The sequence below is a fragment of the Lentibacillus juripiscarius genome (assembly GCF_042685205.1).
GTDB lineage: Bacteria > Bacillota > Bacilli > Bacillales > Amphibacillaceae > Lentibacillus > Lentibacillus juripiscarius.
The window spans coordinates 19,325-76,995 of the sequence record NZ_JBHUNA010000009.1 but is presented as its reverse complement, the minus strand read 5'-3'; the positions used below and the strand labels follow the sequence as shown (position 1 = coordinate 76,995).

Genomic DNA, 57,671 nt, shown 5'->3' with positions numbered 1-57,671 from the left:
CGTTCAATTTATTATCGGATGGCAATTTTATGTTGGTGCCTATAAGAACCTTCGCAATGGCGGAGCGAACATGGATGTGCTTGTTGCATTAGGAACGAGTGCAGCTTATTTCTATAGTTTGTCTGAAGCAATCAGGACTATCGGCAATCCGGCGTATGAACCGCATTTGTATTTTGAAGCAAGTGCTGTCATCATTACGTTGATTTTATTTGGTAAATATTTGGAAGCAAGAGCAAAAACCCAGACAACGAATGCCCTATCCTCTTTGCTGAATTTACAGGCAAAAGAAGCTCGCGTTATAAGAGATGGCGAGGAAGTTATGACGCCAGTTGAGGAAGTTGTCGTTGGTGATCGATTAGTTGTAAAACCAGGTGAGAAAATACCTGTAGATGGTATGATTGTAAAGGGCAGAACCTCTGTCGATGAATCAATGATTACGGGGGAATCCATTCCAATTGAAAAGGACGTAGACGCAACGGTCATCGGCTCGACGATGAACAAAAATGGCTCGATTGAAATGGATGCAACGAAGGTTGGTAAAGATACTGCACTTGCATCGATTGTGAAAGTGGTCGAGGATGCACAAGGGTCGAAAGCACCAATCCAACGATTAGCCGATGTCATTTCTGGCTATTTCGTACCGATTGTTGCAGGTATTGCCATTCTAACATTTGTCGTATGGATTTCATTTGTCCAGCCTGGTCAAATTGAACCTGCTTTGGTCGCATCGATTGCTGTTCTTGTTATTGCATGTCCCTGTGCTTTAGGACTTGCAACACCAACATCCATTATGGTTGGCACAGGGAAGGGTGCAGAGAACGGAATTCTTTTTAAAGGTGGAGAACATCTCGAGCGTACCCATGAATTAAATGCAATCGTGTTAGATAAAACAGGAACAATCACTAAAGGAAAACCTGAAGTAACAAACTTTACAGGTGATGAGGAAACATTACAATTACTTGCGAGTGCGGAAAAAGGTTCAGAGCATCCACTTGCAGAAGCCATTGTTGCCTATGCAACAGAAAGAGATATTGATTTAGGTGAAGTAGATGATTTTAATGCTATACCTGGACACGGTATTAAAGCTACGATTTCCAACAATCAAATTCTTGTAGGAAATCGGAAACTAATGCAAGATCACCAAGTCGATGTTGGTGGTGCAGAACAAGAATTAATCGATTACGAAGTTGATGGAAAAACAGCGATGTTAATTGCTATTAATGGAAAATATCGCGGAATTGTTGCGGTTGCAGATACGATTAAAGAAACAGCACCACAAGCAATAAGAGAGCTACAAAAAGAAGGCTTAGGAGTTATCATGTTAACAGGGGATAACGAGCGAACTGCACAAGCAATTGCAAAACAAGTTGGCATCGACCAAGTAATAGCCCAAGTGTTACCGGAAGAAAAAGCGGATAAAGTAAAAGACATCCAATTACAAGATAAGAAAGTTGCAATGGTTGGGGATGGTGTCAATGATGCTCCTGCATTAGCAATCGCCGATATTGGAATTGCCATTGGAACTGGTACAGAAGTGGCCATTGAAGCTGCTGACATTACGATTCTTGGCGGTGAGCTATTGCTCATACCGAAAGCAATTAAAATCAGCCATGCGACGATTAGAAATATCCGTCAAAACCTCTTTTGGGCTTTCGGCTACAATACAGCAGGAATCCCGGTTGCAGCAGTCGGATTACTTGCACCATGGGTTGCTGGTGCAGCAATGGCATTAAGTTCGGTAAGTGTTGTTTCGAACTCACTTCGCTTAAAACGCGTGAAAATATAAAAAGATCAATTGAAAGGGGGTGAAAAGTTCATGGAGAAAACGTTAAATGTGCAAGGTATGTCATGTGGTCATTGCAAAATGTCAGTTGAAGGTGCATTGAATAAACTAGATGGCGTATCAGTAGCTGAAGTTAATTTAGAAGCGGGTAAAGTAGATGTTACTTTTGATGAATCAAAAGTAAATATTGATGCCATGAAAGAAGCCATTGAAGAACAAGGCTATGATGTTAGTGCCTAACTATAAACATGAAAAAGCTGGTTTTCTGTTTGGAAATCAGCTTTTTCATGTAAAGAATTAAAGCAAGGTTGGAAAAAGACAGCCATTGATAGGTGATGGCATTAATGATGCCTCAGCATTAGTCGGAGCCGGTATTGGCATTGCGATAAATGCTGGTACCGACGCGTTACCATTGAAATAATTGATGTCGTCTTAGTGAACAGTAATCCCAAAGTTAATATTTTGATTTATCCAAAGCTACGCTGATTGCGGTTTTACTAATTGATTATGGCCAAGGAATTGTACCAACGTTGACATACTTTTTACCACTGAATGACAAAAAGTGTACCAGTAAATGACAGGTTATTACCACCTCACATCCTTTGGGTGATTTAAGTTAAAAAGCAATACGTATTTTGAATTATAAGTGTTATACTTGTTGTACTTATTTGATAGATTGTTCAACAGGAACTGAATTCCACAATCGGGACATATTGTTGAAGATCAAATAGCTTCAAGACTCCTGCAATGTCTAAAACCATCATCCTTATAGACAGACCAGTCTCTTTAAATAGGGAATAGGAACAATTTCAGGTGGTTATATAATGGGGTTGAAAAGGGGATAAATAAATGATCACTGAAGAGCTAAAGGATATAAACTTGTTAAAGAAAAAGGTTTATTGTAGTAAATGTAATCGAAACACTAATCATGGGATTATATATAAACACAAAGAAGAGGATTATATAACAGAAGGCAATTTTTACATTCTTGAGGAATACTACATAATAAAATGTATGGGATGATGACCATGCGGGAATGAATCATGCAATTGAATTATATAAGGAAGGAAATATGACAGTGAGTACTATTTGTGAAATTACAAATGTGTCAAAGACTTCGTTATATCGACAACTGAAATTATCTTAATAAAAGTTTGTAGTCAAGCTTTAAAGGTTTGGCTATAAACCTTTTCCTAATAAGAAAATATAATCTATGAAAGGTTTATTCTGAAGAGGTAAATAAATCACAAGTTTTGTTCACAAGATTAAAAATAGTTCCTTTAAAGACATTTTATGCTCCTTAAAGGAACTATTAAAAAATATATTTGACGCCTCTTACCTATTAGTGAGAATGTGGGTAAATGCTATGGCCAATTAATGGGGAGCAATTCCTCTCATAAAGTTGGCAATATCTATCGTTCCCAAACATACCACTAGTTACGTCAGCTGTGCATAATAAGTATACATACCAGGCTTGGTGACAGTCACTATTGAAGAAATTTTTATACAAAATCCCATTATCATCATTACACTTATAATCAAAACCAACAACAGGTCCACCGGTACCAGGATCTGCACCGAAGACGGTTACCTCATCGTTATCATTATTGGTTGATGATGATTCAACAGCTTTTTGTAATGAATTAATTGAAAATAATCTTTTCAACTCATGTTTAGTACGTTTCTTAACGAGTTTCTTATACTCTTTAAATTTTTGTTTATTAGAGAACATGTCCTTCATTTCATTAGTCTCCGCATTTTTAAGCGATTCTACGTAACTTCTAAGCTTATCATGTTCATTCTCACTAATTCCTAACTTTGAAGTTGGAAACTTCACAATTGCTCTTAAAGTGTAAAGTTTTTCTCCGTTTTCTTTTGCTTCTTCCAAATCTTTTTTGTACATCTGCTGAACATTCTCATATTTTTCCTTCATCATATTATTCATAGATATATGCTGAAGAGAGTCGTGTTCACTTTCATCATAAGAATTAGCTAGAGCATTTAGTCCTGGTGCAAAAGTTAGTGTGATAATAGATAAGATTAATAAAAAAAAGATTTTTCTTTTTATTAGAAACCTCATATAAACCCACCTTTCCCATTTATTAATCAGTTACGTACCGATGATTATAGTATCAAAATAAATGTAAAAAGTCAAAACATTAAGTCATTTGACTTGTGGCAAATTCAACAAATAAAGTATATAAACCAATAATAATGATTAAAGAACTAGTTCCAATGATTATCCATTTTAGAGTTTTATGTTTTTTTTCTGTAATGCTAAAGAAAAGTATAAAACCCAAAGTTCCAAATATTATCCATGTTATTATTCCAAATGATGAATATAGTGGCCCCCAATCTATAACCCACAAGTAAACTATTAAAATGTGAAGGATTGATGTTAATATAATTAATAATTTCTTCATTTATTCGCTCTCATCCTTTCTATCTATGTTTTAAAAAATTCTAACAAAGTAAATCACTAATTACAAGGCATTCTATGCCCAAGCCCCCCTTTTATCTAATACTCTGTAATGATGTCGTATATAGTGTTGTTAACACAGAAATACCTTATGAAATATTTAGATAAATATTCAAGGTTCATTCTTGATCTGATCTGATACTATATGTATATAGGTAGGAAAATATGTATATAATCTTTCCCTACAGGACATAAGCTCCCCAACTAAAATTATTAAAAATGGAAAAAAACATCACTTCCCCATGAAAAAAGAAAAAGGTAATAGCTTAACCTTCCGAACTAATTCTTAAGAGGATTACCACATGGAGACCATTAATTCCTGCGTGTGTTTCATTTGACGCTTACGCTAAAAGGGAAACAAAAAGTTTGGGTCCTGATGGCAAAAATAACTTTAGAAGCCAAATCAAACATGCATTTTTCAACCATGATTTAGCTTTTCCTGGTTATAAAGTTACTTGTGGAAGTGTATAGATATCAAAGAATATTCTGAGCAGGATCGATGGAATGGATACCATTCTGAACTAAAGGAGATACAGCAGGCAGAATGAAACGAAGAGTGAAATTATTCTAACATGGTCTAGAAAGTCAACGAAAATGGATTAAATCCGTTCCATTATTTCAGCTAGCTTTTTGAGCAACTTCCCAATATGGCTACACGGCAAAGGAGAAAATTGCTCAATACCTGCCATGGTCAGCAACACTCCCTCAGGAATGCCACGTTCCAAATAAATCTAAATAAAGATACAAGGAATCCCCATCTTTTTATAGGTGGGGATTATTTTACGCTTACCCATAAAAAAGAGACCGGTTGAGGTGTTCTCCGCTGAAAAGAAACATCTTAAGCCGATCACTAAGAAAATAGCTTTTCTGATTATCAACTTAAGTAAATTAAGAATTGCAGAAAGGACAATACAGTGTTATGAATGACAAACTGTTCCAGCGTATTGTTAGAACGTTTATATGGTGCCAATGTTTGTTGTTGAAACTCTCCATTTCGTCTCTAGGGATACGAAGATGAAGTTCCCCGTATTCCGTTTTGAACGTGCGATCGTAAAAGCCATTACGGGAATTGCCGGAATAAACACCTTCTTGATCAATATGGCTCATAGTCTAAAAAGACGGTCAGTTCATGTTTAAAAAGCTGTTAATCGCAGTTTCCAGATGGAGACGAAAAACTTTTTTCAATATCTTGTTTTTGGGCTAGAGCTTCGATTAGTCTGTAGTAAGATGATTCATAGGGAAGACTTCTTTTCTGTAAATGTAGTCCGCTAACCTTTATTCTACAGGAAAGGGCTTCCTTTTTCTATGAACATCGTTTGGTTATATCTACTTACACAGAATATTGTACACTCTCTTAGACAAAGATTGGCACAATAAAATATTCAATAATACCAGCTAATAGTTGTCAACATTTAGGTCTAAAAAGTTCAAAAGAACATGTTATACTAAAATTGGACATGCCAAGTAACCTTACCATTGAATCGATAAGTTAGCAGTTACAGGTGATACATTGAAAGTTTTCGTTACACAACATAATGTCATTTATGTTGTGTTTTTCTCGTCATCTGATAGAATTGTAAGTGTAGAATCCAACATAATTTAGAAGGATAAGCGAATTGAAGAATCCAACATAATTTAAGGAGGGGGTCATTCATGATAGAATCCTTTTATATTTATTTACAAAATAAAGATTTAAAGGAAAATTCCATAAGAGGATACCTTCAGTCAGTCAAAGGTTATTTGAAATGGTTTGATGAATCAAAGGATGTTCCATTTCAAAAACTTCACCGAGAAAATGTACTTGAGTATATTTCCTTCTTGAAGACCGTTAAAAAATTAAATCCGAAAACAATCAACACAAAGTTGAGCGGCTTAATAAAATTCAATCAATTTCTGATGGAAGAGTACCGTGTGCAACCTAATGTAGTCATTGGAAAGAAGGATTTCGAAAGAGTTCAACAACAATATGCATCTTTATCAACATTAGAATATAAAGATGTGGAGAAGTTTCGTCAGGTTACATTGGATAACGATCATATGCGTTATTATGCTTTAGCTACGATATTTGCCTATGCTGGTTTAAGACTATCAGAAGCACTGGATTTGCATCTTCATGATGTTCATCTAGTGACGAGAGAAATTACGGTGAGAAATGGAAAAGGGGATAAAACGAGAATTGTATACATGAGTGAGAAGGTTCATGTAGCGTTACAATCCTGGTTGAAGGAAAGGAAGGAAAAAGAAATAGATAGTGATTATCTGTTTCCGAGTAATCGGAACCGGCGTCTTGATCGTACTGTTGTCAATACAGCATTTCAAAGATACGCTAAAGAAGTTGGTAAAAAAATCACCCCTCACGTGTTGAGGCACTTCTTTTGTTCCAATGCAATTGCCAAAGGCTTAAGTATTCATGAAGTGGCAAATCAGGCTGGTCATTCGAATATTCATACGACTCTGTTGTATACGAATCCAACTAAGACTGAAATGTTGGATAAAATGGATCAACTGTAACTCAAATTTGGCAATTGTTGGTGGGTAAATTTTTTAAACAAGTCCGTAAAAAGTAAGCATAAAATAAATGTTCTTTGGCCCGAAGACTTAAAGGGAACTTTGGGCGTTAATCATTATTGCTTAGTTTGTTATTTATAAATGCAGTCATATGCTTGTTTATTGGTTGAAGAGGTTGGTATGATTTTGTGATTTGGTGGACTATTAAAGGCTGAAATTCGAATTCCCATGGAAAATGACTCTTTAATTCTGGTAATACGTAGCTTATGTAGTCATCGAGAAGTTTGCATTTGTTGTTTTCCTGCATATTCATGATAAATTTAATATGTAGTTTGTGCCTCACTTTATAGATGTCGTGAGAAATGATGTCAAATTTCTCAAATGCATCATTTAATCTTGATTGAACTAGGTTCATGGAAAATTTATCCGTTTTAAAATAGACGGTTGTTTCACCAATTACTTGCATCATATTTATCACCCGATTAAATAATAGCATATTTAGTAGATATTGGTGTGTATTTTTTGAATAGTTTAGGTTTTTTGAAGGAAGAAGATATTTATCACGAAAAATATCGGGGATACGTCAGGATAATCGGCCACAATTACATTACAACAATTGCTGCAGGACCTGAAAGATGGTGACGTTATTTACGTTACCGACTTAGCACGTATAACCAGAAGTACACAAGATCTATTCGAATTAATTGATATGATTCGTAACAAAGGGGCCAATCTCAAATCATTAAAAGATACATGGCTGGATTTGTCCGAAGATAATCCTTATAGTCAATTTTTAATAACGGTTATGGCTGGAGTCAATCAGCTGGAACGTGATTTACTTCTTATGCGGCAAAGGGAGAGGATGGTAGAGCTTGCTAAAGAGCAGGGCAAATATAAGGGTAGAACAAAGAAATATCATAATAACCATGCGAGAATGGAGCATGCTATTGAATTATATAAGGCAGGAAACATGTCGGTTAGCACTATTTGTGAAATTACAAATGTGTCAAAAACTTCATTGTATCGCCAACTTAATGTGAAATGAAGAGTATCTTAACATGAAATTTGATTTTTTATTTTGACAAGCTCTAAGCTTCCTTATACAAGCTAGACTAATACTTAATCAGTGCTTTAACGGAGATTTATCTAAAAAAGTAGATAGAAGGTGCCGTCTCCAATTAAGAAAAGACGCTGGAGCGATAGGCATGCCTCCTGAAATATTGAACCGCAGAATATGTTAAAACGATATTAATCTCGTGAGTATATAAGAACAGATTGGATATTGGTGACGGTGGATATGCTCATCTTTATCATCATATTCGAATAAAGGGCGAGATCACACCAGAGCAACAAAAAGTTTAAGATGATACTTACTAAAATTATTATCCCGCAGTATAAGTACGAAGTGAATTGAGACATAAGTACCAAAGAAAATCGAATAATAAATAAAGAAATAGGTAGCTAGCGGGTCCTAGCATATATATGGATTTGTTTATATATTTATTAACTCGTTGTTTTTGGGTAGAATAAAATGATAGTAATATCAACGAAGAGGTGATAAAAATGAATAAAGAAAATAAGTTTTTTAATGCGTTAGAAGATATTTTTATTGGGGTTAAAGTAGAGGGTGTGGGAGGATATGTCAATTTACTTAATATTAAATCGCAATATTTCTCTAATATAAAACAAACTCTTAAAAATGATATAGAAAACACGTTAGCACCTATGCCTAGTTTTAGAGATGAGTTCTTTGATAAATTGTACACTTTTTTCAATAGATATTTTAGTGATTCAGGTGCAATATATTTCAATTATTCTCCTTTACATCAAAACATCTATGAAAGAGTATATACAAATAATAAAGACGTTGTTCTATTTTGGAAAACGAAAATGCTATATTACGTAAAATCAGAGATATTATTCCAGGATTTAAGTATTGATGTAGAAGGTAAGAAGTTTTTTATTGACACTTCTGAGTTAGAACATAAAAAGAATGATGAAAAGAAGGAATTAGTGTTTGACTTTGTAGGCGCTAAGGAAACCGGCAAGGAAACAATAATTACTTTAAGAGTTACATACTCACAAAATGGTAGGAAAACTAAAGAGGATGAATTATTAAAAGCGATTAATAAGCACGTTCAAAGTGATGTTCATAAACATGAACTATTTAAAGCAATACGTACTTTCAAGAGTCAGACTGAGTTTGACTACTTTATTAATAAAGACGCAAAAGGCTTTTTAGAAGAACAATTTGAAAATTGGTTATATCACTATATGTTTAAAGAAACGCGTAATAACTTTAATGAAGCTAGACTGAACCAAATAAGAGCACTTAAAGATATCGCATATAAGATTATTCATTTTATTTCTCAATTTGAAGATGAGCTAATGAAAATATGGAACAAACCCAAATTCGTTTTGGATAGTAACTATGTAATTTCACTATCAGAAATGGATGAGTCCTTGATTGATAAAATTAAAGAACACGATAACATTGATCAACAATATGATGAGTGGCTAAATAATCATTATATTAAAGATATCGAATTAGATAATATAGACCCGGAGAATTATCCATTCCTTCCTATTGATACAAAGTATTTCGATTCATTGAGGGAAGAAATTATTGATAGTATTACTAATTTAGATAGAAGTATGGACGGTTTACTTATTAAAAGCGATAATTACCAAGCACTCAACACGCTGAAAGACAAATACGATGACATTAAGTTAATTTATATAGACCCTCCTTATAATACTGAAGACGATGAGTTTATTTATAAGGATAAAATGAAGCATAGTAGTTGGTTAACCATGATGGAAAACAGGTTGGAAATAGCTAAAAATATGCTATCCGAAGATGGAGCATTAATTTGCCAAATTGATTATAAAGAAATACACAATCTAAAGCATTTACTTGCAGATATATTTGGCGAAGAAAATATTGTCCAGTTAATTTCAGTAAAGACATCTTCTCCTGCAGGGTTTAAAACTGTAAACCCTGGGCCCATAGACGTTACTGAATATTTGTTATTTGTGACCAAAGATAAGTCCAAATTTCCATTTAAAAAGATGTACACAAAAGTTGACTACGACAGCAATTATAACCTTTATATTGAAAATATTGATGACTCTCCAGAGCATTGGGAATTAACACCTATTATCGATAAATTTTACGAGGTTAACGAGATTGATGATAATAAAGAAGCCAAAGAGAAATGGGGCGATAAATGGAAAACTATCAGGGACATATTCATTGGTGATTTTGCGTTAGAAAATGCGGAAAGGATCGTAAGTAAACGAGATCCTCACAAACCAACTGATACGGTGAAGGAACTATTAAAAGATTCTAAGAACACTGAACAGGTAATAAGTGTGGAACGAGAAGATAATACCAATTTATATATTTATAAAGGTGGATCATTATCCTTCTATGCCAATAAACTTAAAGAGATTGATAAAGAACTAGTACCTACTGAATTATTGACAGATAATTGGACTGATATATCGTGGGCAGGTATTGCTAACGAAGGGAACATAGAATTAAAAAATGGCAAAAAGCCAGAACGTCTTTTACAACGAATTATCGAAATGACAACTGATTCTTCAGATGATATTGTAATGGATTTTTTTGTGGGAAGTGGAACAACAACCGCTGCAGCACATAAGCTAGGAAGAAAATGGATTGGTGTTGAGTTTGGTGAGCATTTTGAAGAAAAGACACTAACTAGAATGAAGAATGTACTAAACGGAGATAATACAGGCATTACTAAAAACCTAGATTTTCAAGGTGGAGGATTTTTCAAGTACTATACTCTAGAACAATATGAAGACACATTAAAGAATGCCATATATAAAGACGAAAATTTCACAATGTATAATGCAAACAAATCTCCATATGAGCAGTATATTTTTTTCCGAGATGAAAAATTGTCATTTGCAGTAGAAGGAGACGAAACTAATAATACCTATTCCTTCAATCCTGATAGAATTTATCCGAACATTGATTTACCAGAATCGCTTTCTAATTTAATTGGTGAAAGAATAATATCTAAAAATGATAACAATCTTATTTTAGAAAATAATCCACCAATCAATTTAAATGATTTAGACCTTCAATATATCAAACCGTTAATTAGGTGGTGAAATACTTTATGAATTTGACACTAAGTCAAGTAATTGATGATATTAATTATTATGACTTACCTGAAACATGGTATATCAATAACCTTCATCAATACTCAATGGAAAAAAACCTATATAACTATCAGGTCAATGCTCTTCAAAATGTTATTAAATCATTATATTTATATTATGAAAAATCTTTAGATTACTCACTAGATGAAGATTATAAAGACGTATCGAAAAGAAAAGGCAACTTAGGGTATATATATCAAAATAATAATGCCCCAGTTGATAAATTACATCTAAAGCGTCTAAAAAAGAACCAACATTTAATTGATATTTATGAGGATTTCTTCTCTTTCGAAAATGATAAAATAAACTTTGATAGGTTTAATAATCGTTTATCATTATGGATGGCAACTGGAAGTGGAAAGACCTTAATAATAGTAAAACTTTTTGAGTTAATACACCAATTAATACAAAATAATGAAATCCCATCAAAAGATGTATTATTTCTTGCCCCTAGTGAGAAGATTATCGAACAGACTAAGGCTCTAGTAAAAGAATTTAATTCAAATATTAGGAACAACGTCTATATCAATTTCATTAACCTTAAGGAGTATGAGAAAAATAAATTACAAAAGGCTCTAAAGTTTGAGGACCAGATTGATATTTACTATTACCGTTCCGATTTAATAAGTGATACTCAAGGCGATGCAAAGCTTAATTACTTACATTATGAAAATAACGGTAATTGGTATATAGTTTTAGACGAAGCACACAAAGGTAATAAAGAAAGTTCTAAACAACAAGCTTACTTTAATGTTATCTCAAGAAATGGCTTCTTGTTTAATCTATCAGCAACTTTTAGCGATTTATTAGATTATACAACTACAGCTTATAACTTTAACTTAGAGAAATTCATTAGCAACGGTTATGGAAAAAATATCTATGTTAGTGATTCGACATTTGACTTCAGTAAACGGGACGATGATACAAGTAATTACAAGAAAGAATTAATAGTAACAAAGTCTCTTATTACCTTAACTGCTTCTAAACTAGCATATGAAGTGAATGGGGACAATTATTATCATTCACCTTTAATGGTTACTCTTACTCAAACGGTTACTCAATCTGACTCAGATCTCCACTTGTTTTTTAAAGAGTTAAAGAATTTTGCTGGAGATAATTACTCATTAGAGATCTTCAAAAGAGCTAGACAGGAGTTAATAGACGAAATCACTAATAAAGAAACGTATATCTTCGAAAAAGAAAAAATAGATATGGATGTAAGCTTTATAGAAAATATTACTCCTAAAGTTGTATTATCGAAGGTTTTTAATGCAGAAACTCCTAGTGCTATCGAGTATGTATATGTTGATAATAAAAAAGAAATTGGGTTAAGGTTAAAGTCGTCCGAGAAATCTACTCCATTTGCTCTAATAAGAATAGGAGAGATATCTAATTGGAGAAACGAAATTCTCAGCGGTTACGAACATACTGGAAGCTATGATGACAAAAGGTACTTTGAACATTTAAACTCTACCCCTGATATAAATATCCTTATGGGATCGAGGTCTTTCTATGAAGGATGGGACTCAACTAGACCTAATGTTCTTAACTTTATTAACATCGGGAAAACTGATGCAAAAAAGTTCATCCTACAATCAATAGGACGCGGAATAAGAGTAGAGCCAGTAAAAAATCAACGTAAAAGACTAAAAGGCCTATATAATAATGGAGAAATTGACCAAGAAATTTTTGACCATTTGAAGGATAGTTCTCCTTTACTGGAAACATTATTTATCTTTGCTACAGAAAAAGATACTATAGAGAATGTTTTAAAAACAGTAGATGATCAAAAATCAGAAGGTACCCAAAAGAGAATTGAAATATCTAAGAATTCTCATGTATATGAGTTGCTTATACCTAAGTATGAAAATACTCCAAAAGATAACTCAAAACTTAAGAAAATAAAAATTCATAGTAATGATTTGAATCGTTTTATCAAAGATATTCAATCAACCCCTTCGAGCGTGTTAGCTCTAGAGTATGGCCTTAGCTATAACGAAGTAAAATACTTCAACCACCTAAGTCAAAAACCTAAAGATCTTTTCGTTGAAGATGAAAAATATACTTATAAAAACTTAGGTTTGATATATCGCAAAATTAAACAATACCTAAGGTCGCAAGACCAAAAACTTAGTAATTTTAAGCAGCTTGATGATGAGAATGATTTAGTACACTTTAAGCATATTAAAGTAAATGAAGAAGATTATAGGGAGATACAACATAGAGTTGATTCAGTTAGAAGCTACGTTGATAAAGAAAGGTACTCAACGGAGCAATATATTGAATTGTTAGAAGAAGGCTTAATTAAGAAAAAAGCAGAATATAGAGACTTAACAATAAAATACATTAACTCGCACTTCTACTATCCGCTTATATATAGTAACAAGGAAAACGTAGAATATATTAAGCATATTATTAATATCCCAAGTGAAGTTAATTTTATAAAAAACCTTGAAACCTATATTAAAAATAACTCTGATAAAATTAATCAAAAATATGAATGGTGGATGTTTAGTAAGCTAGATGAATCACTAGATGATGTATATATACCTTACTTCGACAATGGCGAACCTAAGAAATTTAAACCCGATTTTATATTCTGGCTTCGTGAAAAAGGTAGTGATGGTTACAGAATAATCTTTGTTGACCCTAAGGGAACAACACACGCAAGTACTATTAATAAGGTCGGTGGATTTAATAACATTTTTAAGAATAAAACTTTTAAAAAGGAGAGATATAATGTCATTGTAGATCTTGTTTTATATAACGAGGATAACCCATTTAATGATGGGTACTATGAACACTTCTGGTCTAATAATATAGAGGACATATTTAAGTGTGAAGAGTAGAAAAACTATCTTTACGATCGCAACATATGCGGCCGTTTTTTTGGTGTGCCCCACAGTTGCACAGTCTAGGTGGTTTAAATCCACACGATAACTTTTCCCTTTTAAGTGTCGTAGCCAAAGCAAGGTCCCCGCCCTGAGGGGGCAGAATTGACAGGGTGTCCTCTGCAAAGGGGCATCTGAAAGGTCTGCAGGCAAAGTCCAGCCCGGAACAACATGTGAACCAGAGGTGGCGGCGATGTTGGGTGATCCGCCCGAAAAACGGGGAAACCTATGCGAAAGGCATACTCTGTGGGAAAATTGGAAAAGGGAAACGACCCATAGGGCACATCGACGTGATTAGGGTCTGGATGGATGGAATAGAATGTGTAATTACTGGGGGGAGAACTGTAGGTCCTATTGGTAAACTTCAATAGGTAGGGGAGGTATAACCCTAAAGGGGAAAGCCAAACCAATGGAACTGACGAAGTGAAAGCCGGATGCGGAAAAGCTGCACGACCGGTTTGATGAGAGGGCGGAGGGTGAAAGCCCTCCTCCTACTCTACTCTATATATTTTCTACATACTTAAGGTTTGAGGGAATAGGGGATAGGATGGTTGTCCTGGAACAGCCAATGGCCATATCATAAAAGATAACTGCTGATCTTCACCATTCGCTGAGCGGGGTTATATGTAATTTAGCATATTCTTTTATTACGTCAAACGGTACGGACCCAAGTTCAAACCCTTTACCTTTGAGTCCTTTTTTAGTTTCATCCCAAATATTATTATCCTTAATGGAATCCGAAAATTCATGCCCATCCTATGTCAATGAAGCCATAACATATCCAGCTTGATCTAAGATTTTTAGATGATATGAAACAAATTTCACGGTCTGAATTATCTTGAATTTTAAGTTCTTTTCGATCGTCGTTATTTTCAACTAATAATAACAATCGCCTAACTAATTCCATATCTCGTTTCGCGATAAACTTCTTAGAAATTCATTCGGGAGGTTGAGCGATGACCCTGAAAGACAAAAGAATAGAGTGGAAAGCGCGATATGACACTTGGAAAGAAAGCGGGCAAACGATTGCGGAATGGTGCCGTAACCAAAAAATCAAAGTCCACCAAATGTATTATTGGGTGCAGCGATTTGAAAACGATAGGATTCCTGCCGAACCGGAACCAACACAATGGCTTACCGTCCAGGTGGACGATGAATCCATATCCTCTGAAGGACAGGGTCCTATCTTTATTCATTTTGACGCCATTTCGAAGTGCGGTGTTTATGGCAGAATAAAACTACATAACTCGGCAGTGTAAAAATACACAACTGCCATTATAAAAAAAGAGCCTTGCCAGTCATCCCAAAATCTATTAACCTCCTGCATGTAAAGTCCAATAAACATGGGGAGGAATGAAAGGATGCTAGCAATGACTTAAGTTGACAGTATCCTTTTGAATTTTCGGTGCCTGTTTCCTACTATGTAAAGTTTTATTACAGTGAGAAGCAGGCATCATTAAATAAAAAGGCTTCTCTAGTATTATTCTCTTTTAGCTCTTTTAATTCCTTAATAACACCTCTATTCGTTTTTCTTTTTTGTTAATTTCCCTTGTAATCTTACAATAAGGAGTGAAGGGTACTTTTTATGGAAAATTCGTTTGTATGCAGGAATTCGGCATTCCATGTCGAACTTTATTCCTAAAGATAGTAAAGACAGTTACTATGGCACAAGGAGAACAATCATATGCAAACTGAATACTTGAAAGAAGCTTATGGGCTATTGTTTGAAATTGAAACTAGGGTGAGACAGTACATTGAAAGAACCATGCAGGACACTTATGGTGTAGGATGGTAAATTGCAGCACCAGCCTTCAAGAAATATAAAATCTCCACTAAGCGTTTTGATTCTTTCCATTACCACGAACTTATGTCCATGTTAGGAGCATATTGTCACTAATGAAGAAAAAATGATATTGCAGGGTGCACATAGGTTAGTTATGGAATGAATATGTCCGTTCATCACAGGTGTCCTAAAGCCATCCGAGATAAAGAGCAGCACACATACCGTTTCCTTCCAGGTTTGTCAGCATTTCTTCCTGGACGTAAGTTGGTTCTTTTGGTACAAGTTTACTCAAAAATTGCTTTAGTAATATTGGGATTCTTCTTGTTCAGCAATACGATCGGGTCATTTTCTGGATAAATGATTCAAACAATTATTTCAAAAGCATTTGTGAAGTGAAATTCTTGTTGATAATTACAGGTTGAATATTAGGAGGTATGACTATATGATTAGAAAATTAATCTCTATAAAAGGTGTAGGAAAGTATGAACATTTTAACGCCAGTGATATGAAAACAGGGTCGCTATTTGACCGTTTAAATGTTATTTATGCTAATAATGGTAGTGGAAAAACTACCTTATCAGCTATCTTCAAATCCTTAGAGGATGGAAATCCGAATATCATAAATGATAGAAAAACTATCGGTTTTGAAAAAGACCAAGAAGTATCAATACTTGGTGAAGATGTACGGTATGATTTTAAAGGAAATAAGTGGCGTAATACCTTAGATAACCTAGAGGTTTTTGATACCTTCTTTATTAATAATAATATATTTTCTGGGTTTGAGGTTTCTCCGGACCACAAAAAAAAACTACACCAATTTGTCATTGGAGAAAAGGGAGTTAAACTATCAGAAAATATTAAGCAAAATAAGGAGACAATAGCTGAAGATAAAAAGAAACAAAAAGAAATTGAACTTGAAATAACCAAAGTTATTAAAGAATTTAAGGTTAAGGACTATATTAAGGTGGGTTCGGAAGAAAATATTGACCAGAAAATAAACTCTAAAAGTAAGGAAATAGAACTGGCACAACAACAAGAGCACATAAAAAATACAGAAAAGCCAAAGTTGGTTCCTAAAATAAAGTTGCCAATAGACATACAGCAATGTGAATCAATTATTGGTACTAGCGTAGAAGATATCGATAATGAGTACATACACAACGTCCAAGATCATATACATAGTTTAAAGTTAAATAACATGGAAAACCCCGAAGGTTGGATAAGAAAAGGTTATCTTTCAATTGATCATGAAGAAGAAAAATGTCCATTTTGTAGCCAAGAATTAACTAAAGTTCAACACTTAATCACTTCTTATAGACAATTCTTCAGCGAGAAATATAACAAAATTAAAAATAAGTGTGAATTAATTCTTGAAGATGCGGAAAATTATAATTTACAGTTTGAATTAGAGAAAAGCTTATCCGAACTTACTAAAAATAAAAGCCTTTTAGATTTTTGGACACCATTAATTCAAAACGAAGCTGCTGCCACTGTATCCCTGGAGAAAAATAATACTGATTTAAATGAATTATATAATCGAGCTAAACAAGATTTATATAAAAAGTTAGAGACCCCCCATATTTGCATGTCAACTGAGAGTTTTGATTTGCTTGATCATGAAATAAAGGCCTTCAACAGCTATATTGAAGAGTTTAACAAATTGTTAGGGACAATCAACCCTGAAGTTGATGACCTAAAAAACTCAGAAAGGGACTTAGAGGGATTAGAAAAGGAGTTAAGAAAGCTAAAAGAAATTAAAGAACGGTTTAAAGACCCTATTCTAACCTATTGTAATGAATACATCGATTTAGAGGAAAAAATAAAAATCTTAAATGAGAAAAATAAGGAGATGAAAAAAGACCTGGATGATTACTCTGTAGAGATCTTTGAAAAATATGGTGAAAAAATAAATGACTACTTAAAGCAATTCTCCACGGGATACAAAATAAAAAATATAAAAAGTACGATTGTTGGTCGAAGCACAGAGCCTTCTGTTAGTTATGTTTTAACCTTAAATGATGAGGAAATCTCTTTTGAGAATTTAAATGGAAAAATTCAGGCCTCAAAGGCATTAAGTGAGGGAGATAGGAGTACCTTGGCTCTGGCATTCTTCCTTGCAAAATTAGATATAGAAGAAAACATAGAAAATAAGGTTGTTGTATTTGATGATCCTTTATCAAGTTTTGATAGTAACAGAAGGAATAAGACCGTAAATCTTTTGATCGACAAGAGCCGAAAACTAAAACAGACTTTTATATTGAGTCATAATGATTCATTAGTGTTTAATATCTATGAAAAGGCTTCCCCGAGTATGTTTACTATATTTAATGGGAAATTAGAAGACTTAGACCAAGATGACATGGAAGATCATATGGAACATCGATATTTTACTCAATTAAAGAAAATTGAATCGTTTTGTGAAAACCCAAAATTACATGAGAGTATAAATGAATTTCGAGGGTCAGTTAGAATAGTTCTTGAAGACAGTATTAAATTTAGATATAGGAAATATCTAAAAAAACAATATACTGACAGTGCTGGTCAACTAATCGGCCCTCTAAATAATAAAGATGGCTTGGGAAAGATGATCAATCTTTTGGAGGTTTCAATTTGCAAATTTAAGGAACCAAAAGAGGAAGTAATATCCGAACTCAGGGAATTAAATGAATTTTCAAATCCATCCCATCACGGAAGCATTGAATCAGCACACAGAGATGAACCACTAACCATTGATGAGCTAATAACATTTTTAAAGCAAACCTTAGACGTTGTTTATGAAAAATTATAATTCTTAAAAGTTAATTTTGGCTGATGAATAAATAGTCCATAAAAGTCAACTTTAATTCATTATAGTTGCTCAAATTTGGTCACTGGAAATTTATAAACACATACATTTGTGTAGCATTTAAGTTTTTCATGAATGCTCAAAACGTTGATTTAAAGGGATTTATCATTTTTAAGCAAAATTGATATCATCAGATATGAAAGGGGCGGCATGATGTAAGTAATCGCTCAGACCCATTGATATGAAAGTCTTTTGTGACCACAACATAGTGTTGTGGTCACATTTTGTGTACCAGGCATGTGCACATTTTATAGGGTCAAGTGCCACCCGAAGGCAGTAGTAGTGGTTAAGCAAGTCCTTCCAAACCACCCATTTGAATTTTCTATTTATTGTACTTTATATAAGCTATTCACAGAATTTGACTGTCTGTCTTGAATAAAGACATAAAATAGTACAACTTGCCATGTTGTTGAGCCAACTATGACACCATTTTGAGCCACCTGTGACACACGGACAGAGCCATATCTATAAATCCTAAAGTAGTAGTTACTGCCGAGCCATAAGGTTTGCCAAGCCCACCACCCTTGAACTTGTTTGTATCCATGGTAATTCTCTTGTGGCGGATGGTAAAAAACAACCTATAAGGGCTCCATCCATCCGTATCGCCAGCTTACCATGGACAAGCACTTCTAAGTTCCGCTGGAAGGGGCACGGTGGTCAAGGGCAAGCAGCTCCGCAGTGGTTAAGCACATTATCTTAGAAAACAGTAGATCACCCTTTATCATAATTGGCTCAATTTCACGTCATCGATTGAAGTTAGTATAAATAGTTGATACACCAATTGAGCCATGTTTGAACCAAACACAAAGGTGGAAAGGGCAGCGTTCACTTTCGCTGAAGCATATAAGGTTAGGAATCTTTTAAGCGTAAGAAAAATGTTTATACTTTCTTTAGTCTTAATGTTGGGTTGGGTAGGTTTTTCTTCGGGAACTCTCCCTAAAAAGCTTGATCCTATTGCTCCTGATAGCGTTTACTATAATGGAAAAATTATCACAATGGATTCAGATTCGTCTATAGCTGAAGCTGTGGCTGTCAAGGATGGTAAAATTATTTCAGTTGGGACAAATAAAGAAATTAGCAAGTTGAAAGGACGTCAGACTGAAACCATTAATTTAAATAATAAAGTCATGTTACAGGGTTTTATTGATGCTCACAGTCACTTACCTTCTTCAGGATCTGCTAAGCTGTTTCAGGCCGACCTACAAGGACCGCCAGTTGGCCCTGTTGAAAATATAGATGACCTCATCGCAGCGTTAAAGGAGGAGGGGGGAAATACTTAATCAACCGTCTTTCGTAGGTTTTCTAAACAAAATAATATTGAATATTTTCCCCTGAAACTTAAAAACAATTATGCGCTATTTAACGACCTTAAGATAATTGATCAAACCAGCTGTACCAGAAAGCGATTTCAGCGGTAACGTTGCATCTTCTTATAGAATGTTAACATGTCTAGGACCCAACCCCCCCCTTTTCGATACGCCGAACATTTACGTGCTAACATAACATTTATTATACAGTAATCCATAAATTAGCATTTTTAAGAATCGTTGTTTAAACCCTAGAAATTTTGAGATAAAACGAAATAAACTCTATACAGTGAAAATTTTATAGGTTGTTTCAATTGTTTGTTTGGATAAGGTAAGCAAAATTGACCACGGAAATGACTGAAATTTAGTATGAGCTAGTTTAAAGGTATGCATATCAATCAGTCGGCTAATATAGGGGGGGCGGCTCCGGAAGAACTGATTTGCAAAAACAGAATAGATGGGAGGTTTTGTGGTATGAATAAATTCCTCGAATGGCTTATCGCCTCCATTTTATTTGCATTTATTGGTTTAGTAGTTGTACTTAATGTTGAAAGTTGGGCGAGGCTGTCTGGAGAGTTAAATAGAAACATAATATTAACTGGAACTGCATCAACATTTGCTCTGGTTATAATTTCCTTTTTATGCTTGTTCGAGGCAAATAGTGAGCGTAAAAAATCAATAAGGGCTGCACCTCAATTGGGCCTGATTGCGTAAGAAAGGCTATGTCAAATTTTGTTAAAGAAAAATAGTTAAGAAACAGCGAGGGATGAGAAAATGATTAGGGTTGATGTGGCATATGGACTTATTTGTGAGCAGAATAAAGTCCTGATGGTGAATAATCAGGGGGATGGCTGGCCCTTAAGGGGTTCAGCTTACCGGAGACATGATAATAAAAGTCAATCGTTTCCGTGCGATATGTGAGCTTGAAACGATTTGAAAATCTTAAGATGAAGTGACGAGGAACTTATACTTAGTATATTTTGTTAGATGGAACGCGGAGTGCGGGGAAACCTGTATGAGCCGTGTGGAGCAGAGGAAAAGCTGGAAATAACGTCAAAAGCTTACCTATTGTAAACGACTGTCGAACAAAATAAGAAATGGAGTGCATATACAAAGTGAAAACGGGGATTCCTAAAGTACCATAAATTAGTTACTGGAGGGAACCCAAATGGAGCATGAAAAGAATGTTAAATTAACATCAGCAGAGATCACACAGCTTTGGACAGCATACATGAATGACTCAGCATTAATATGTCAATTAAACCAATTTCTAAGTAAAGTAAAAGATGAGGAAATTAGACCACTTATCCAACAGGCTGTTGATATAACTCAAGGGAATTTAAAAACATTAACTGAGATTTTTAATAAAGAAAATTATCCTATCCCATATGGATTTAAAATGGATGAGGATGTAGATGTAAATGCTCCCAGATTATTTACTGATACATATGTTTTGAATTACCTTCACGAAGGGGCACAAGTTGCCTTGCAAGGCTACAGTATCAGTTTGTCTTCATCTGTGAGGGCAGATGTTTATAGTTACTTTAATGAATGTATTTCACAGTTAACTAAACATCTTAGAGAAGTAAAGGAACTCTTATTAGCCAAAGGACTCTATATCAGGTCACCAAACCTCCCAACACCTGAGAATTATGATTTTGTAAAAAGTCAGAGTTTCCTTACAGGTTATTTCGGTGAAAGAAGGCCTTTAGTTGGGACAGAAATTGCGAATCTCTATAATAACTTTCAAAGGAATGCTCTAGGTATAGCCACTATGATTGGGTTTAGTCAGGTTGCAAAATCAAAAGAGGTAAGAAAGTTTCTTGTAAAGGGCAAAGAAATTTCCCAAAAGCATTGTGAGATATTTGGCTCAATTATGAGAGAGGATGATATTCCTGTTCCTATGACATTCGATACAGAGGTGACAGACTCAATTACTTACACATTCTCTGATAAGCTCATGACTTTTTACTGCACAGCTTTAATTGACTTAAGTGTTGGTTATTACGGTTCAAGTATGGCAATGAGTCCGAGGAGAGATTTGGCTGTACAGTATAGCAGGCTAGTAGCTGAAATACTTAAGTATGCTGATGAGGGGGCTAAACTTATGATTAAAAATGGATGGATGGAGGAACCACCAAGAGCATTGGATAGGGATGAGTTAGCCAAGAAGCAGTAACTGTAATTAGGATTAAAATCTTTATGGAAACAACAGCATGTTAGTCATCCATTATCGGGTGTGCATTAATCTAATAACTTTGCGCGTGAATCGGTTTCGCTTGTCCAGTGAGATTTTGACCAATAATCGTAATGCCAGATTATAATCGTAACGAGAAGAAGGGAAGCCGCATGGGATTTTTGTTATTGCTTGTGTAAATAAATAAGCTTATTCATTGGATTCTGGCGATATTAACATATTAAGAAGCCTTCGCGGTACAATAACAACAATGAAATAAGAGAAATACCTACATAAAAATGGGGGTATTTCTCTTATTTTCTTTTTATAGTAACACGTTCTTTAGACGTTTTACACTTGAGGATTGACTTTATATTTTGCCGGTATTTGTTGCGCAAAATATCGAAGACTGTCTATTTATATACAATTTCCAAAAATTGCTTAATAAAGCATTAGTATGTGTTAAAATGTGTTTAACAATAGACTAGCCTTGTATGAGGGGTGTCCCTTCCAAGAAGGGAGGTGACGCCAGTGGACATAGCAAACGTGTTGACGCTGATGATTTCTTTCGGTATGTTGATAGCGTTTATCATGTCCGACAATATCAAATAACCCCTCATATGCTTGGCGGGCGAAAGGGGGCTATTTACCCTCATGCGCCACCCCTTGTTGGGGTCTGGTCTATTGTACCGTAGGCATACAATGCCTACGGTTTTCATTATATGACCATCCTCTAGGATTATACCCTACTTTTTTTAAAAAGAAAAGAAATATGGATAATTAGTTGACTGAATTTTTATTTATTTTTAGTTCAAGGTTTGTGGTAGGCTGGGCTTTGAGCAACACGTTGCAGATTGATTTTATTATTTGGACTGTTGCAGAGGGTGGTTTTATTTTAAAATGACTTTTATGTCTTGACAAGGGAATACATAACATTTTGATCAACTTTTTAAAATGTTCTTCTTATCCCCTTATGTACAAATACCTTATGAACAGTCTTCTATTACCGGATCTTACCCTGAATAAGGCTTGCCGCCCAACTTGTGTTTTTGATTAGTTCAGAAATATACCTTGAATAACTATGATTAATTATGTGTTGAAAAAACCCGATAAATATATAACCCAATGGGAGATTGGCTCCAATGAAGAAAAAGTGACAGATAGCATTCATAAGAAACTGGTAAAATGAAAGTGATCGAATCGATTCGCGGTGCCTTGTTAATAAAAATAAGCTGTAACGCAATGGCACGACCTTTAGTTTGAATATTATATCTATTTAAAATAATTTGTGTTACTATATAAATAAATGCTGAATGAGCTGAGTACACTAATACTCTACTAAAAAGGGTGAAATTAAATTGGAAGGTGATATAAAGCATAATAAAACTTATTTGTAGAAGTTGTTGGTTTAATCGACGGTATGTTTTGTTTTAAACAAAATTTAGTATGCTTTTGTGCTTGTTTGATTAAAGGTTGGTTAGGAAAATATACAATGGTGGAAAAAGAGGAGGGAACCGTAATGCGTAACCGAAATAGAGTGTGGTTTGAGGAATGTGGCAAAAAACTCGACCCGGCATTAGTGGAAAAGCTACAGGAGGAACGAAAAAAAACCCTTCATACTACAAGCGATACAAGTATTCCTGTAATTGTCTATTTTTCTAATGATGTGGAAAAAGATCAGAAAGATGACGTCATCCATGCTTGCCAAATGGACAATAATAGTATTGACAGCGACCTCGGTTTTGATGAAAATGCCGTTTGCGGCCATCTAACGTCAGATATGATCCGAAAGATCAAAGATTATAAGGCGGTCAACCGTATATTTTATGATCGCGAGATTAATGCCTTTCTTGATATTGCCACAAAAGAAATTGGCGCACGTGCTATCCAAGAGCAGCTTGGACTTACTGGAAAAGGTATTCACATAGCTGTTGTTGATACAGGAATTTATCCACACCAAGACCTCACAAAAGATACAAATAGGATTGTCGCTTTTAAAGATTTCGTTAATGACAAAAATGAACCATATGATGATAATGGACATGGAACACATTGTGCAGGAGATGCCGCAGGGAATGGCTTAATGTCCGATGGAAAATATACTGGTCCTGCGTCCGGGGCTTCGTTAATTGGGGTGAAGGTTCTGGATAAGAATGGAGGCGGCAGATTGTCAGCAATGCTGAAGGGCATCGCATGGTGTATTAAACATAAGGAAGAATATAACATCCGTATTATATCTCTTTCCTTAGGGGCTAAGGCCTATGATTCATATCGTGATGATCCGCTTTCCCAAGCAGTCCAGAGCGCCTGGCACCAGGGAATCATTGTGTGCGCAGCAGCAGGAAATGACGGACCAAAGCCAAAAACAATCAATACCCCCGCTGTTAATCCGTTCATTATTACTGTAGGAGCAGCTTCCGATCAAAATACAGAAACACGTGCAGATGATGTAATAGCTGATTATTCCAGCAGGGGCCCGACCATCGATTCCTTAATCAAACCGGATTTATATGCACCGGGAACGGATATTATTTCGCTTCTTGCACCGGGTTCAACTATCGAGAAACAAAGACCTGAGCAAATTGTTGATGAAAATTATTTGCAGTTATCAGGTACATCGATGGCAACTCCCATTTGCGCAGGGGTGATTGCATTGATGCTTGAAGCAAATCCGGCACTTAGCCCAAATGACGTTAAAAGTATCCTAAATGCAACAGCATATCCGCTGTTAAATGACTATTGGGGCTTTATTGTTGCATCCGATGCAGTTAAGATGGCAAAGGAATATTCCCGTAATAAAGTGGCAGTAAAGTGATGATTCTTTTAGCATTCGCCATTAAAGATGCTACACACTCTCATCTTACGGGCGGTATGATGTAAAGTTAGCTAGTTTTGGTAGTATAACAGTTAGGGGCTCAGAAGAGCTCGACAAAGTATCCGAAAATTAAAGATGAACCCCGTATCGATTTACTGGTACGGGGTTATTTGTTTAATATAACTGTACTATCGGAATTGCTAATTATCATTTTAAAGGTGAGTCTGTCAGTCTTGTTAATTTGCGGGTGTGGAATTCTAGTTTCATATTCGGTTGTCATATATAAATTGTTGCAACCCTCCGAAACTTAACAGGGAATGACATTTTTTTTGACCATGTTTTTGACCTTCAAATATTTATAAACCAGTACAGACTCACGTATCTAAAGTTTATATATATCGTCAAAATGCCTTTAAATCAATGTTGATTACAAGAAGATACAAATTCAGATGTGCTAGATAATTATCTTTATGATAAAATAAATGCGTTAAAATGCCAAATAGGTTTTCGTACATATTTTGTATCGAAAATAGGAGAATAGTTATGTATTTGAAACGATTGGAAAGTGTCGGGTTCAAGTCATTTGCGGAACGGATCGGTGTGGATTTTGTTCCGGGTGTAACCGCAGTGGTTGGCCCGAATGGAAGCGGAAAAAGTAATATTACCGATGCAATCAGATGGGTGCTTGGAGAACAGTCGGCCCGGTCATTGCGCGGTTCGAAAATGGAAGATGTCATTTTCCAGGGCAGTGACACCAGACGAGCACTGAATGTTGCAGAGGTTACGCTGGTACTGGACAACAGTGACAAGACACTTCCGCTTGACTATGAGGAAGTCAGTGTCACCAGACGTGTCTATCGTTCCGGTGAGAGCGAGTTTTATATTAATAAACAGTCCTGCCGCCTGAAGGATATCGTTGATTTATTTATGGATTCAGGACTTGGACGTGAAGCATTCTCGATTATCAGTCAGGGAAAAGTCGAGGAAATTTTAAGTTCCAAAGCAGACGAACGGCGGACCATTTTTGAAGAGGCTGCCGGTGTTTTGAAATACAAGCAGCGGAAGAAGAAGGCTGAGTATAAATTAGAGGAAACACAAGAAAACTTGAATCGTGTGGAAGATATCATTTATGAAATCGAACAGCAGATTGAACCGCTTGAGGAACAGGCGAAAACCGCACGAGCCTACCTGGATAAAAAGGAACAGCTGAAACAACATGAAATTTCACTGCTCATTACAGAAATTGAGCAGCTTCATGAACAGTGGCAGGGACTGCTGGATGAATTGGACAAAGAAAAGAACGATGAACTGAACCAGAAAACGGCCATTCAGAAAAAAGAAGCCGAGCTTGAGGATGAGCGCCAGAAACTTCAGAAGCTTGATGAAGAAATTGAACAGCTGCAGGCAAAGCTGCTGTCGACAACGCAGCAGCTGGAGCAATATGAAGGAAAAAAACAGCTGTTTAACGAACGGACGAAGCATTTTGCCGAAAACAAGGATAAGCTTGAGGCACAAAAGAAAGAAACGGCCGAGCGCATGGAAATGCTTGAACATGAGCTTAGTGAAGAGAATCAAAAACTGAAATCCTTGCGGGTAAACCGTAACGAAACAAAAGCAAAAGTAGAAGACCTGGAAGCAAAACTGACGACAGACCGGCAAAACATTGCAGAACGCATCGAGGAATTGAAGTCGGACTACATTGAGTACTTGAATGATCAGGCGGCCAAACGCAATGAAAAGCAATCCATTCAGCAGCAGCTTGGTCAGCTCTCCGGCAAAAAAGAAAAACAGAAAGTGAAATTCCAGGATTTGCTGGAGGAACGGAAAGAACTCACCGCGAAAACGGAAAAGCTGAAGGCAGACTATACGGAACAGGAAGAGACATACCAGACAAAATCCCGGGCCGTCCAACAGATAAAGGAAGATTTGAGTCAAAAACGCAATACCTTTCAGGAGGCGCAGACAAAGCTGCATCAAGGCTATCAATATATTGAAAAATTGAAGTCAAAAAAAGAAATGCTCGAAGATATGAAAGAGGATTTTCAAGGATTTTTCCACGGAGTAAAAGCGGTCCTGAAAGCACGTGAGGAAAATAAACTGGACGGCATTCACGGGGCTGTTATCGAACTTATCGACGTACCGAAGCAATACATTACGGCAATTGAAACGGTACTGGGCGGTCAGGCACAACACGTTGTGGTAAGCGACGATCAGGCAGCGCGCAGTGCCATCAGCTGGCTGAAAAAGACGAACAGCGGCCGTGCTACCTTTTTGCCGCTTAGTTCGATTCAAGCACGATTTATTCCGAAAGATATGCTGGCAAAAGCAGCAGAACATCCTGGTTTTGTCGGGGTTGCTGGTGAGTTAGTGTCAGCATCCCCGAACTTTCAGAAAGCAGTTACTCATTTAATGGGCCATGTCCTTGTGGCGAAAACACTGAAAGATGCAAATGACATTGCCGGGCTCGTTAAACGTAAACACCGGGTTGTCACACTGGAAGGGGATGTCGTCAATCCGGGCGGATCCATGTCGGGCGGTGCCCAGAAAAAATCGAAGCAATCACTCTTCACGAGGGAAAAAGATCTGCAGGAAGTAACCGAAAAACTGGAGCAATTCCAGCAGAAAGCAAATGCGTTTGAAGAGCAGGTGGACAAGCAAAAGCGGGAGATCACCCAGCTGGAACAATTGCTCGCCACGGAAGAGGAACAAATAGCTGGCGAACAGGAAAAACTCCAGGAAATCCGTGCATCCTATAAAGAGGCGGAGATGAAATTAGCATCGTTGCATGATAATCTTCAGCTTTATGATCAGGATAAGCAGCAATTTGATCAGGACACGCGGGATTTGGAAACCCGTGAAGCCCAACTGTCAAAAGAGCTGGAAACAATTTCGGAGCAGCTGACTGCCACACAAAAGGAAATCGATCAGCTATCTGAACAGGAAACAGCATTCCAGGAAAACCAGGAGCAGCTGAAAGAAGACTGTCAGAAAGCACGGGTGGAACTGGCAGAACAGGAAGAACGCCTGAAAAACCAGCAGGAGAAAACGACCAGCTTACAGACACAGCTCGATGATTATCGCGAACAATATGAGATTCATGCGAATGACCTGAACGAATTATTGGACGTGCAAAATACAGACGAAACCGAAGAAGAAATAGATGCCAGTATTTCTGCGGCGAAAACAGATAAAGAAAACATCACAGCGGAAATCCAGAAGATGCGAGGCAATCGTTCCGAGCGGACCCAGCTTTTGCAGGACCAGGAGCGTGAACTGAAAGAAGAAAATCGGAGCCATCAGGCTAGGAAAGAAGCCATTCAGGAAAAAGAAGTGAAGGCGAACCGGCTTGATGTCGAACTGGAGAACCGCCTGAACAAGCTGCAGACCGAATACACAATGACATTTGAAAAGGCGACACAAGACTATGAAAAAACAGACGATATTCAAGAAACCCAATCAGTGGTGGAGCAGATTAAGCAAGCCATCGATCAGCTTGGAACCGTGAACCTTGGCGCAATTGATGAGTATGACCGTATTTCTGAACGGTATGACTTTTTATCCAAACAGCAGAACGACCTCGTCGAAGCGAAGCAGACATTGCATTCGGTTATCGCTGAAATGGATGAGGAAATGGAGAAACGCTTTGGTGACACATTCGGGCAAATTAAAGAAGAGTTTGCTGTTGTTTTCAAACAATTATTTGGTGGTGGCAAAGCAGAGCTGAAACTGACCGATCCGAATAATTTGCTTGATACTGGTGTGGACATTATCGCCCAGCCACCTGGCAAGAAGCTCCAGCACCTTGGACTGCTTTCCGGTGGTGAACGGGCCTTGACAGCGATTGCGTTACTGTTTGCCATACTGCGTGTCCGTCCGGTGCCGTTTTGTGTACTGGACGAGGTGGAAGCAGCCCTTGATGAAGCAAATGTTGTTCGGTTTGCCAAGTATTTGAAAGCATACAGCGACCACACACAATTTATCGTCATCACGCACCGTAAAGGGACAATGGAAGAATCAGACGTCCTGTATGGAGTTACAATGCAGGAGTCCGGTGTCTCCCGTCTCGTATCGGTCCGGCTGGAAGAAACAGAAGAACTTATCAATGCATAGGAGGGATTCGTTTCATGGGATTCATGGATAAATTGAAAAATAAATTCAAGCAGAATGAAGAAGAAACAGAAGACGTCTCGAAAAAATATAAAAAAGGTATGGAAAAAACGCGCAATTCCTTTTCGGGGAAAATTAATGACCTGATTGCCCGCTACCGCAAAGTGGACGAGGACTTTTTTGAAGAACTGGAAGAAGTGCTCATTGCGGCGGATGTCGGGGTTAATACAGTGATGGATCTGATTGATGAGCTGAAAATGGAAGTGAAGCGGCAAAACATCAAAGATTCATCAGAAATCAAAGATGTCATATCGGAAAAGCTAGTAGACATTTATTATGGTGATGATGACGAAGAAGTGGAGAAACTGAATCTGCAAGAAGGAGAATTGTCGGTCATTCTCGTTGTTGGGGTGAATGGCGTCGGGAAAACGACCTCGATCGGCAAGCTTGCGCATCAATTAAAACTGGAAGGAAAAAACGTGATGCTGGTAGCAGGCGACACATTCCGCGCTGGTGCTATTGAACAGCTTGATGTCTGGGGCGAACGGACCGGTGTGGACGTGATTAAGCAGGGTGAAGGCAGTGATCCTGCTGCGGTCATTTTCGATGGGATTAAAGCAGCTAAATCACGGAATGCCGATGTGCTGATCTGTGACACGGCTGGAAGATTGCAAAATAAAGTAAATTTAATGAATGAACTGGCCAAAGTCAAACGGGTGATAGAACGGGAAGTGCCCGGTGCACCACATGATGTGCTGCTCGTACTGGATGCGACGACCGGCCAGAATGCCTTAAATCAGGCAAAAACATTTTCAGAAGCGACAGACGTATCCGGCATCGTCCTTACGAAACTTGATGGAACAGCAAAAGGTGGAATTGTTCTGGCCATCCGCAACGAACTGGAAATCCCTGTCAAGTTCGTCGGTTTAGGTGAAAAAGCGGATGATCTCGAGCCGTTTGATGCCCATGCATTTGTTTATGGATTGTTTGCGGATCTGCTTGAAGATGGGGAAGAATGATGATAAACTTTTTTGTAAAGGGATTTCACTTAACAATGGACAGATGACGTATATGACAAGGGGTGTTTTAGATTGCTCGCAAAAACAACACGAATTAATTACTTGTTTGATTTTTATCAATCCCTATTAACCCCTAAACAGCGCAGTTATATGGATATGTATTTTCGTGAGGACTATTCGCTTGGTGAAATCTCCGAGTTATTGCAAGTTTCGCGCCAGGCTGTATATGATAATATCCGCCGGACGGAAAAGATGCTTGAAGCCTATGAAACTAAACTGGGACTATATGATAAATTCCAAAAACGCACGACGATTTTGGACAGGATGGATGAAGCTGCCCAGGACAGTGAAATGAAAGCCTTAATCCATCAGCTAAAAGAATTAGAGTAGGGGGACACCTTCCATGGCATTTGAAGGATTGGCCGACCGGCTGCAGAGCACGATGAAAAAAATCACCGGCAAAGGAAAAGTTTCAGAGCAAGATGTCAAAGAGATGACGCGTGAAGTCCGTCTTGCGCTTCTGGAAGCCGATGTTAACTTTAAAGTGGTCAAAGACTTGATCAAGCGTATAAAAGAGCGTGCTGTCGGGCAGGAAGTGATGGAAAGCTTAACCCCCGGACAGCAGGTTATTAAAGTGGTTAAAGAAGAATTATCCGAACTGATGGGCGGCGAACAGAGCAAGATAGCCACAGCCGACCGTCCGCCGACTGTTATCATGATGGCCGGTCTGCAGGGTGCCGGAAAGACAACTACTTCCGGCAAACTGGCCAACCACTTGCGAAAAAAGCACAATCGTTCGCCTCTTTTGGTTGCCGCAGACGTCTATCGCCCGGCAGCAATTGATCAGCTGGAAACGGTCGGACAGCAGCTGGGAATGCCTGTTTTTTCGAGGGGAACCGATGCGAACCCGGTTGATATAGCTAAAGAAGCACTGGAGCAGGCGAAAGAACAGAATAATGACTATGTTATCATTGACACGGCAGGACGGCTGCATGTGGATGAAGATCTGATGGATGAATTGCAGCAGATTAAAGTAGCAGTCAGTCCGGAAGAGATTTTCCTTGTTGTTGATTCCATGACCGGTCAGGATGCCGTCAATGTAGCGGAAAGCTTTAATGAACAGCTGGAGATCTCCGGTGTCGTCCTGACGAAACTTGATGGCGACACACGCGGAGGTGCAGCCCTTTCCATTCGAGCTGTCACCGGAAAGCCGATTAAATTCGCCGGTATGGGTGAAAAACTGGACCAGCTTGAACCGTTTCACCCGGAAGGCATGGCATCACGTATTCTCGGCATGGGTGATGTTTTAAGCCTGATTGAAAAAGCGGAGACGAATGTCAGCGAAAAGCAGGCAAAAGAACTGCAGGAAAAAATGCGCACAGCGTCATTCACATTTGATGATTTTCTGGAACAGATGGGGCAAGTGAAAAACATGGGGCCGCTGGAAGACATAATGAGCATGATTCCAGGTGCCAACAAGATGAAAGGGCTGAAAAATGCACAAATTGACGAGAAACAGCTCGTTTATGTAGAGGCAATTATTCAGTCGATGACGAAGGACGAGCGGCAGGATCCGAGCATCATGAACGCAAGCCGGAAGAAACGGATTGCTAAAGGCTCCGGGACCTCCGTAGCCCAGGTGAACAGGCTATTGAAACAGTTTAGTGAAATGAAGAAAATGATGAAACAGATGACAGGCGGACAAAAAGGGAAAAAAGGCAAAGGAATGAACTTGCCTTTTATGTAAGTCTGATCTTGACTTTAGCAGTTGAAATCCGCGGGAATAGTGCCCGAAGTGAGACCCCGCAGCGAGGTACGAGCAGCTCACCGGTCACCTGCGGAAAGCGAAGTGTATTCGGGCTGCGGTGTTCAGAAAGCAAAATATAATCGAAAAGAACCATCAAGTGAAATTAGTGAAACCTGTAATGGAAAAACACTTTACAGGCTTTGGTCTATCTGTTAGAATTTAAAACTGTGAAACAAGATCTATTGGAGGTGTAAACATGGCTGTAAAAATCCGTATGAAACGCATGGGATCAAAACGTAATCCATTCTACCGTATTGTTGTAGCAGACTCACGCTCACCAAGAGATGGACGTTTTATTGAGCAAATCGGCACATACAACCCTGTTGTCAGCCCGGTTGAAGTCAATATAAATGAAGAGAAAGCGTTGAACTGGATGACCGATGGTGCGAAACCAAGTGATACCGTCCGCAATCTTTTCTCCAAACAAGGCATCATGAAAAAATTCCACGAACAGAAAAATTAACTGTAAAGTAGTGTGATATCATGAAGGCCCTGATTGAAACAATTGTAACGCCACTAGTCGATCACCCTGGAGACATCGTTGTAACGGAATCAGAAGAAGATGCTAAAATCGTCTACCATCTGGCCGTCAATCAAAACGATGTCGGAAAGGTGATCGGCAAAAATGGACGAATTGCCAAGTCTATCCGTACAATTGTTTATGCTGCAAAGATGGATACAAACAAACGTATTTATTTGGATATTATGTAGAGGGAGAGGGAAAACCTTTCCCTTTTTACAAAAGTTGTAACGTATCTTCTGTAGAATGATCTCCAAACCGAAACCGTTTAGAGAGAGTGGGGAACCAGGATGCAAATAATTAGGAAGGTCCTTGTCAAACAGGTTGTTACGGAGAAGAGTAAAGAAGAATTGCGGAAAAGTTTTCATGACCACAAAATGCGGCTTGAACAAGAGTGTCAACAGCTTAGGTTTGAACAGCGCAAACTGGAAAACAAACGAAATGTCTCCAAACAAGAGATTTCAGAGCGGTTTCAGCAAGAAATAAAAAACCGCAAAGAAAAAATGAAACTCGCTGATTTTAAACTTGAACAACTGGATATTCTGGAAATAGGCAGTGAAATAACAGAAAAAGAAGTTGACGCTCTTGTTGAAGTCAATGAAGGTTCGCATTGGGATGAAATCATGGGAGAAGCAGCCATTGTTATAAAAGATGGTGTGGTTGTTCGAATTGATCAGTAGCAGGTGATGATATGACACAAACGTTTAATGTTGGCAAGATTGTGAATACACATGGTGTGCGAGGCGAGGTTAAGGTAAAGCGCATCACGGATTTTGACGACCGGTTTGCAATCGGTAATCGGCTAATTCTGGAAAAAGAAAACGGTCAGGCCCTCGAATTAGAAGTAGATGGGCACCGTATCCATAAAGGATTTGACCTTATCCAATTTAAGGACTATGACAATATTAATGATGTTGAACGTTTCAAGGGCCAATTTCTAAAAATCAGTGAAGACCAGCTGACAGAGCTTAGTGAAGATGAATTCTATTACCATGAGATTATTGGCTGTTCCGTTTATTTGACAAACGGCAGCTATCTTGGGTCTATCAAGGAAATTTTGTCTCCCGGTGCTAATGATGTGTGGGTGGTAGAACGGGAAAAAGGAAAAGATGTACTCATTCCTTATATTGAAGAAGTTGTAAAAGAGGTAGATGTTTCCGCTGAAAAAGTGGTCATTGAACCGATGGAAGGACTGCTTGACTGATGCATATGGATGTTTTGACACTATTTCCGGAAATGATCGAAGGCGTTTTTAATGATTCTATTTTAAAAAAAGCACAGGAAAAAGAGAAGTTCAGTTATAATCTCGTTAATTTTCGTGACTACTCCACGAATAAACATATGAAAGTGGACGACTACCCTTATGGCGGTGGAGCAGGCATGGTTTTGACCCCACAGCCGGTTTTTGATGCAGTGGATGCTGTCAATAATGAAAGAGACACGAATCCGCGCGTGATTTTAATGTGCCCTCAAGGGGAGCCGTACAACCAAAAGAAAGCGGAAGAACTGGCGAAAGAAGATCACCTTGTGTTTATTTGCGGACATTATGAAGGCTATGATGAGCGAATAAGAGAACATCTTGTAACGGATGAAATATCCATTGGTGACTATGTACTGACCGGCGGGGAGCTTGGTGCGATGGTAGTAATCGACAGTGTTGTACGGCTGCTGCCGGATGTGCTTGGCAACGAAGAATCCGCACCTGAGGATTCCTTTTCAACCGGACTTCTGGAACATCCACATTATACCCGACCGGCTGATTTCCGTGGTATGAAAGTCCCGGATATTCTATTATCAGGGGATCACGGGAAAATTGCTGACTGGCGCAGAAAAGAGGCGCTGAAGCGGACGTATGAACGACGAAGAGAACTGATTGACGAAAATAACCTATCTGATGTGGACCTCAAGGTTTTAAATGAATTTAATCAGAACGATTGTTGAACTCAGTAGTGCATTATGGTATATTAATTATTGTGCTTAAGTACGTGCTTAGGCTTTATAAACGATGTTCCGCTGTCCCGTAGTGAGATAAGAGCATTGGTGTGGAAGGAGTGAAGCAGGATGCAAAACATTATCGAAGAAGTGACAAAGGATCAGCTTCGTACCGATCATCCTGAGTTCCGCCCGGGTGACACCGTTAAAGTTCACGTGAAAGTTGTTGAAGGCAGCCGTGAGCGTATCCAGGTGTTTGAAGGTGTCGTTATCAAACGCCAGGGTGGCGGAATCAGCGAAACATTCACTGTAAGAAAAATTTCTTATGGTGTAGGTGTTGAGCGTACGTTCCCAGTACACTCACCACGTATTGCGAAAATCGAAGTTTCCCGCCGTGGCCTTGTCCGCCGTGCGAAACTTTATTATCTTCGTAACCTGCGCGGAAAAGCAGCACGCATTAAAGAGCGTCGCTAAATCCGCCAATAGAATGACTGATGAAAGGGGCTTGTTTGTATGTATACAAGCTCCTTTTTGCTTTTTAAAAAAATACCATACATATCATAAAAGCATGATATAATAAAGATATACAGACAAGATAAAGTTATACATATATTGTAACAGGCGGTGGGAGTATATGGCGAAACGGAAGAGTGAATGGTTTGACTGGGTAAAGGCTCTGTTAATTGCGTTCGGTATAGCATTTATCGTTCGGACGTTCTTTTTTGCCCCAATTGTGGTTGATGGTCCGTCCATGATGCCGACATTGCATAACGGGGACCAGATGATTGTCAATAAATTCATTTATGATATACAGCAGCCTGAACGGTTTGATATTGTTGTGTTCCACGCATCGGACAGAAAAGATTTTATAAAGCGGGTTATTGGTTTGCCGGGAGAACATGTTGCGGTTGAAGATGATGCACTGTACATTGATGACGAAAAAGTGGAAGAGTCTTTTCTTCAGGAACGAAAGGACAATATGCCTTCCTACCAAACGCTGACAGGTGATTTTCGGTTGGAGGAACTGCCCGGTGAATATGAAACCATTCCAGAAAATCATGTGTTAGTGTTAGGTGACAACCGGAATAACTCAACGGACAGCCGCATGCTGGGGCTTATATCCATGGATCAGATTGTTGGAAAAACCAGTCTGATCTACTGGCCGCTCGACCGGATTCAATTACTACATGAATAGGGGGATGGATGATGACCATACAATGGTTCCCAGGCCATATGGCTAAGGCAAAGCGCGAAGTCGAAGAGAATCTGAAATTAGTCGATTTTGTAGTAGAGCTCGTTGATGCACGGGCTCCTTTATCCTCACAAAATCCAATGCTTCAAAACGTTTTACAGCAAAAACCGAAAATGATTGTCATGATGAAAAAAGATCTTGCAGATGATAAAATATCGGCTGAATGGCTTTCGTATTTTCATGATCAGGGAATGGAAGCAGTTGCTATTAATGTGAATGACAAAGCTGATATAAAACGCGTTATACAAACGGCAAACAAGATGGGCAAGGAAAAGATGGACAAGCTGAAGCAAAAAGGTATCAATCCCCGTCCTGCCCGGGCAATGATTCTTGGGATCCCGAATGTTGGCAAATCGACATTGATTAACCGTCTGGCGAATAAAAAAATTGCCCAAATTGGTGATAAACCAGGTGTAACCAAAAAGCAGCAGTGGATCAAAGTGAAAGGTGATTTCGAGCTGCTGGATACACCAGGAATTTTGTGGCCGAAATTTGAGGATGAAATGGTTGGTTATCGCCTGGCAGCAATCGGTACTATTAAAGATCAGCTATTACCGCTCGATGACGTTGTTGCATTCGTTCTTCAGTATATGCAAACACACTACCCGGATCAGCTGAAGGAACGGTACGGAATTGACGATGATATGGACGATATGTGGGAGGTATTCGTTTCCATTGGCAAGAAACGGGGGGCACTGGAAAGCGGCGGTAATGTGAATTTTGACAAAGTGGCCGGTTTAGTACTGAACGATTTGCGTGCAGGGAAATTAGGAACAATCACACTGGAGACACCTTCGGATAACACATAATGTGAATCCGGCCGGGTGTCTTTTTTAATGGAGTAAATATTCCTAAATGTACATGGGTGAAGTTATTTATGAAAGCGAAAGAGAAGCTATTTGTAAATTTTAAGTGGTACTACTACATGTATTACTTAATTTTTGATATGATAAATCTTGATATTTACATTTATACTTATTTTAAGGATACGTAACTTAGCCGATATAACCGTAAACGAAGGTGATTATGTGGAACAAAAATCAATAGCATTGCTGAAACAATTATTTGAAGCAAACGAGCTGAATGAAACATACATAAATGAACTAAAATCAGATGAGCGCAAAGGCGTCCAGAAGCTGATTGAACGATATGAGCGGCAAAAATTAAAAGAAAAGGCGCTGGAGGAAAATTTCATCCATATGTCCCAGTATGAACAAAAATGTTATGCGGACGGCTGCCAGTATATAGCGGGGATGGATGAAGCTGGTCGCGGCCCACTTGCAGGTCCGGTGGTTGCAGCCACCGTGATTTTGCCGCGGGATTTCAAATTGCTCGGGTTGAACGATTCCAAACAATTGAACCAGAAAACCCGTGAAGAGTATTTCTCTATTATTAAAAAAGAAGCTGTCAGTTATGGCGTATCCATTATTGATAATCAAAAAATCGATGAAGTGAATGTCTATGAAGCTACGAAACTTGCGATGTATGATGCGATCAGCCAGCTTAGTCCCGCACCGGACCATGTGCTGATTGATGCGGTGTCACTGAATCAATTGTCTTGTACGTCAGAAGCAATTACCAAAGGAGATCAGGAAAGCATCTCCATTGCCGCTGCGAGTATACTGGCTAAAGTTACCCGTGACAACTATATGAAAGATATCCATCAGCAGTACCCAATATACGGATTTTCGTCCAACATGGGCTACGGGACGAAACAGCATATGGATATGCTGACTGAACACGGGATATCTCCATATCACCGGAAATCCTATGCACCGGTCCGGGATGCCGTCAGTCAGTAACTAAGGAGGAACGTGCATGCGTGTGCAGAACATGTCGGGGAATCGGCTAACCGCATCCAGTAGAACGGATATACCGCAACTTTTAAGGCCTGGACAAAATTATTGCAGAAGGATGAATCGTTAGTAGAGCTGCTGGCCGAACTAAATATAAACGAAACCATACTCGAAGAACTCTATCAGGCTGTTACCGAAGTATTTGCCTTCGTCTACCATACAGACCGGCAAATGGGAAAACAGAAATAGATTGTATATATAATATCGATTCCGGTTGCAAGAAAGTGCTGTTATTTTTATTTTTATAAGGCCCTTTTCGTAAACTTTGTTGTTTTTCCGGTGCGGTTGAGTTGATATAAACTGCGACGTAGTGAAAATTCTCTTTCGTGACGTTTTTCTGGTTTTAGTGATGATTGAGTGCTTGGATTCCGCTCCGGCAGAATACTTGGTGCTCGTCGTGTGTTGCAAGTTTATTCAGCGGAGCAGCACTCCTCGCTGAAGGGGGAATTTTCATCCATTGATTTGGTGAAAAGTCTCCCATTTTTTCTTTGAATTAATCATCATTGGGGCACCTTTTCAGTGGCCTCGACTTTTGGCCTTGAGAAGCCTTCTCACGGACTTTTTGGCCCGCTTTTGGGTGGCTTTTGGCCTCGAGAAGCCTTCTCACGGACTTTTCGGCCCGCTTTTAGGTGGCTTTTGGCCTTGAGAAGCCTTCTCACGGACTTTTTGGCCCGCTTTTGGGTGGCTTTTGGCCTTGAGAAGCTTTCTCTCGGACTTTTCGGCCTGCTTTTAGGTGGCTTTTGGCCTTGAGAAGCCTTCTCACGGACTTTTGAGCGGCGCTTTTCCTGAAGCCGGCTGAAGCCGTGCCCGCGGTAAAGAAGACACTGCGAAAAGCGTGAGGTTGAGCAGATGTCGCGCTTATGCCCTGTGGTGAAAGCGACTGCCCGGAGCGGAAATCTCCCTTGCCCCTGTGCCGCAGTTTATGGAAATTGTTAAGTAGGTTTCATTCTCTAGAGAGAGTGACGCAAAAAGCAACAATCTTTTAGAAATCAGCCTTTATTTTAATAACACTTTTTTTATCGAATGGTCGATTATAGGGATGATCAGGCATCATCTGTCATAAATCGCTATTTCTTGTGAAATCAGTTGTTTTTTTATACAATGGGAATGCAGTGAAATTTGATGGGAGGATGAAAGATGAACATTCATGAGTATCAAGGCAAAGATATTTTGCGTGCGTCCGGCGTAAGTGTCCCGAATGGGCATGTGGCATATACGGTTGACGAAGCAGTAGAAGCTGCCAGTAAACTAAATGGTGACGTCAACGTTGTAAAAGCGCAAATTCATGCCGGCGGACGGGGTAAGGCCGGCGGTGTCAAAATTGCCAAAAATTCGGATGATGTGCGTACATATGCGAATGAACTTTTAGGCAAAAACCTGGTGACACATCAGACAGGACCTGAAGGCAAAGAAGTAAAACGGCTTTTGATTGAGGAAGGCTGTGACATTAAGAACGAATATTATGTCGGCCTCGTCCTTGACCGTGCTACTTCCCGTGTTGTCATGATGGCATCGGAAGAAGGCGGCACAGAAATTGAAGAAGTGGCTGCCGAAACACCGGAGAAAATATTTAAAGAAGTGATTGATCCTGTTGTCGGACTGTCCGGCTATCAAGCTCGCAGACTGGCATTTAATATCAATATTCCTGATGAACTGGTTGGTAAAGCCGCGAAATTCATGATTGGGCTTTATAATGTCTTTGTAGAAAAAGACTGTTCCATCGCTGAAATCAACCCACTGGTAACGACTGGTGACGGGGAAGTCATGGCACTGGATGCCAAGCTGAATTTTGATGATAACGCATTGTTCCGTCATAAAGACATAGTCGAGTTGCGCGACTTGGAAGAAGAAGACGAGAAAGAAATCGAAGCATCCAAGTATGATCTGAGCTATGTGGCATTGGATGGTAATATCGGATGCATGGTTAATGGTGCAGGTCTTGCAATGTCAACGATGGACATTATCAAACATTATGGCGGCGAACCTGCGAACTTCCTGGATGTTGGCGGCGGTGCGACAGCAGAAAAAGTTACCGAAGCATTCAAAATCATTTTGTCCGATTCAAATGTAAAAGGAATTTTTGTCAACATTTTCGGCGGAATTATGAAATGTGATGTCATCGCGGAAGGTGTTGTGGAAGCAACAAAACAAGTAGGCCTTGATATCCCGCTCGTCGTGCGTTTGGAAGGGACAAACGTTGAAATGGGTAAACAAATTCTTGATGAGTCAGGCTTAAATATCACATCTGCCGGATCGATGGCTGATGGTGCGGAGAAGATTGTTTCCGCAGTAAAATAATTATGTGCTGAGATTGCTGCTGCACACAGAATTTATCGGATAGTTCATATGTAGAAAGGACGGACGAAAATGAGTGTATATGTCAATAAAGATACAAAAGTTATTGTCCAGGGAATTACTGGCGGAACTGCCAAATTCCATACAAAACAAATGCTTGAATACGGCACACAAGTAGTCGGTGGTGTCACACCGAAAAAAGGCGGAACAGAAGTGGAAGGTGTTCCAGTGTACAATACGGTGCAGGATGCCGTTGATGCAACTGGTGCGAATGCATCTGTTGTCTACGTTCCGGCCCCGGCAGCAGCTGATGCAATTTTGGAGGCTGTTGATGCTGAGCTGGACCTGGTTATCTGCATTACCGAGCATATTCCGGTCATGGATATGGTTAAAGTGAAACGCGCTATGGAAGGCAAGAAAACACGTCTAGTCGGACCAAACTGCCCAGGCGTTATCACTGCTGATGAATGTAAAATCGGTATCATGCCGGGCTACATCCATAAAAAAGGACACATTGGTGTTGTCTCCCGTTCCGGCACATTAACGTATGAAGCCGTGCATCAGCTGTCAGAAGCGGGCTATGGTCAAACGACTGCCGTTGGTATCGGTGGGGACCCTGTCAATGGGACAGACTTTATTGATGCACTAAAAGCTTTCAATGAAGATCCGGAAACAGAAGCCGTCGTCATGATTGGCGAAATTGGCGGCACAGCTGAAGAAGAAGCGTCCGAATGGGTTAAGGCAAACATGAATAAACCAGTTGTCGGCTTTATTGGGGGAGCAACTGCACCTCCAGGAAAGCGTATGGGTCATGCTGGTGCGATCATTTCAGGCGGGAAAGGAACGGCTGAAGAAAAGATTCGTACGATGAACGATGCCGGCATTAAAACCGCTGCTACACCGGCAGACATCGGTGAGACCATGATTGATGTACTGAAAGAAAATGGCTTGCAAGAGAAATGCAAGACACATTAATTGTCATTTTGGGGACCCGGGAGCTTTTTTCTTCTGGGTTCCTCTTATATCATTTTTTCCGCCTATCGGACAGGCACATAATAAAAATTTAGAAAGGCAGTGGTGAATTGGAAAAAATTCGCAAACGGCTTATTCATATCTCCCGATGCCGTGGCATTACCCGCAGGACAATACGAAAGTTTATCCGTCATGATAGCACTCTGGAATCCATCTATAAGCTTTCATCCTCTGACATTAGTCAATTCTTCTCACTACCACCTAAAAAGGCAGCCCTGTTCCATTCGGATCTCCGAAATCCCAGCCTGAAAACACAAATCAAGCATGAGCTGACATACTGCAGAATGATAACCATAGTTGACGATATCTATCCACCTGTGTTAAAAACAATTAAAGATGCGCCGCTCGTATTATATGCCATGGGTGATATAGATTTATTGACCCTTCACCCTATGCTTAGTGTCATTGGTACAAGGAAGCCATCAAATGAGGCAATGCCAAAGATGAAAGAGTATGTGCTGCCACTCATTCAAGAGGGATGGGTCATCGTTAGCGGCATGGCCATGGGAATTGACAGTTATGCACATCGGCTGGCTCTGAACAGTAGTGGAAGAACCATTGCTGTACTGGGAAGTGGATTTGATTATATTTACCCAAAAAAGCACATGCAATTGTTCAGGCAAATCGCGGCCAGCGGGTTAGTACTGACCGAATACCCTCCGAACACGCCACCGGAACGCTATCATTTTCCAGAGCGAAATCGAATCATCAGCGGACTCTCATTTGGAACATTTGTCATTGAAGCCACTGAACGGAGCGGCACGTTAATAACAGTTGATCAGGCGCTGGATCAGGGGCGTGATGTCTATGCACTGCCTGGATCCCCGCTAGCTGAACATACGAAAGGCTGCAATAAAATGATCCAGGATGGGGCGAAACTGGTACAGAGTACGGCAGATATTGCCGAAGACTGGAAAAGAATGGAATCTCATTGGGTCATATAAACACGAATAAGCACATACCATAGTTGACAAACGAAATGGAACTATTTACGATTAGTGAAGATTTCCAATTTAGAAGAGGAATTGCAATATCTACCATTCGAAATGCGATCCTCATCTGGGAGGAGAACACATGTCAGATTATCTCGTGATCGTGGAATCGCCGGCAAAGGCAAAAACGATCGAACGTTATTTAGGAAAAAAATACAAAGTTAAAGCATCCATGGGGCATGTCCGCGATTTGCCGAAAAGTCGAATGGCTGTTGATCCGGATAATCAATTTGAACCGAATTATATAACGATTCGCGGCAAAGGGGATGTCTTAAAAGACTTAAAATCAGCCGCTAAAAAGGCAAAAAAGGTTTTTCTTGCAGCAGACCCCGATAGAGAAGGGGAGGCAATCGCCTGGCACTTAGCATATGCATTGAATGTTGACGAAGATTCTGAATGCCGTGTCGTTTTTAACGAAATTACGAAAGATGCCATTAAAGAATCATTTAAAAACCCTAGATCGATTGACCATGATTTAGTGAATGCCCAGCAAGCAAGACGGGTACTTGACAGGCTTGTGGGCTACAATATAAGTCCATTATTATGGAAAAAGGTTAAAAAGGGATTGAGCGCAGGACGTGTCCAGTCCACCGCCGTAAAAATGATTATCGACCGGGAAAAAGAAATCCAAAATTTTAAACCGGAAGAGTATTGGTCCATTGAAGCTGATTTTCAAAAGGACTCGGAACATTTTGAAGGAGCATTTTATGGGGTAGGCGGTAAGAAACAAGAACTAAAATCAGAAGCCGATGTAAAAGCCATTACAGGAAAACTGGACGGAAAGAAATTTTCAGTTGATAAGGTAAATAAGCGTGAACGGAAGCGTAATCCTGCCAAACCGTTTACTACATCTTCGCTCCAGCAGGAAGCAGCCCGTAAATTGAACTTTCGAGCGAAGAAAACCATGATGGTTGCCCAGCAATTGTATGAGGGAATCGACTTGGGCAAGAAAGCAGGCGGAATCACTGGTCTTATCACATATATGCGTACGGATTCCACTCGTATATCCGACACGGCCAAACAGGAAGCGAAAACCTATATTGAAGAAAACTACGGTAAAAATTTTCTCGGCTTTTCCAAAAAAGCAAAACAGCAGGAAGGTGCCCAAGATGCCCATGAAGCAGTAAGGCCCACCTCTGTCATGCGTGATCCGCAGTCACTGAAGCCAATTTTGTCGCGTGATCAGTTTCGTTTATATAAATTGATCTGGGAGCGGTTCCTGGCCAGTCAGATGGCACCTGCAGTCATGGACACTATGACAGTACACTTGTTAAATAATGGGGTTGAATTCCGGGCAACTGGCTCAAAAGTCAAGTTCAAGGGGTTCATGAAAGTGTATGTGGAAGGAACAGACGATAAAAAGAAAAAAGATGAAAATAAATTCTTGCCGGAATTGACGGAAGGCATGATTATTGAAGCGAATGAAATTACACCAAACCAGCATTTTACACAGCCACCGCCAAGATACACAGAAGCAAGACTGGTCCGAACAATGGAAGAGCAGGGGATCGGCAGGCCGTCCACGTATGCTCCGACATTGGATACCATCCAGCGTAGAGGGTATGTGCAGCTGGACAATAAACGGTTTGTCCCAACGGAATTGGGCGAAATTGTGACCGAAATTCTAAAAGAATTTTTCCCGAAAATTATTGATGTTGACTTTACTGTCAAAATGGAAGAAGATCTGGACTCTGTAGAAGAAGGAAAAGCGGAATGGGTCCAAGTGCTGGATGAATTTTATGGCGATTTTCGAAAACGCCTGGAAAAAGCAGAAGAAGAAATGGAAAAAGTGGAAATCCGGGACGAACCTGCTGGCGTTACGTGTGAGAACTGCGGACATGAAATGGTTTATAAAATGGGAAGATATGGTAAGTTCATGGCCTGCTCCAACTTCCCGGAATGCCGGAACACAAAGCCAATCCTCAAGAAAATTGGTGTTACCTGCCCCAGCTGCCAAAAAGGCGATGTTGTGGAAAGGAAATCCAAAAAGAACCGGAAATTTTATGGCTGTGACCGGTATCCGGAGTGTGAATTTGTTTCATGGGATAAACCTATTTCCAGGCCATGCCCAAAATGCGGATCATTCATGGTGGAGAAGAAAACAAAAAAAGAATCACGTGTGCAATGTACGAATTGTGATTATAGAGAAAGTGAAGGTAACTGACGGCCGCGCTACTTCTGGCGGTCTTTTTTTAACGTCCGAAACTATAGATTATGGATGACCTTATAAGAAAAACCTCGTCACTCGCTATAAGACGGGCGAGTGGCGAGTTTTTCTAATGCTGAAATGTTTGAAGAGTTTCTGAACGGGGAATAATACCATAATGTATGCTAATAGAGATTGTCAAAAAGTTCGGTTATCCTCGTTTGTGAACACACACGAATAGCAGATTACTTGTAAAACTCTTTTGATAATTCAATTCGTATTTATTGACTATTTCAGGGGAAACCGATATAATTGCGCATCGGTAAGGTAATTTACTTGACAGATGCATTCAGACTGCGTTTTAATCGTGCTTGGCGCGGGAATTGTTACTTAATTTTATGGACTGGATTGAACTTGTTTCAGAATTTTGTTACAATTTTGTTAAGTTTATTGCCTTTCACTGCTATCTATGGTATGCTTTATTCGCTGCTTAGCGGGGTGAAATCGTGGATCAATTGACGGAGTCGAGCAAAGCATTCATGGAGTATTTGCAGATTGAAAAAAATGCTTCACCATATACCGTTACGTATTATGCGGATGACCTTGAATCTTTCAGTCGATTTTTGCATCAGGAAGGGATAGATGACCTTCAAAATGTCGATTACCGGGTTATCCGATCCTTTTTGACTGCCCTGTATGACAGAAAATTGGGGAGAAGGTCCGTTTCCAGGAAAATCTCCAGTCTAAAAAGTTTTTTCAGGTTTTTGGAACGGGAAAACAAAGTGCATGGCAATCCATTCCTTCATGTTACCCTTCCTATGGCCGAAAAACCTATTCCTGGCTTCCTCTATATGGAGGAGCTAGAAAAACTTTTTGATGTAAGTGATCTGAGTGATCCGATTGGCCAGCGCAATCAGGCGCTTATTGAAACGCTCTATGCTACCGGCATTCGTGTCAGTGAATGCCAGCGCATGCAGCTTTCGGATATAGACTTTGTCATCGGAACCATGTTCGTTAAAGGGAAAGGAAGCAAAGAGCGGTATATTCCATTCGGCCGTTTTGCGGAAATTGCACTTGAAACATACATAAATGATGGCAGAAGAAAGCTGCTTGAAAAGGCATCGGCACCTACAGACGCTGTGTTTCTGAATCATAGAGGCGGTGCACTGACAGCGAGGGGCATCCGTGTCATTCTGAATAAAATGGTCGAAAGTGCAGCCCTGACAGTACATGTGCACCCGCACAAACTGCGGCATACATTTGCTACTCATATGCTGAACGAAGGTGCTGACCTCCGAACTGTACAGGAACTCTTGGGACATGAGAATCTGACATCGACGCAAATCTACACACATGTGACAAAAGATCGGCTGCGGAGTGTGTACATGAACAGTCATCCGCGGGCAACAGATTGATAACCCTTTTAAAGAGGTGATAGGTATGCCGACTGAAATGCATGCGACAACGATATTTGCTCTCAGGCATAATGGACAATGTGCAATGAGCGGGGATGGGCAAGTCACCCTGGGAAATGCAACCATTATGAAACACAACGCCAAAAAGGTTCGCACGCTGTACAATGGTCAAGTTCTGGCAGGCTTTGCCGGTTCGGTTGCAGATGCATTCACATTGTTTGAGAAATTTGAAGGTAAACTGGAATCATTTGACGGCAATCTTGCCAGATCGGCCGTTGAACTCGCGAAGGAATGGCGAAGTGACAAAGTTCTCCGCAAATTGGAGGCAATGCTTATTGTCATGAACAAAGAAAAGATGTTCCTTGTTTCCGGAACAGGAGAAGTCATTGAGCCGGATGATGACATTCTTTCTATCGGCTCGGGCGGAAACTTTGCCCTCAGTGCTGGCAGGGCCTTAGTCAGGCATTCAAGCGATATGACTGCTGAAGCGATAGCCAGGGCCGCTTTGGAAATTGCCGGGGAAGTTTGTGTCTATACGAATAATCAAATTACGTTAGAGGTACTTGATTAGTTAGGAGGCTTTTGTTCATGGGAGTTCATTATACTCCAAAACAAATCGTTGATCAGCTTGATCACTATATCGTTGGCCAGTCAGATGCCAAAAAATCAGTTGCCGTTGCTTTGAGAAACAGATATCGCCGCATGAAACTTGACGAGCAGCTGCGAGATGAGATTGTTCCGAAAAATATTTTGATGATCGGCCCGACCGGGGTCGGTAAAACGGAAATTGCCAGACGATTGGCGAAAATGGTCCGTGCCCCTTTTGTGAAAGTGGAAGCAACAAAATTTACGGAAGTTGGCTATGTTGGCCGTGATGTGGAATCGATGGTGCGGGACCTTGTAGAGATGGCCCTCCGTATGGTGAAGGAAGAGAAAATGGAAGAAGTAAAGGATAAAGCAGGCCAGGAAGCAAACAAGAAACTTGTCCAGCTGCTTGTCCCGCAAGAGAAAAAACAAAACAATATGAAAAATCCGTTTGGAATGCTGTTTTCTGCCCAGGATGATGATGACGAACAGGACCATCAAACATCCGCGAACGATGAAGATATCCGGAATAAACGGAAACGGGTGGAGCAGCAGCTGGCAATGGGTGAATTGGAAGATAGACAAGTGACCATTGAAATAGAGGAGCAGCAGGCATCCATGTTTGATATGCTGCAGGGGTCCGGAATGGAGCAGATGGGCATGAATATGCAGGATGCACTAGGCCAGTTCATGCCGAAGAAGAAGAAAAAGCGCAAACTGCCGGTGTCGGAAGCGAGAAAAGTACTGACTCAGCAGGAAGCCCAAAAGCTTATTGACATGGACGAAGCGGCAGAAGAGGCTATCACACGTGCAGAACAGACAGGGATTCTGTTTATTGATGAAATGGATAAAGTTGCCGGTAAGCAGGATAATTCCGCAAACGTCTCCCGTGAAGGCGTGCAGCGTGATATCCTTCCAATCGTAGAAGGGTCAACCATCGTCACGAAACATGGTCCGGTGAAAACAGATCATATGCTGTTTATTGCAGCCGGTGCGTTCCATACAGCAAAACCATCTGATCTGATACCGGAGCTGCAGGGAAGATTCCCGATTCGAGTGGAACTTGATAAACTGACCATTGATGACTTTAAGCGGATACTGCAAGAACCATCGAATGCGCTGTTGAAACAATATTCAGCATTATTAAAAACAGAAGGTATAAATGTTGTGTTTACCGACCAAGCTGTAAATAGATTGGCAGAAATTGCTCTTCAAGTGAATCAGGAGACAGATAATATTGGTGCAAGACGGCTCCACACTATCCTGGAAAAACTGTTGGAAGATTTGTCATTCGAGGCTCCTGACATTAATATGGAGACAATCGAAATTACGGATTCCTATGTGGATGAGAAGCTAAGTACTATTATAAAAGACAAAGATTTAAGTCAATTCATTCTTTAAAAATTGAATGGAACGAAATGGAGGACAAAACATTATGGAACTTTTAGATCGTGCAAGAAAAATTAATGCAATGCTGCAGAAAACTACTGGAAAGTCAGTGAACTTCAATGACATGTCGGCAACTTTAAGGGATGCCATTAAAGGGAATATCTTTATTGTCAGTCGGCGCGGGAAGCTGCTCGGATTTGCGATTAACCAGGAAATTGAAAATGAGCGTATGAAGTCGATGCTTGAAGAAAGGCAGTTTCCTGAAGAATATACACAAGGGTTGTTCAATTTTAATGAAACGACTGCGAACCTTGGAATTGACAGTCCGTATACGGCATTCCCGGAAGAAAACCGTGAATTGTTCAAAAACGGCCTGACAACAATTACACCGATTATTGGCGGCGGTGAACGGCTTGGAACATTAGTGTTAAGCAGATTGTCCGACAGCTTCAGCGATGATGACCTGCTGTTAGCCGAGTATGGTGCTACTGTGGTAGGAATGGAAATATTGCATGAAAAAACGGAAGAAATTGAAATGGAAGCAAGAAGCAAAGCTGTCGTGCAAATGGCTATCAGTTCGCTGTCATATAGTGAACTGGAAGCAATCGATCACATTTTTGAAGAACTCAACGGCAGTGAAGGATTGCTCGTAGCCAGTAAAATCGCTGATCGGGTGGGCATTACCAGATCCGTTATCGTTAATGCGCTAAGAAAACTGGAAAGTGCTGGGGTCATTGAATCACGCTCCCTTGGTATGAAAGGAACTTACATCAAAGTATTGAATGACAAGTTTCTTGTTGAGCTAGAAAAGCTTCGTTCCAAATAATAAACCAACAATTGCATGTAGTATTAAAAAACAGCTATCCGATCAGATAGCTGTTTTTTTATGATTTCTCACCGTTATTAAAAAGATTGTGCCGCTTCTCATTTAACTAAAAAAGCAAATTCATCTAAGATTTTGTAAAAATGAGTAAATAAAAAGAGTCAAAAGTCTTAGTTATTTGTAACCAATTCATTTTCATAAGTTGAAAAGTGTCGTAACGTGATAGACTTTGTAATCTATTTAAATTAAAATGTTCGTATACACGATATGAATCCGCTTGTCAATGGAATACATATACAGCCTGCCATGCTTACTCCGGACTAATGAAATAGCCTGTAACACCCCATAAGGCACAGCAGATGGGTTTCAGACTGCCATAGACCACGTGAATGATACACAAACGATGTCGGATAAAAAGACGGAAGCGCTGATGAAGGTCGGATAGATAATTTGCATAATGTAATGATTACGGCACAAAAAGCAAGTATTACACTGGGAACATCCGTATAAGTGCGGCGAAAGGTCATTGATGCATATAACGAGACTATGCGTATGCAAATTTAGCCGGAACTGTTTAAAAGTCAGATTTTGAATGAAGTAAAAAAGGTCAGCATTAAAGATTTGGAATTTGGCGGGATAAAATATGAAGGAAAAACTATTAACAATTAAAAATACGGCAGCTTCCTTTTGGACTGAACGCACGAAAGGACAAAAAGGAATCTTCATCGGTTCCGCGGCATTAGGTATTGCCCTGCTTGCGGTCATTCTATTTCTTTCTGCTGATTCTAAGTTCGCTCCTTTATACAATGACTTATCACTACAGGAAGTCAGCCAGATATTAAGCGAGACGGTAGGGCCACCATCACCTCCACCGCCAGCAGTCCATATATGGCTATACGCAGCAGGTGCAGCATTGCTCGTGATTATCATTTTACTGACGGTTCTGCTGTTGCGCAGCCGGAAACGAAATCAGGAAACAGAAACCGTAACGGAAGTGGACACGCCTTCTCAAACTGAAGAAAAAGTACCCGGAATGGAGAAAGACGTAGTATCCGAAGCAATAACCCATGAAAAACAATTGGAAAAAATGGCCAGAGACAATCCGGAAGACTTTGCTAGATTGCTGAGAAGCTGGATTGCGGATGATTAAGGAGTGAAAGGATTATGGCACGGCAGGAAACGCTCACTGGAAAACAGAAAGCAGCGATTCTGTTAATTTCGCTCGGTCCCGATGTATCTGCACAAGTCTATGAACATTTAACAGAAGAAGAGATCGAAAAGCTAAGTCTGGAAATTTCATCTATTAAAAAAGTGGAATCAGATATGAAAGAAAATGTGCTTGAAGAGTTTTACCAGATTGCATTGGCACAGGATCATATTACGCAAGGCGGAATTAGCTATGCGAAAACAGTGCTGGTTAAGGCTTTTGGTGGCCAGGAGGCGGACAGGATGATGAATCGCCTTACCGCATCATTGCAAGTGCGGCCTTTTGACTTTGCCCGAAAAGCAAATCCACATCAGGTGCTGAATATTATCCAGAACGAACACCCGCAGACAATTGCGCTGGTTTTGTCGTATCTTGACCCTGAACAGTCCGGTCAGATTTTATCCGAACTTCCGCAGGAGATACAGGCGGAAATTGCTAAACGAATTGCCACCATGGATTCAATTTCATCGGAAATTATCAGTCAGGTGGAGCAGGCACTGGAACAAAAATTGTCATCGTCGGTAGCGGATTATACACAGCCCGGAGGTATCCAGTCTGTGGTTGAAGTGTTGAAAGGGGTGGACCGTAGTACAGAGAAAACTATTCTGGATGTGCTGGAAATACAAGACCCCGAACTGGCAGAAGAAATCAAAAAACGGATGTTTGTTTTTGAGGATATTGTGGTCCTTGACAACTGTGCAATCCAGCGAGTTATTCGGGAAGTGGATCATGAGGACCTCCGCTTATCCCTTAAAGTTGCCAGTGATGAAGTGAAGGAAATTGTCTTTAATAATATGTCGCAGCGGACGGAAAAGGCGTTCAAGGAAGAAATGGAGTACATGGGACCTGTCCGCCTGCGTGATGTCGAAGAAGCACAGACAAAAACTGTCGGTGTCATCCGCTACTTGGAAGAAATAGGTGAAATCGTAATCGCTCGTGGCGGAGGAGATGATATCATTATCTAGCATTTATCATGAACATATATATATATAAACGAAATAATTAAAGACCTTTCTAAAATAAAGACGGGACTGCCGTTTGGAAGATGTAGTGCAGCTGGAATAATAAAATGGTTCCATCACCGACGTTTATATGATAAGTATCATCTTACAATAGCGCGATACAAGTGCACCAATGGGGAGGTAAGGCTTTTTTGGCAGATGAAGTGCTTTCGCAAAATGAGATCGATTCATTGTTATCCTCCATATCTTCCGGGGAAATGGATGCCGAGGAATTGAAGCAAGAGGAAAAAGAACAAAAAGTGAGAGTGTATGATTTTAAGCGGGCACTGCGGTTTTCAAAGGATCAAATCCGCAGCTTGACACAAATACATGAAAATTATGCGCGATTATTGACTACGTATTTTTCAGCACAGCTGCGGACACACGTGGATATTTCTGTTGCATCGGTGGACCAGGTCCCATATGAAGAGTTTATTCGCTCCGTTCCGAAGATGACCATCCTGAACATTTACAGTGCCCGGCCGCTTGATGGAAGAGTTTTGATGGAAGTCAGCCCGCATGTTGCCTACGGTATGCTGGACAGGGTGCTTGGCGGAAAGGGATGCAGCATTAACAAAATAGAGAATCTGACGGAAATTGAAACGATGCTGATGTCACAGCTGTTTGAAAAAGCTGCTGTTAATCTTCGGGAAGCCTGGTCTTCCATCAGTGAAATCGACCCAGTTTTGGAAGAGTTTGAGGTGAACCCGCAATTTTTACAGATGGTATCACCGAATGAAACGGTGATCGTTGTGTCGCTTAACACGACGATTGGTGAAACAAGCGGTATGATTAATATTTGCATCCCGCATTTTGTACTGGAACCGATTATCCCGAATCTAACTGTTCACCATCGGATGCAGACGACAGCGAAAGAAAGGGACCCTGAGGCATATGAAAAATTGACGAACAATATTCAGCTTGCAAATGTGGATGCAAAAGTGCTGCTCGGTGAAACGACCATCAATCTCCAGCAGCTGCTGTCTTTGGACAGTGATGACGTGATTGCTTTACACCAGTCAATTGAGGATCCGCTATTAATGGAAGTGAATGACCGGCCGAAATTTTATGTGCAGCCTGGAACCCATAAAAACAAGCTGTCTGTTCAAGTGCTGAAAGAATGGAAAAGGGGAGACGAAAATGAATGAGAGAAAGTTATCCCAGGATGATATCGATGCACTCCTGAAAGCGGGAGAAGAGGATGAAGAGACGTGGCCGACGTATGAACAGGACGGGGAACCGGAAGTGGCAGTAACAACGGCTGAAACAAAACATACAACAGCGTCCAAAACTGCAGCGGAAGAAGGGGCGCGCGCAGCAAATGTACAGAACGAAGAAGAAAAACACACACAATATATTGGCGATAATATCAATCAAAAAGATGCGAGTATCCAGCAAGCAACGTTTTCTGAACTGGAACAGATAAGTTTGAATCAAAGTGAAAAACGTAATCTCGATATGCTTATGGATATACCCCTAAAAGTATCCGTTGAACTTGGCCATGCGAAGCAAACGATTAAGAATATTCTTGAACTGTCTGCTGGTTCGGTTATTGAACTGGATAAGCTGGCAGGGGAACCAGTCGATATACTTGTCAACGAAAAATTAGTTGCAAAAGGGGAAGTCGTTGTCATTGAGGAGAGTTTCGGAGTTCGGGTAATGGATATTATCAGCCAGTCTGACAGGCTTATGAAGTTAAAGTAGATCTTTAATCATCATCCGTATAAATGCGGCATCGTTCATCACTATTTGGGAGCGTCAGTTGCCGCTGAAGGACTTCTATGTTTCAGGAAGCCGATACGCATCCGTTCATTGGAAGCTGCCACATCACCATAGGCAGGCATCTCCATAAGCAGAACTGATTATAAAATTACAAAACAATGCTTATAATAATGCTTGATAGGTTATCATAGTTATGGTATATTTATCTCTGGTGTAAAACTGTGTTTGCTTTTTGTGTGAACACACTGGAATACACACGCCAAGTGATTTGTGTATTTGGTGCCATTTTTGAAACGTAATGACGCTTTAAAAGCGAGGGACGGAAAGCCCTTTGAACAGCTGCTGAGCGTTGTTCCGGTAATGGTGTTTATGCAAAGATGAGCTTGAGCGGAGGAAAAACCATTAGGAGGAATATTTTATGTCAGTTATTTCAATGAAACAACTGTTGGAAGCTGGTGTACATTTTGGTCACCAGACACGCCGCTGGAACCCGAAGATGAAGAAATATATCTTCACGGAGCGCAACGGCATTTACATTATTGACCTGCAAAAAACGGTTAAAAAGGTGGAGGAAGCCTACAACTACGTGCGGGATATCGCTGCAAACGGTGGTTCCATCCTTTTTGTCGGCACGAAGAAACAGGCACAGGATTCTGTCCGGGATGAAGCAACCCGTTCAGGCATGTTTTTTGTGAACCAGCGCTGGTTGGGTGGCACGTTGACAAACTTCCAGACAATCCGCAAGCGTATTAACCGTCTGAAGGATATTGAACGCATGGAAGAGGATGGCACGTTTGAAGTGCTTCCGAAAAAAGAGGTTGTTGATCTCTTGAAAGAAAAAGACCGTCTCGTTAAGTTCCTTGGTGGAATCAAAGAGATGGATAATCTGCCAGACGCTATGTTTGTTATTGATCCGCGCAAAGAACGGATTGCAATCGCGGAGGCTCATAAATTAAACATTCCGATTATCGCCATGGTTGACACCAATTGCGATCCGGATGAAATTGATTATGTCATCCCTGCAAACGACGATGCGATCCGTGCGGTGAAACTGATGACTTCCAAAATGGCGGATGCTGTTCTTGAAGTGAAACAAGGTGAAGAAACAGAAGAACCAGAAGCGGAAGAACAGGCGGTAGCTGCCGGAGAAGCAGAGTCAGAATCAGAAACAGATAATACGTAAAAGGTGAAAGGACAGGTGATAAGGGGATGCGAGCCTTTTATCACCTTTTTTTAGCAGTTAATAAAGTGTGAATACTTTCTTGCTGCGACTTGCACTCCAAAGCATAAGGGCTTCGAGGAAAGCCAAGGATGCCTACTAAGAATCCCTTTAGCGATAAGCTGAATTTTCTGAAGAAAGTACAAACGTTTAACAAGATCTGAAGGAGGAATAACTATGGCAATAACTGCGAAACTGGTTAAAGAACTGCGTGAAAAAACAGGTGCCGGCATGATGGACTGCAAAAAGGCACTTCAGGAAACAGACGGAGATCTCGACAAAGCAATGGAACATTTGCGTGAAAAAGGTATGGCAAAAGCGGCTAAGAAAGCAGATCGCATTGCCGCTGAAGGTGCTGCTCACATTGAAATGGACAACAATACAGCAGCTCTCTTGGAAGTGAATTGTGAAACGGACTTCGTTGTCAAAAATGATCAGTTCCAGGCTCTTCTTAGTGAACTAGGAAAACATATCGTCGAGCAAAAACCGGAAACTGTTGAAGAAGCTTTGCAGCAAGAACTTCATGGTGACGGTGAAACTGTCGAGAAGTATATTAATGCCACTGTTGCCAAAATCGGTGAGAAAATCTCACTTCGTCGCTTCACACTGCTGAACAAAACAGATAACGATGCCTTTGGAGCATACATTCATATGGGTGGGAGCATCGGCGTCCTGACATTGCTGGAAGGATCCACCGATCAAGACGCAGCTAAAGACATTGCCATGCATGCAGCTGCTGTCAGCCCCCGTTATGTTTCGCGTGATGAAGTGCCAGAAGAGGAAGTTGCGAGTGAACGGGAAGTACTGAAGACACAGGCAATGAATGAAGGCAAGCCAGAGCACATCGTGGATAAGATGGTTGAAGGTCGCCTTGGTAAATTCTTCGAAGAGATTTGTCTGCTTGAGCAGGATTTTGTCAAAGACCCTGACCAAAAAGTGAAGCAATACGTTGAAAGCAAAAATGCATCTGTGAAAACTTTTGTCCGGTATGAAGTTGGCGAAGGAATGGAAAAACGCGAAGAGAACTTTGCCGAAGAAGTTATGAATCAAATGAATAACTAAGATTGAAATAGAAATAGGGAACAACGGGATGGCTGTTCCCTATTTCACTAAAAGAGGTTGTTCAAAAAGTCCGGTTATCCTCATTTTTGAACACGGAACTAAAACAAGTTTTCAGACCTTTATGGATGCTTGCAGACAATATGAAACGTTCAGGTGGAGGTAGTTATGACAACAGCTCGATACCGTAGAATTGTGTTAAAGTTAAGTGGAGAAGCTTTAAGCGGAAACCAGGGCTATGGAATTGAACCGCAAGTGATTCAGTCGATTGCCGCACAGGTCAGAGAAGTTGCTGAACTTGGTGTGGAAGTTGCCGTTGTTGTCGGCGGCGGTAATATCTGGCGCGGCAAGGTTGGCAGCGAAATGGGCATGGATCGTGCTACAGCTGACTATATGGGCATGCTTGCAACCATTATGAATTCGCTGGCACTTCAGGACAGCCTCGAAAAAGGCGGCATTCCAACCCGAGTACAGACATCCATAGAAATGCGTCAAGTTGCGGAACCTTACATAAGGAGAAAAGCAATCCGCCATCTTGAAAAGAAACGTGTTGTCATTTTTGCTGCGGGCACAGGAAATCCTTATTTCTCAACCGATACGACAGCTGCATTACGGGCTGCAGAAATTGAAGCAGAAGTGATCCTGATGGCTAAAAACAATGTGGATGGTGTCTATTCAGATGATCCAAAAGTAAACACAGAAGCTGAGAAGTATACGGAGATTTCCTATATGCAAATGCTGAACAAAGGTCTCGGCGTAATGGATTCGACAGCTTCATCACTGTGTATGGACAATGATATCAAGCTTATTGTATTCTCGATAATGGAAAAAGGCAATATTCGACGCGTTGTGCAAGGTGAGCCAATTGGTACAATGATAAGGGGGAACGAATAATGGCTGATGATATAGTCAAGGACATGCAAAGTAAAATGGAAGAGGCTGTACAGGCTTTTTCAAAGAATTTGGCGACGGTAAGGGCTGGTCGGGCAAATCCGGCTATTTTGGACAGTGTAAATGTTGATTACTATGGTGCAGTTACACCGCTTAATCAGCTGTCCAACATTTCTGCACCGGAGGCTCGGCTTTTGGTCATTACCCCATTTGACAAGTCATCGATAGAAAATATTGAAAAAGCAATTCAAAAGGCTGATCTTGGCCTATCTCCGTCGAGTGACGGTAATGTGGTCCGGATAAATATACCCGCTCTCACGGAAGAACGCCGCAAAGAGCTGGTGAAAATTGTTGGGAAGTACGCGGAGGAGTCACGTGTGCAAGTGCGGAATGTGCGGCGTGAAGCGAATGATCAGCTTAAGAAAGCAGAAAAAAATGGCGACCTGACAGAAGACGATTTGAAAAAAGAGCAGGATAATGTACAGAAAGAAACAGATAAACACATCGATAAAATTGATCAGCTTGTCAAAGAGAAGGAAAAAGAAATATTAGAAGTATAAAGAAATGAAGGACTAGTCAAATAAGGAACTATAGCCCTCTTATAGAAGAGGGCTTTTGTTTCTATAGCAGCAAGTGCGGTTACATGCATTTCCTTGAACTATCAGTAAAACAAGGGTTTGATTAACAAAAGCCTTGTTTTCCTGATGTTTCAATGAAATGTTTTAAAAATTAACCGATTATAGTGATATAATGATGATTCATTCTAATAGGATAGGGATAGTATTCACATTTTTTTATGTGATACTGGCCCGCCACTGCTCACAATACTCCCGGGCCCTTTTTAATGAAAGACAGGGCATAGACGATATCGGAGGACAAATTATGTCAATGAAACTTCCTTTTTTTAAAAAAAAGAAACCCGAACCGAAAGAACAATCCGAGTTTGATACGATACCGAAACATGTCGCCATTATTATGGATGGGAATGGCCGCTGGGCAAAAAAAAGAGGACTGCCGCGGATTGCTGGCCATAAAGAAGGCATGGACGTTGTACGAGATGTAGTGAAAACGGCTGTATCCTTTCATATTGAAATTTTAACCCTTTATGCGTTCTCAACCGAAAATTGGAAACGACCGGACTCAGAAGTTGATTACTTGCTGCGGCTGCCGAAAGAATTTTTACATATCTATTTGCCCGAACTGATTGAGAACAACGTCCGGATTGAAACGATTGGTGAGTTGGAGCTGCTCCCGGATCATACAAAAGAAGCTGTTCACTATGCCAAGGAAAAAACGAAAGATAATGATGGATTATTATTGAATTTTGCTTTAAACTATGGAAGTAGATTCGAAATCATGGAAGCGATTAGGCGAATTGTTGCTGACATTGATGATAATCAATTGAAGCTTGATTCCCTCGATGAAAAGACGTTTGCGGCCTATCTTTATACAAATGGATTATCGGATCCTGATTTGTTGATCCGGACAAGCGGGGAGAAGCGATTAAGCAATTTCCTGCTATGGCAGGCTGCTTATTCCGAATTCTGGTTCACGGATGTGCTGTGGCCGGACTTTTCCGAGGAAATGTTTAAAGACGCGCTTCATGATTATCAGCAGCGGAAACGGCGTTACGGGGGCGTATAAGGTGTTGAACAATAGATGAGACAGCGAATTCAGACAGCAATCTTAGCATTTATTATATTTATTCCATTTGTGTTGATTGGCGGTGTGACGTTTCGGGTTTTTGTTTTCCTGCTTGCAGCCATTGCATTCATAGAGCTAATCCGCATGCGGAAAATCGGCAGTTATTATATTCCTGTTTTGCTGGCAATCATACTGTTATGGCTATTGATGCTTAATGACCCTGCAGCTGTATTACCAGGGCTGGGGAAATCAGAAATCATCATGATATTTGTTCTCTTCCTGCTGGCATATACGGTTATGGCCAAAAACAAATTTGCTTTTGACGATGCAGGGTTTATTCTTTTGGCTTTCATTTATGTGGGCATGGGCTTCTTCTATCTGATTGAAACCCGTGATGCGGGCACCAATGTTCAGGGATTGACCAACCTGCTGTATGTACTTCTGGTTATCTGGGCTACGGATACTGGCGCTTATTTTTTCGGACGTGCTTTTGGCAGGCGCAAATTGTGGCCTGAGATTAGCCCGAATAAGACTGTTGAGGGTGCTATTGGCGGTGTTTTACTGGCCTGCGTCATTGGGATTTCTTTCCATATGGTTCACCCATTTCAAAATGATATGATGGTTGTAGTTGCTGTCACCGTTTTGGTATCTGTGTTCGGCCAAATTGGAGACTTGGTAGAATCAGCCTTTAAACGGTATTACGGTGTGAAGGATTCCGGGAATTTGCTGCCGGGGCACGGAGGTATTCTTGACAGGCTGGACAGTTTACTGTTTGTATTGCCGATTTTGCATTTCATCCAATTTTTCTCATAAATAGGAAGAAAGGTTTTGTTATGCCTATGACAACTATAAACACCCCACTAAGTGAAGGAAGGTGGTTCTTTTGACCACAGTTATTGCGTTTATCATCATGTTCGGCCTGCTTGTATTTATTCACGAGTTCGGCCACTTAATTTTCGCGAAACGGGCAGGAA

General features: G+C 39.9%; 44 protein-coding genes and 5 pseudogenes (1 of these 49 cut by a window edge). 46 read left to right on the top strand and 3 right to left on the bottom strand.

Translation table 11 applies throughout. The features are described from left to right. The 3 genes and pseudogenes from ACFSUO_RS05335 to ACFSUO_RS05325 all read left to right on the top strand — a co-directional run. Positions 1 to 1,786, top strand: partial view of a heavy metal translocating P-type ATPase gene (locus ACFSUO_RS05335; protein WP_382391822.1) — the 3' portion only. It extends 623 nt beyond the left edge of the window; 1,786 of the gene's 2,409 nt are visible here — the last part of the coding sequence; the start codon falls outside the window, past its left edge; the stop codon is at positions 1,784 to 1,786. A gap of 30 nt (positions 1,787 to 1,816) precedes the next feature. Next, positions 1,817 to 2,023 carry a copper chaperone CopZ gene (copZ, locus tag ACFSUO_RS05330; protein ID WP_382391820.1) on the top strand — a complete coding sequence of 69 codons (207 nt, stop codon included), beginning with the start codon at positions 1,817 to 1,819 and terminating at the stop codon, positions 2,021 to 2,023. A gap of 784 nt (positions 2,024 to 2,807) precedes the next feature. Further along, positions 2,808 to 2,930 (top strand): annotated as a pseudogene (locus ACFSUO_RS05325) (helix-turn-helix domain-containing protein); the annotation flags it as partial. Between the two features lie 195 nt (positions 2,931 to 3,125). Here ACFSUO_RS05325 and ACFSUO_RS05320 read toward each other — a convergent pair. From ACFSUO_RS05320 to ACFSUO_RS05310, 3 genes and pseudogenes are all read right to left on the bottom strand, one after another. Next, positions 3,126 to 3,863 (bottom strand): hypothetical protein, encoded by a 738-nt coding sequence (locus ACFSUO_RS05320; RefSeq protein ID WP_382391818.1) that lies wholly within the window; start codon positions 3,861 to 3,863, stop codon positions 3,126 to 3,128. Positions 3,864 to 4,861: 998 nt separating this feature from the next. Further along, positions 4,862 to 4,987, bottom strand: coding sequence for a hypothetical protein (locus ACFSUO_RS05315; protein WP_382391816.1), 126 nt, complete (start codon positions 4,985 to 4,987; stop codon positions 4,862 to 4,864). 194 nt (positions 4,988 to 5,181) lie between these two features. Next, positions 5,182 to 5,498: pseudogene (locus ACFSUO_RS05310) on the bottom strand (transposase); the annotation flags it as partial. A gap of 417 nt (positions 5,499 to 5,915) precedes the next feature. On the opposite strand from ACFSUO_RS05310, the gene ACFSUO_RS05305 reads away from it, so the two are divergent. The 43 genes and pseudogenes from ACFSUO_RS05305 (at position 5,916) to ACFSUO_RS05095 (ending at position 57,510) form a co-directional block, all read left to right on the top strand. Further along, positions 5,916 to 6,773 (top strand): tyrosine-type recombinase/integrase, encoded by an 858-nt coding sequence (locus ACFSUO_RS05305; protein ID WP_382391814.1) that lies wholly within the window; start codon positions 5,916 to 5,918, stop codon positions 6,771 to 6,773. Between the two features lie 604 nt (positions 6,774 to 7,377). Beyond that, positions 7,378 to 7,815 (top strand): annotated as a pseudogene (locus ACFSUO_RS05300) (recombinase family protein); the annotation flags it as partial. Between the two features lie 518 nt (positions 7,816 to 8,333). Then, positions 8,334 to 10,916, top strand: coding sequence for a site-specific DNA-methyltransferase (locus ACFSUO_RS05295; RefSeq protein WP_382391812.1), 2,583 nt, complete (start codon positions 8,334 to 8,336; stop codon positions 10,914 to 10,916). Between the two features lie 8 nt (positions 10,917 to 10,924). Next, a complete protein-coding gene (locus tag ACFSUO_RS05290) occupies positions 10,925 to 13,816 on the top strand; it encodes a DEAD/DEAH box helicase family protein (RefSeq protein ID WP_382391810.1) in 2,892 nt (963 codons plus the stop codon). A 998-nt stretch (positions 13,817 to 14,814) separates the two neighbouring features. Then, positions 14,815 to 15,117, top strand: coding sequence for an IS66 family insertion sequence element accessory protein TnpA (gene tnpA, locus ACFSUO_RS05285; RefSeq protein ID WP_382391808.1), 303 nt, complete (start codon positions 14,815 to 14,817; stop codon positions 15,115 to 15,117). A 966-nt stretch (positions 15,118 to 16,083) separates the two neighbouring features. Next, on the top strand, positions 16,084 to 18,429 hold the full coding sequence (locus ACFSUO_RS05280) for an AAA family ATPase (protein ID WP_382391806.1): 2,346 nt from the start codon (positions 16,084 to 16,086) through the stop codon (positions 18,427 to 18,429). Between the two features lie 845 nt (positions 18,430 to 19,274). Further along, on the top strand, positions 19,275 to 19,766 hold the full coding sequence (locus tag ACFSUO_RS05275) for a hypothetical protein (RefSeq protein WP_382391804.1): 492 nt from the start codon (positions 19,275 to 19,277) through the stop codon (positions 19,764 to 19,766). 414 nt (positions 19,767 to 20,180) lie between these two features. Continuing rightward, positions 20,181 to 20,507, top strand: a complete 327-nt coding sequence (locus ACFSUO_RS05270) for a hypothetical protein (RefSeq protein WP_382391802.1) — start codon at positions 20,181 to 20,183, stop codon at positions 20,505 to 20,507. Between the two features lie 454 nt (positions 20,508 to 20,961). After that, complete coding sequence (locus tag ACFSUO_RS05265) at positions 20,962 to 21,972, top strand: DUF3231 family protein (RefSeq protein ID WP_382391800.1); 1,011 nt, start codon at positions 20,962 to 20,964, stop codon at positions 21,970 to 21,972. A 1,516-nt stretch (positions 21,973 to 23,488) separates the two neighbouring features. Beyond that, positions 23,489 to 24,784 (top strand): S8 family peptidase, encoded by a 1,296-nt coding sequence (locus tag ACFSUO_RS05260; RefSeq protein ID WP_382391798.1) that lies wholly within the window; start codon positions 23,489 to 23,491, stop codon positions 24,782 to 24,784. Positions 24,785 to 25,327: 543 nt separating this feature from the next. Beyond that, a complete protein-coding gene (gene smc / locus ACFSUO_RS05255; protein WP_382391796.1) occupies positions 25,328 to 28,894 on the top strand; it encodes a chromosome segregation protein SMC in 3,567 nt (1,188 codons plus the stop codon). 14 nt (positions 28,895 to 28,908) lie between these two features. Next, on the top strand, positions 28,909 to 29,910 hold the full coding sequence (gene ftsY, locus ACFSUO_RS05250) for a signal recognition particle-docking protein FtsY (protein ID WP_382391794.1): 1,002 nt from the start codon (positions 28,909 to 28,911) through the stop codon (positions 29,908 to 29,910). Between the two features lie 72 nt (positions 29,911 to 29,982). Beyond that, positions 29,983 to 30,300, top strand: coding sequence for a putative DNA-binding protein (locus ACFSUO_RS05245; protein ID WP_382391792.1), 318 nt, complete (start codon positions 29,983 to 29,985; stop codon positions 30,298 to 30,300). Positions 30,301 to 30,313: 13 nt separating this feature from the next. Next, a complete protein-coding gene (ffh, locus tag ACFSUO_RS05240; protein WP_382391790.1) occupies positions 30,314 to 31,657 on the top strand; it encodes a signal recognition particle protein in 1,344 nt (447 codons plus the stop codon). A gap of 256 nt (positions 31,658 to 31,913) precedes the next feature. Continuing rightward, on the top strand, positions 31,914 to 32,180 hold the full coding sequence (gene rpsP, locus ACFSUO_RS05235) for a 30S ribosomal protein S16 (RefSeq protein ID WP_382391788.1): 267 nt from the start codon (positions 31,914 to 31,916) through the stop codon (positions 32,178 to 32,180). Positions 32,181 to 32,200: 20 nt separating this feature from the next. After that, a complete protein-coding gene (locus ACFSUO_RS05230; protein ID WP_382391786.1) occupies positions 32,201 to 32,428 on the top strand; it encodes a KH domain-containing protein in 228 nt (75 codons plus the stop codon). 99 nt (positions 32,429 to 32,527) lie between these two features. Beyond that, positions 32,528 to 32,917: a YlqD family protein gene (locus ACFSUO_RS05225; RefSeq protein ID WP_382391784.1), complete on the top strand. Its 390-nt coding sequence runs from the start codon at positions 32,528 to 32,530 to the stop codon at positions 32,915 to 32,917. 11 nt (positions 32,918 to 32,928) lie between these two features. Beyond that, positions 32,929 to 33,441 carry a ribosome maturation factor RimM gene (rimM, locus tag ACFSUO_RS05220; RefSeq protein ID WP_382391782.1) on the top strand — a complete coding sequence of 171 codons (513 nt, stop codon included), beginning with the start codon at positions 32,929 to 32,931 and terminating at the stop codon, positions 33,439 to 33,441. Then, positions 33,441 to 34,178: a tRNA (guanosine(37)-N1)-methyltransferase TrmD gene (trmD, locus tag ACFSUO_RS05215; protein WP_382391780.1), complete on the top strand. Its 738-nt coding sequence runs from the start codon at positions 33,441 to 33,443 to the stop codon at positions 34,176 to 34,178. Before rimM ends, trmD begins: the two co-directional genes overlap by 1 nt. A 120-nt stretch (positions 34,179 to 34,298) precedes the next feature. Further along, positions 34,299 to 34,643, top strand: a complete 345-nt coding sequence (rplS, locus tag ACFSUO_RS05210) for a 50S ribosomal protein L19 (protein WP_382391778.1) — start codon at positions 34,299 to 34,301, stop codon at positions 34,641 to 34,643. Between the two features lie 160 nt (positions 34,644 to 34,803). Continuing rightward, positions 34,804 to 35,364, top strand: a complete 561-nt coding sequence (gene lepB, locus ACFSUO_RS05205; protein ID WP_382391776.1) for a signal peptidase I — start codon at positions 34,804 to 34,806, stop codon at positions 35,362 to 35,364. A gap of 11 nt (positions 35,365 to 35,375) precedes the next feature. After that, a complete protein-coding gene (gene ylqF, locus ACFSUO_RS05200; protein WP_382391774.1) occupies positions 35,376 to 36,230 on the top strand; it encodes a ribosome biogenesis GTPase YlqF in 855 nt (284 codons plus the stop codon). Positions 36,231 to 36,449: 219 nt separating this feature from the next. Then, positions 36,450 to 37,223 carry a ribonuclease HII gene (locus ACFSUO_RS05195; protein ID WP_382391772.1) on the top strand — a complete coding sequence of 258 codons (774 nt, stop codon included), beginning with the start codon at positions 36,450 to 36,452 and terminating at the stop codon, positions 37,221 to 37,223. 102 nt (positions 37,224 to 37,325) lie between these two features. After that, positions 37,326 to 37,466 (top strand): annotated as a pseudogene (locus tag ACFSUO_RS05190) (EscU/YscU/HrcU family type III secretion system export apparatus switch protein); the annotation flags it as partial. 948 nt (positions 37,467 to 38,414) lie between these two features. Further along, on the top strand, positions 38,415 to 39,575 hold the full coding sequence (gene sucC, locus ACFSUO_RS05185; RefSeq protein WP_382391770.1) for an ADP-forming succinate--CoA ligase subunit beta: 1,161 nt from the start codon (positions 38,415 to 38,417) through the stop codon (positions 39,573 to 39,575). 69 nt (positions 39,576 to 39,644) lie between these two features. Then, positions 39,645 to 40,547 carry a succinate--CoA ligase subunit alpha gene (gene sucD, locus ACFSUO_RS05180; protein WP_382391768.1) on the top strand — a complete coding sequence of 301 codons (903 nt, stop codon included), beginning with the start codon at positions 39,645 to 39,647 and terminating at the stop codon, positions 40,545 to 40,547. Positions 40,548 to 40,888: 341 nt separating this feature from the next. Beyond that, positions 40,889 to 41,548, top strand: coding sequence for a DNA-processing protein DprA (gene dprA / locus ACFSUO_RS05175; protein ID WP_382391766.1), 660 nt, complete (start codon positions 40,889 to 40,891; stop codon positions 41,546 to 41,548). Between the two features lie 130 nt (positions 41,549 to 41,678). Next, positions 41,679 to 43,760: a type I DNA topoisomerase gene (gene topA, locus ACFSUO_RS05170; protein WP_382391764.1), complete on the top strand. Its 2,082-nt coding sequence runs from the start codon at positions 41,679 to 41,681 to the stop codon at positions 43,758 to 43,760. 488 nt (positions 43,761 to 44,248) lie between these two features. Next, positions 44,249 to 45,157: a tyrosine recombinase XerC gene (xerC, locus tag ACFSUO_RS05165; RefSeq protein WP_382391762.1), complete on the top strand. Its 909-nt coding sequence runs from the start codon at positions 44,249 to 44,251 to the stop codon at positions 45,155 to 45,157. A gap of 25 nt (positions 45,158 to 45,182) precedes the next feature. Continuing rightward, entirely contained in the window at positions 45,183 to 45,728 is a 546-nt protein-coding gene (gene hslV / locus ACFSUO_RS05160) for an ATP-dependent protease subunit HslV (protein WP_382391760.1), read from the top strand. Between the two features lie 17 nt (positions 45,729 to 45,745). Beyond that, a complete protein-coding gene (gene hslU, locus ACFSUO_RS05155) occupies positions 45,746 to 47,143 on the top strand; it encodes an ATP-dependent protease ATPase subunit HslU (protein ID WP_382391758.1) in 1,398 nt (465 codons plus the stop codon). Between the two features lie 34 nt (positions 47,144 to 47,177). Next, positions 47,178 to 47,957: a GTP-sensing pleiotropic transcriptional regulator CodY gene (gene codY / locus ACFSUO_RS05150; protein WP_382391756.1), complete on the top strand. Its 780-nt coding sequence runs from the start codon at positions 47,178 to 47,180 to the stop codon at positions 47,955 to 47,957. Between the two features lie 459 nt (positions 47,958 to 48,416). Beyond that, complete coding sequence (locus tag ACFSUO_RS05145) at positions 48,417 to 48,464, top strand: hypothetical protein (RefSeq protein ID WP_382392244.1); 48 nt, start codon at positions 48,417 to 48,419, stop codon at positions 48,462 to 48,464. Between the two features lie 133 nt (positions 48,465 to 48,597). Next, entirely contained in the window at positions 48,598 to 49,104 is a 507-nt protein-coding gene (locus ACFSUO_RS05140) for a hypothetical protein (RefSeq protein ID WP_382391754.1), read from the top strand. Between the two features lie 14 nt (positions 49,105 to 49,118). Next, on the top strand, positions 49,119 to 50,126 hold the full coding sequence (fliG, locus tag ACFSUO_RS05135; protein WP_382391752.1) for a flagellar motor switch protein FliG: 1,008 nt from the start codon (positions 49,119 to 49,121) through the stop codon (positions 50,124 to 50,126). A gap of 188 nt (positions 50,127 to 50,314) precedes the next feature. After that, positions 50,315 to 51,310 (top strand): flagellar motor switch protein FliM, encoded by a 996-nt coding sequence (gene fliM, locus ACFSUO_RS05130; RefSeq protein ID WP_382391750.1) that lies wholly within the window; start codon positions 50,315 to 50,317, stop codon positions 51,308 to 51,310. A 289-nt stretch (positions 51,311 to 51,599) separates the two neighbouring features. Next, positions 51,600 to 51,866, top strand: a pseudogene (gene fliN / locus ACFSUO_RS05125) (flagellar motor switch protein FliN); the annotation flags it as partial. A gap of 436 nt (positions 51,867 to 52,302) precedes the next feature. Then, positions 52,303 to 53,067 (top strand): 30S ribosomal protein S2, encoded by a 765-nt coding sequence (gene rpsB / locus ACFSUO_RS05120; RefSeq protein WP_382391748.1) that lies wholly within the window; start codon positions 52,303 to 52,305, stop codon positions 53,065 to 53,067. A gap of 213 nt (positions 53,068 to 53,280) precedes the next feature. Beyond that, on the top strand, positions 53,281 to 54,165 hold the full coding sequence (gene tsf, locus ACFSUO_RS05115; protein ID WP_382391746.1) for a translation elongation factor Ts: 885 nt from the start codon (positions 53,281 to 53,283) through the stop codon (positions 54,163 to 54,165). Between the two features lie 165 nt (positions 54,166 to 54,330). Next, the gene (gene pyrH, locus ACFSUO_RS05110; RefSeq protein ID WP_382391744.1) at positions 54,331 to 55,056 is read left to right on the top strand and encodes a UMP kinase; all 726 of its coding nucleotides are present in this window, start codon (positions 54,331 to 54,333) and stop codon (positions 55,054 to 55,056) included. Further along, positions 55,056 to 55,613: a ribosome recycling factor gene (gene frr / locus ACFSUO_RS05105; RefSeq protein WP_382391742.1), complete on the top strand. Its 558-nt coding sequence runs from the start codon at positions 55,056 to 55,058 to the stop codon at positions 55,611 to 55,613. The genes pyrH and frr overlap by 1 nt, the downstream gene beginning before the upstream one ends. Positions 55,614 to 55,935: 322 nt before the next feature. Continuing rightward, positions 55,936 to 56,697: an isoprenyl transferase gene (locus ACFSUO_RS05100; protein ID WP_382391740.1), complete on the top strand. Its 762-nt coding sequence runs from the start codon at positions 55,936 to 55,938 to the stop codon at positions 56,695 to 56,697. A gap of 15 nt (positions 56,698 to 56,712) precedes the next feature. Beyond that, positions 56,713 to 57,510: a phosphatidate cytidylyltransferase gene (locus ACFSUO_RS05095; protein ID WP_382391738.1), complete on the top strand. Its 798-nt coding sequence runs from the start codon at positions 56,713 to 56,715 to the stop codon at positions 57,508 to 57,510. Positions 57,511 to 57,671: the final 161 nt, after the last annotated feature.

Bases quoted from the DNA above. Each gene is read 5' to 3' on its own strand.
- copZ (WP_382391820.1), top strand. From the start codon at position 1,817: ATGGAGAAAACGTTAAATGTGCAAGGTATGTCATGTGGTCATTGCAAA.
- ACFSUO_RS05320 (WP_382391818.1), bottom strand. From the start codon at position 3,863: ATGAGGTTTCTAATAAAAAGAAAAATCTTTTTTTTATTAATCTTATCT.
- ACFSUO_RS05305 (WP_382391814.1), top strand. From the start codon at position 5,916: ATGATAGAATCCTTTTATATTTATTTACAAAATAAAGATTTAAAGGAA.
- ACFSUO_RS05295 (WP_382391812.1), top strand. From the start codon at position 8,334: ATGAATAAAGAAAATAAGTTTTTTAATGCGTTAGAAGATATTTTTATT.
- ACFSUO_RS05290 (WP_382391810.1), top strand. From the start codon at position 10,925: ATGAATTTGACACTAAGTCAAGTAATTGATGATATTAATTATTATGAC.
- tnpA (WP_382391808.1), top strand. From the start codon at position 14,815: ATGACCCTGAAAGACAAAAGAATAGAGTGGAAAGCGCGATATGACACT.
- ACFSUO_RS05280 (WP_382391806.1), top strand. From the start codon at position 16,084: ATGATTAGAAAATTAATCTCTATAAAAGGTGTAGGAAAGTATGAACAT.
- ACFSUO_RS05275 (WP_382391804.1), top strand. From the start codon at position 19,275: ATGTTTGAACCAAACACAAAGGTGGAAAGGGCAGCGTTCACTTTCGCT.
- ACFSUO_RS05270 (WP_382391802.1), top strand. From the start codon at position 20,181: ATGCATATCAATCAGTCGGCTAATATAGGGGGGGCGGCTCCGGAAGAA.
- ACFSUO_RS05265 (WP_382391800.1), top strand. From the start codon at position 20,962: ATGGAGCATGAAAAGAATGTTAAATTAACATCAGCAGAGATCACACAG.
- ACFSUO_RS05260 (WP_382391798.1), top strand. From the start codon at position 23,489: ATGCGTAACCGAAATAGAGTGTGGTTTGAGGAATGTGGCAAAAAACTC.
- smc (WP_382391796.1), top strand. From the start codon at position 25,328: ATGTATTTGAAACGATTGGAAAGTGTCGGGTTCAAGTCATTTGCGGAA.
- ftsY (WP_382391794.1), top strand. From the start codon at position 28,909: ATGGGATTCATGGATAAATTGAAAAATAAATTCAAGCAGAATGAAGAA.
- ffh (WP_382391790.1), top strand. From the start codon at position 30,314: ATGGCATTTGAAGGATTGGCCGACCGGCTGCAGAGCACGATGAAAAAA.
- rpsP (WP_382391788.1), top strand. From the start codon at position 31,914: ATGGCTGTAAAAATCCGTATGAAACGCATGGGATCAAAACGTAATCCA.
- ACFSUO_RS05230 (WP_382391786.1), top strand. From the start codon at position 32,201: ATGAAGGCCCTGATTGAAACAATTGTAACGCCACTAGTCGATCACCCT.
- ACFSUO_RS05225 (WP_382391784.1), top strand. From the start codon at position 32,528: ATGCAAATAATTAGGAAGGTCCTTGTCAAACAGGTTGTTACGGAGAAG.
- rimM (WP_382391782.1), top strand. From the start codon at position 32,929: ATGACACAAACGTTTAATGTTGGCAAGATTGTGAATACACATGGTGTG.
- trmD (WP_382391780.1), top strand. From the start codon at position 33,441: ATGCATATGGATGTTTTGACACTATTTCCGGAAATGATCGAAGGCGTT.
- rplS (WP_382391778.1), top strand. From the start codon at position 34,299: ATGCAAAACATTATCGAAGAAGTGACAAAGGATCAGCTTCGTACCGAT.
- lepB (WP_382391776.1), top strand. From the start codon at position 34,804: ATGGCGAAACGGAAGAGTGAATGGTTTGACTGGGTAAAGGCTCTGTTA.
- ylqF (WP_382391774.1), top strand. From the start codon at position 35,376: ATGACCATACAATGGTTCCCAGGCCATATGGCTAAGGCAAAGCGCGAA.
- sucC (WP_382391770.1), top strand. From the start codon at position 38,415: ATGAACATTCATGAGTATCAAGGCAAAGATATTTTGCGTGCGTCCGGC.
- sucD (WP_382391768.1), top strand. From the start codon at position 39,645: ATGAGTGTATATGTCAATAAAGATACAAAAGTTATTGTCCAGGGAATT.
- dprA (WP_382391766.1), top strand. From the start codon at position 40,889: ATGATAACCATAGTTGACGATATCTATCCACCTGTGTTAAAAACAATT.
- topA (WP_382391764.1), top strand. From the start codon at position 41,679: ATGTCAGATTATCTCGTGATCGTGGAATCGCCGGCAAAGGCAAAAACG.
- hslV (WP_382391760.1), top strand. From the start codon at position 45,183: ATGCCGACTGAAATGCATGCGACAACGATATTTGCTCTCAGGCATAAT.
- hslU (WP_382391758.1), top strand. From the start codon at position 45,746: ATGGGAGTTCATTATACTCCAAAACAAATCGTTGATCAGCTTGATCAC.
- codY (WP_382391756.1), top strand. From the start codon at position 47,178: ATGGAACTTTTAGATCGTGCAAGAAAAATTAATGCAATGCTGCAGAAA.
- ACFSUO_RS05140 (WP_382391754.1), top strand. From the start codon at position 48,598: ATGAAGGAAAAACTATTAACAATTAAAAATACGGCAGCTTCCTTTTGG.
- fliG (WP_382391752.1), top strand. From the start codon at position 49,119: ATGGCACGGCAGGAAACGCTCACTGGAAAACAGAAAGCAGCGATTCTG.
- rpsB (WP_382391748.1), top strand. From the start codon at position 52,303: ATGTCAGTTATTTCAATGAAACAACTGTTGGAAGCTGGTGTACATTTT.
- tsf (WP_382391746.1), top strand. From the start codon at position 53,281: ATGGCAATAACTGCGAAACTGGTTAAAGAACTGCGTGAAAAAACAGGT.
- pyrH (WP_382391744.1), top strand. From the start codon at position 54,331: ATGACAACAGCTCGATACCGTAGAATTGTGTTAAAGTTAAGTGGAGAA.
- frr (WP_382391742.1), top strand. From the start codon at position 55,056: ATGGCTGATGATATAGTCAAGGACATGCAAAGTAAAATGGAAGAGGCT.
- ACFSUO_RS05100 (WP_382391740.1), top strand. From the start codon at position 55,936: ATGTCAATGAAACTTCCTTTTTTTAAAAAAAAGAAACCCGAACCGAAA.
- ACFSUO_RS05095 (WP_382391738.1), top strand. From the start codon at position 56,713: ATGAGACAGCGAATTCAGACAGCAATCTTAGCATTTATTATATTTATT.